The organism is Pseudoxanthomonas sp. JC1303, from assembly GCF_058448525.1.
The window spans coordinates 393,745-450,086 of sequence record NZ_CP185958.1 but is presented as its reverse complement, the minus strand read 5'-3'; the positions used below and the strand labels follow the sequence as shown (position 1 = coordinate 450,086).

Sequence of the window (56,342 nt, the reverse complement as noted above, 5' to 3'; positions counted from 1 at the left end):
ACCCGGGATGACGTCCCGTTCGCGCGTTACCTGGCCGACCACGACATCATCCCCGGCATCAGGGTCGACAAGGGCGCCGTACCTCTGGCCGGCTGCCCGGGGGAGCTGATCACCGAGGGGCTGGATGGTCTGCGCGATCGCCTGAAGGCGTACTACGCGCTGGGCGCCCGGTTCGCCAAATGGCGGGCGGTGATCACGATGGGTGACGATATTCCTTCCGGAACCTGCCTTGAGACCAATGCGCACGCGCTGGCCCGGTTCGCCACGCTCTGCCAGGAGCAGGGGTTGGTGCCGGTCGTCGAGCCAGAAGTGCTGATGGATGGCGATCACGACCTCCAGACCAGCTACGAAGTGACCGAGGCGATGCTGCGCTCGCTGTTCGGCGCGCTCTACGACCAGAACGTCCTGCTCGAAGGCACGATCCTCAGGGCCTCGATGATCTTGCCGGGCAAGTCCTGCGACGAGCAGGCCAGCGTCGAAGAGGTCGCCGAAGCTACCGTGATGTGTCTGAAAAGCACGGTGCCGGCGATCCTGCCGGGTGTGGTGTTCCTGTCGGGCGGTCAGTCCGACCGTGATGCCACGGCGCACCTGGATGCGATGAACCGCATGGGCAAGCTGCCCTGGGCGCTGAGCTTTTCCTATGGGCGTGCGCTGCAGCAGGCCGCGCTGTCGCATTGGTCCAAGGACTTGGCCGGCAACTTCGCCAAGGCCCAGTCCATCGTCGCCAAGTGGGCACAGGCCAACAGCCAGGCCGCGCTGGGGCAGTGGAACGGCTGAGCCCTGCAACGTCGGCCCAATCTGTCAGGTCGAGATAGACGACAACGCCGGCGGAAGCCGGCGTTGTCGTGTGTGGCTGAAAGACCTGGGAGGCTTGTGCCTGCCTGCCTGCCTGCCGCTCTGCGTCGGCGTCTTAGCGTAGGCCTGACAGGCGCATGTAGCCGTCGATGATCTCCTGGCCCCAGAAGAACACGATCCAGCCGGCGATGGCGAGGTAGGGGCCGAACGGGATCTGGGTGGAGCGATCGCGACCCTTCAGGGCCAGCCAGGCGCCGCCGATGACAACGCCAACCACTGAGGAGAATAGGATGGTCGGCAGGATGCCGGTCAGTCCGGTCCAGGCGCCGATGGCGGCCAGCAGCTTGAAGTCGCCATGGCCCATGCCTTCCTTGCCGGTGAGCTGTTTGAACAGCCACCACACCGACCAGAGCGAGACGTAGCCGGCGATCGCGCCGAGCAAGGCAGGCTTGGGCTGGACGTAGAGATGCTCGAGGCTGGCGATCAGGCCCAGCCACATCAGCGGCAGGGTGAGGTTATCGGGCAGCAACCGCGTTCGCAGATCGATGCCGGACAGCGCGACCAGGAAGCAACTCAACAGCGCAGCGCCGAAACCCTGCCAGCCGAAGCCGAATCGCCAGACGCAGACCAGCGCCAGCACGGCGACCAGCAGCTCCACGGCCGGGTATTGAACCGAGATCGGCGCATGGCAGTGGCGACAACGTCCGCGCAGCGCCAGCCAGCTGAACAGCGGGATGTTCTCGAACCAGGACAGCTTGTGCTTGCAGTGCGGGCAATGCGACGGCTCCACCACGATGCCCGGCGGGGGCGGGTCGTAGATCTCAGGCTGCTCCAGGATCTCGTTGGCGTCCTGGCGCCACTGCCACTCTAGGCGGCGCGGCAGGCGCAGGATCACCACGTTGAGGAAGCTGCCGACCATGAGGCCGAGCGCCCCGGCGACCGGATAGCCCAGTCCGGGGTGTTGATCAAGGAACGACATCGATCAGCCGACCACCGCGCCGAGTTTGAAGATGGGCAGGTACATGCCGATCACCATACCGCCGACCAGGACGCCCAGAATCACCATGATCGCAGGCTCGATCAGGCTGCTCAGCGCGTCCACCGCGTTGTTGACTTCCTGCTCGAAGTATTCGGCGACCTTGAACAGCATGGTGTCCAGCGCGCCGGCTTCCTCACCGATGGCCGTCATCTGGATGACCATGTGCGGGAACAGGTTGGTCTGCTTCATCGCCATGTTCACGGGGTAGCCGACCGCGACGTCGTCGCGAATGCGCAAGACGGCCTTTTCATACACGGTGCTGCCGGTGGCGCCTGCGACGGTATCCAGGGCTTCGACCAAGGGCACGCCCGCCTTGAAGGTCACCGCCAGCGTGCGTGCGAAGCGTGCGATCGCGCTGTTGTTGAGGATCTGTCCGATGACGGGGATCTTCAACAGCGCACGGTCCACGGCGTGCTGCATCGGGATTGATCGCTTGAGCGTAAAGATAAATGCGAATGCGCCGCCACCGACGACGATCAAGGCAAGCCACCAGTAGGTCGTAGCGACTCTCGAGGCAGCGACGATCATCTTGGTGAAAGCTGGTAGGTCTGCACCGAAACCAGCGAAGACAGCTTCGAACTGAGGCACCACAAAGATCAAAAGAATCGCGCTCACGATAAGGGCGACCGCAATGGTCATCGCGGGATAAAACAGCGCCTTCTTGATCTTACCCTTCAGGGCCTCGAGGTTTTCCTTGTAGGTTGCAATGGTGTCCAGCACCGTTTCCAGTACACCTGCGCCTTCTCCCGCGCGGACAAGGTTGCGATACAGCTCATCGAACTGGACCGGGTATTTGCTGATCGCCTCGGACAGGGACGAGCCGCCTTCGATGTCGGTGCGGATCGCCTCGATCATTTTCTTCATGCGGGGGTTCTTGTGCCCGCCGCCGATGATCTCCAGCGACGTGATGATCGGGACGCCGGATTTCATCATCGTCGCCATCTGGCGACTGAAGAACGCAATGTCGCCCGGCTTGATCGGCTTGCCGGCAGAACCAAACAACGGCTTCGGCTTTGGTTTCACCACCGTGGGCGTGATGCCTTTCGCACGCAGCTCGGCGCGGAGCAGGTTCGCATTTCTCGCGTCCTGCTCGCCCTTCATCTTGATGCCACGCTTGTCGGCCCCCTGCCAGACAAACGTGGAAAGCTGCTTGGTGTTGCGCGCGACCGGAGTGGACTTCCGAGCGGCTGAACGGGTTACGGCCATGATGGTTCCCCAGATGCCGGCATCCCCATGCCGGGTTGCTCGACTCGCATCTTAGCGGGTTCTCCCCGCAAAACAATGCGTAAGTCCGCGATTCGGCGGGTCTTTAGGATGAGCTCACCGCGGCCGGCGCCGCATCCGAAAGTCGAAGCGGGCGGGGCGTGACAGACGTCTGCCCCGCTGCCACGAGCGATCAATCCTTGGTGACGCGATTGATCTCGGCCAGCCCGGTCAACCCCTGCTTGACCTTCCACAGGGCAGATTGGCGCAGGTCGCGGATCTTGGAGCGCTGGGCGGCCTCGGCGATCTGGATGGCACCGCCGCCGCCCAGTACGATGGTGGCGATCTCATCGGTCATGGGCATGACCTGATAGATGCCCAGCCGCCCCTTGTAACCTTCGGTGCACTCGTCGCAGCCCACCGGCTCGTAAACCGTGAAGCCTTGGTCCAGTTCCTCCTGGGTGAAGCCCTCTGCCAGCAGGGCATGCGGGGGGATGTCATGCGGGCGCTTGCAGTTGGAGCACAGGCGTCGGGCCAAGCGCTGAGCGATCACCAGGGTGACCGAGCTGGTGATGTTGTAGGGCGCGATGCCCATGTTCATCAGGCGGGCGATGGTCTGCGGAGCATCGTTGGTATGCAAGGTGGACAACACCATGTGGCCGGTCTGCGCTGCCTTGACCGCGATTTCCGCGGTTTCCAGGTCGCGGATCTCGCCGACCATGATGATGTCGGGGTCCTGACGCAGAAAGCTGCGCAGTGCGGCGGCGAAGGTCATGCCGCGCTTGTTGTTCTGTTGGACCTGGTTGACGCCGGGCAGGCGGATTTCCACCGGGTCCTCCGCGGTGGAAATATTGCGCGTTTCATCGTTCAGGATGCCGAGCGCGGTGTACAGCGACACGGTCTTGCCGGAGCCGGTCGGGCCGGTGACCAACACCATCCCATAGGGCTTGTGGATGGCATCCATGAACAACTTTTGCTGGTCTGGCTCGTAACCCAGCTTGTCGATGCCCAGCTTGGCGGCACTGCCGTCCAGGATACGCAGCACGATCTTCTCGCCGAACAGGGTCGGCAGGGTGCTGACGCGAAAGTCGATCTGCCGGGTCTTGGACAGGTTGAGCTTGATGCGACCGTCCTGGGGAACGCGCTTTTCGGCGATGTCCAGCTGGGACATGACCTTCAAACGGGCGGCGATGCGCTGATTGAGCTTCTGCGGCGCCTTGGCGACATTCTTCAGGATGCCGTCGATGCGCAGGCGCACCCGGTAATCGGTCTCGTAGGGTTCGAAATGGATGTCCGACGCGCCGCGCCGGATCGCATCGACCAGCACCTTGTTGACGAACTTGACCACGGGCGTGTCCTCGCCCTTGGCATCAATGCCGGTGTCGCCGCTGATGTCGTCATCGCCGCCGCTGGTGTCCAGGTTCTCAAGGCCATCCTCATCCCCGCCCAACCCGCCGAGGGAGTCAGACGCATTACTCCACGCCTCCAGCGTGCGTTTGAGCTGATCGTCGGCGATCAGAATGGGCTCCACCACCAGATTGGTGTGGAACTTGATCTCATCCAGCGCCTGCATCTTGGTCGGATCGGAGACACCGACATAGAGCTTGTTGCCGCGCTTGAACAGCGGCAGCACCTGGTGCTTGTGCAGTAACTCATCGCTGACCAGCTTGAGTGCGTTCTGGGAGGCATCGAAGGCGCTGGCATCAATCAGTGGGATGCCGAATTCGATCGCATTGGCTGCCGCCAGCTGAGAGGGTAGCGCTAGTTTTTTCTGCTCGATCCACTGCGCTAGCGGAACTTTGGCCTGAGTGGCGTCGGACATAGCGGCTCGGGCTGCGCCTTCTTCCATGGCGCCGTCCATCACCAAGCGACGAGCAATGCCGGTGATGCCAACTAGGCTTTGATTCGCAAAGGCTGAGTTCATTACGAAGCTCCAGGTGCTGCCGAATGGGCTGCGTCTAAGACGCGGTCAGCTTGACCAAAGAAGAACCCCGCCTCAGCGGGGTTCTTAAGCAAAGCCGAATTACTAAACCTTAGCGGCAGGTCGCCGGCACATACTTGGTGGGGATCGTGGTTCCAGCGGCAGCATTACAAGTCCAGGTCAGCGGGGCGTCGACTGCAGTAGCTACGGGCTTCAGCGCGAGAACCTTGCCAGCAGCTCCGGAAAGCGAAGTGTCAGCAGAGGCAGTAACCGAGATGACCCCGCTAGCGACGTCGAGCTTTGCAATGTAAGGGGTTGCATTGCTGCTGCAGCCCGAAGCAGCCAAGTCTGCAGGAAGCTTGCCTTGCGACTGGTAATACTCCGAGACAGAAGTCTTGCATGCGTCTGCCGCAACGATGAGCTCGGAAACCTTGGAGCGAATGGTGTAGTCCTGGTAGGCCGGCAACGCGATGGCGGCCAGGATGGCGATGATGGCGACCACGATCATCAGTTCGATGAGGGTGAAACCGCCCTGCATGTTCTTCTTCATGAAGTACTTCCTTTGTTGGCTGGATGGATGGCTTGGGGACACTGTCTCCCCCGTGTCCCCGGACTGTCGCGGACCGTGGGTGCCGTGGCTGACCCACGTGCAGGAAAGGTTCAGCAGAAAGCGTGCCAACCCATGCGAGGGGCGTGTTCGGTCGTTTTCGCTGGACAGGCGGTTGGGTGGTCCAGGCGAGTCGGGATGGCTGGGTCAGTCGTGACAGGTTGCGTCACAAGGTGACGCGATGGGTCAGGAGGGCGTGGATGTCGATGCGTGCATGGGCCAAATGAGCGCGTAATCACGCTTTCTGGGGGTGTTGTCTTTGCGTGCTATCCGGCGCTCGATGCCGGCGGCCGCCCGGTAGCTCGCGTCTTCCGTGGCGTGCAGCTCATGCTGCAGGGTAAGTGGAATCGATCACGCCCGTCGTCGCAAGTGAATCCGGCTGCTTCAAGCCCGGGTTTCCAGTGAATTCAGGGTAGGGATAGCCCAGGATTCGAAGCGGCGCACAGATGACCTGAGGTGGTGCGCCCCTCTGCGGTGGGCGACGCCTGTTCAAGCAGGATGGCCAGGCGAAGACCCTGACGCATGGGGCATCTATTCGATGCCCAGCTTCTTGAGCTTGTAGCGCAGGGCGCGGAACGTGATGCCCAGCTGCGCGGCGGCCTTGGTCTTGTTCCAGCGGTTGTCTTCCAGCGCCTTGTGGATGGCCGCGCGTTCCATCTGTTCGATGTAGGAGGGCAGCGGGCCTTCCGCCTCGCTTGCTGGTTGGGGCTGTGCCGACGAGGCTGGCTGTTGCCCGAAGGCGGGCGGAGCCGAGCGGAAAGGGTCGTAGTCCTGCGGCGCGGGCTGCGTCGAGGACTGGGGCGCGGCGCGGCGCTCGACCTGAGGCAAGCGCAGGTCGGCCGCATCGATGGCGTCCTCGTCGGCCATGGCCATGGCGCGCTCCAGGATGTTCTCCAGTTCGCGCACATTGCCAGGGAACGGGTACTGCGCCAGCAGATCCAGCGCCACCGGTGAAAGCTGCGGGGGCTGGCGCTGCTGGTGTCCGGCCAGGCGGGTCAGGATGGCCTTGGTGAGCTGCGGCAGGTCGCCGGTGCGTTCGCGCAGGGGCGGGACGCGTAGTTCGATCACGTTGATGCGGTAGTACAGGTCGTGGCGGAAGCGGCCATCGTGGGCCAGTTCACCCAGGTCCTTGTGCGTGGCCGACAGGATGCGCACATCGACCTGGACTTCGCTGGAGGCGCCGACGGGGCGTACGGCCTTTTCCTGGATGGCGCGCAGCAGCTTGACCTGCATCGGCAAGGGCAGTTCGGCCACCTCGTCCAGGAACAGCGTGCCGCCACTGGCGGCCTGGAACAGGCCCTGTTTATCGACATGGGCGCCGGTGAAGCTGCCTTTCTTATGGCCGAAGAACTCGCTCTCCATCAGCTCGGCCGGGATCGCGCCGCAGTTGACCGGGACGAAGGGGCCGGACGCGCGCGCGCCTTGCTCGTGGATGGTGCGGGCGACCAGTTCCTTGCCCACGCCGGATTCGCCCAGAATGTAGACCGGGGCCTGGCTGCGGGCCACCTTGGAAATGGTGGCGCGCAGGTCTTCCATCGCCGGCGAATCGCCGAGCAGGCGCATCGCGTGCTGGGGCGGGGCCGGTGCGGGCGCCGGGCGCTCGGTGTTGTTGAGCTCCAGGGCGTGCCTGACCAGCCCGCGCAGGACGGTGAGGTCCACCGGCTTGCTGACGAAGTCGAAGGCGCCGGCCTTGAGCGCCTCCACGGCCAGTTCGACGTTACCGAAGGCGGTGATCATCGCCACCGGGGTCTTGGGGAAGTTGGCCGAGATCTCGCTGACCAGTTCGATGCCGTTGCCATCGGGCAAGCGCATGTCGGTGAAGCACAGGTCGTAGGGGTTGCGGGACAACAATTCGCGGGCTTCGCCAAGGTTGGCTGCGGTATCGATCCGGATGCCCATGCGTCCCAGGGTCAGGGTCAGCAGCTCTCGGATGTCGCGCTCGTCGTCGACGATCAGGGCGCTACGGGGGTCGCTCATCGTGGTCTCGCGTTGCTTCGCCGTCAGTCTACTCACTGAACGGCAGGTTGGGGGAGGCGTCACGCTGACGCGATTTTACTCGCAAGGCAAGGTAAGTCAGGCCGAAAGCAGGGAATTGGGGCCGGGCATGGCGATGCGGAAGCAGCTGCCGCCGCCGGGCACGGGGACGTATTCGAGGTTGGACTGGTTCGCCCGGCACAGCTCGCGGGCGATGTACAGGCCCAGGCCGGTGCCGTGCTCTGAGGTGGTGAAGAAGGGGCGGAACAGCTGCGCTGCCACGGCCGGGGGAATGCCGGGGCCGCGGTCCAGTACATCGACCATCGCCCGGTTGTCCAGCTGGAACACCCGCACGCGGATGCGGGCGGGTTCGCCGGGCAGTCGCCCGTAGTTCAAGGCGTTGTGGACCAGGACGGTCACCACCTGGTGCAGGTGCCGGGGGTCGATGAGGGCCATGACCGGGCGATTGCCGGTGACGGCCTCCAGGCTGTCGGTCTCGATGGACATCGACTGCTGGTAATCGTCCACGAATTGGCGGGCGAAGGCGTTGAGCTCGGTGTGTTCGGCGATGGCGCGTTCGCGCCTGGCCAGACCCAGCACGCTCTCCACGATGCCATTGGTGCGCTGGCACTGCTGGTGGATGATGCCCAGCAGATGCCGGTCGCTTGGATTGAACTCGCGGGATTCCTCCAGCAACTGGACCGCATAGTTGATGGCGGCCAGCGGATTGCGGATCTCGTGGGCGAGGCTGGCCGAAAAGCGGCCCAGGGCGGCCAGGGTGAGCGATTCGGCACGTCGCGAGACCACCGTGGCGTCGTCCAGGAACACCAGCGCCAGCTCGCTGCCCGCCAGCAGGCGCGCAAAACGGGGCTGGATGTCGGGCTGGTCCTGGCCCAGCGGCATGGGCGCCTCCTCCTCCTGCGCCCCGGCCCGCCAGCGCTGCAGTCGCCTGGCCAACTCCGGGGAGAGCTCCTGCAGCCGCGCCTCACCCGATGGATCGCTGACCGCCGTGCCCAGCAGGCCGGTGGCGGCCTCGTTGGCCAGCTTGACCCGGTTGTCCCGGTCCACCACGACCACGCCGGTACGCATGCGGCGGATGATCAGCTCGTTGACCTCGACCAGATTGGCGACCTCGACGCCGCGCTCTTCGGCCAATTGCTGACTGCGCCGTGCGCGCAAGCCGACCTGGATGGCTAGCAGGCCCACGGCGAAATAGCTGACGCAGAACATGACGACCTCGGCGACCGGTCGAGCCGAGATGTTGAGCGTGAAAGTCGCGACGAGGTATTCGATGAAATGGGCCGTGGTCGCCCCGATGGCCACGCCGATGCCCCAGCGCAGCGGCAGCAGCGTACAGGCGGCCGCGACGTTGAACAGCAGCAGCATCGCCACCCCTGGCGCGGCGGCCGGTAAGGCATAGGTGATGAGGCAGGCCACCTCGATATCCACGCAGACACCGACCATGACGATCGGCAGCAGGTGCCTCTCGCTGCGTCCCAGGAAGAACATGGCCAGCGAAAAGGCGAGATAGAACACCGTGACCCCGGTCGCCAGCATGGGGGACTGGGCCTGGTCGTTGTCCAGTACGTCCGAGAGCGGGCTGAACAGGAGTCCGGCCAGGATGCCTGCCTCCAGGACGCGGTACAGCGCCAGGAAATACAGCTCGCGACGGGGCGCTGAGGCCAGGGACAGTGCAGAGTGTTTCACGGCCCAGTGCTCAAGTTGGGGGAATCCTTCCACTGGATGGAACGAACCGAAGTATAGAGGGCGGCAGCCAAACTGACGCTTTTGCGTCGCAACACGCCCTTGGGCGACAATGCGCGGCCCATCGGCGCCCGGTTGCCCCTGTTCGTGGGGCGCGCGGCGGCGCGCGATGCGTACTGACCTTATTAATACGGTGACGCATGAATTTCCACGAATATCAGGCAAAACAGCTGTTTGCCGAGTACGGCATCCCGGTGCCGGCCGGACGCACCGCGTCCACGCCGGACGAAGCGGTCGAAGCGGCCAACGCCCTGGGCAACGGCCCCTGGATGGTCAAGGCCCAGATCCATGCGGGCGGTCGCGGCAAGGCTGGCGGCGTGAAGTTCTGCAAGACCACCGACGACGTCAAGGCCGCCGCGGCCAAGATGCTCGGCACCAAGATGGAAACCTACCAGTCCGCCGGCGTGGCCCTGCCGATCGGCTTGGTCCTGGTGACCGAAGCCGGTGAGATCGCCAAGGAGCTGTACCTGTCGGTGCTGGTGGACCGCGGGACCCAGTCCATCACCTACATCGCCTCGTCCGAAGGCGGCGTGGACATCGAGCAGGTGGCCGCCGAGACGCCCGAGAAGATCCAGACCCTCAATGTCAACTTCGTCGAAGGCCTGCAGCCGTACCAGGGCCGCGAGATCGGCTTCAAGCTGGGCCTGACGGCCAAGCAGTCCAACCAGCTGGCCAAGATCATGATCGGCCTGTACGAGCTGTTCAACGCCAAGGACCTGTCCCTGGTCGAGCTGAATCCGCTGGCGATCCTGGATTCGGGTGACCTGTACGCGCTGGACGGCAAGGTCAACTCCGACGACAACGCCACCTTCCGTCACAAGGATCTGGCCGCCATGCGCGACAAGACCCAGGAAGACGAGGCCGAGGTGCGTGCCAGTGAGTACGACCTGAACTACGTGACCATGGACGGCGACATCGGCTGCATGGTCAACGGTGCCGGCCTGGCCATGGCCACCATGGACGTGATCGCCCTCAACGGCGGCTCGCCGGCCAACTTCCTGGACGTGGGCGGCGGTGCGACCAAGGAGCGCGTGACCGAGGCGTTCAAGCTGATCCTGTCCTCGGACAAGGTCAAGGCGATCTTCGTCAACATCTTCGGCGGCATCGTGCGCTGCGACATGATCGCCGAAGGCATCATCGCCGCGGTCAAGGAAGTGGACGTCAAGGTCCCGGTGATCGTGCGCCTGGAAGGCACCAACGTGGAAGCCGGCAAGAAGCTGCTGGCCGAGTCCGGCCTGGCCATCACTCCGGCCGATGACATCAACGACGGCGCCAAGAAGTCCGTCGCGGCTGTCGCCGCCTGACGTATTCCTGGTTCGGGACCGGGCCCCACCCAGCCCCCTTGAGTCAAGGGGGCGGCAGCGCCGCACAGCGGCGTTGCGGGGGGTGTGGAAGTACGCCTAAGCGGCGTTTCGCACCGCGAAATGCCGCATCGTTCCGAAGCCGACCAAATAGCAGAACTCTCAAGGACTCAAACGCATGTCTGTCTTGATCAACAAGAACACCAAGGTGATCGTGCAGGGCTTCACCGGCCAGCAGGGCACCTTCCACGCCACACAGATGGTGGAATACGGCACCCAGGTCGTCGGCGGCGTCACGCCCGGCAAGGGCGGCACCACCCACATCGAGCTGCCGGTGTTCAACACCGTGGCCGAGGCCGTGAAGGCCACCGGCGCCAACGCGTCGGTCATCTACGTGCCGCCGCCGTTCGCGGCCGACGCGATCCTCGAAGCCGCTGCCGCCGGCATCAAGGTCATCGTCTGCATCACCGAAGGCATCCCGGTGCTGGACATGCTGCGCGTCAAGAACGTGCTCAAGTCGCACCCGGACGTGGTCCTGGTCGGCCCCAACTGCCCCGGCATCATCACCCCGGGCGAGTGCAAGATCGGCATCATGCCGGGCCACATTCACCAGCCGGGCAAGATCGGCATCGTGTCGCGTTCGGGCACGCTGACCTATGAAGCGGTCAAGCAGACCACCGCTGCCGGCCTGGGCCAGTCCACCGTCATCGGCATCGGCGGCGATCCGATCAACGGCCTGAACTTCGTCGACTGCCTCAAGCTGTTCAACGAAGACCCGCAGACCGAAGGCATCATCATGGTTGGCGAGATCGGCGGCGACGCCGAGGAAGCTGGCGCCGAGTACATCAAGGCCCACGTCAAGAAGCCGGTCGTCGGCTTCATCGCCGGCGCCTCGGCCCCCCCGGGCAAGCGCATGGGCCACGCCGGTGCGATCGCTTCGGGCGGTTCGGGCACGGCCGCTGGCAAGTTTGCCGCGATGGAAGCCGCGGGCGTCAAGACCGTCCGCTCGCCGGGCGACCTGGGCGCGGCCATCGCCGAGCTGGTGAAGTAAGACCGCCTGCTCGCCTCCGGGCGCGTGGCGTTGAAGACGGGTCGCCTGCGGGCGGCCCGTTTTCGTTTGCGGCAGCGGCACGTGGACGACCGCAGCCATCACTGTTGGCCGCTGCGTTTCGTGTTTGCGTGAGGCAGGGGGCAAAATGCCCATGCCTGTCCCTCGATTGATGCCTGTCATGTATCTGCTTGCCTTTGAGACCTCCACCGAAGCCTGTTCGGTCGCGCTGCACATCGACGGGCGTGTGCTCGAACGCTTCGAGCTTGCCCCGCGCCGACATGCGGAGCTGGCCCTGCCCTGGGCGCAGGCGCTGCTGGAGGAAGCCGGCATCGCAAAGTCCCAGCTCGATGCCATCGCCGTGGGGCGGGGCCCGGGCGCCTTCACTGGCGTCCGCCTGGCCATCGCCCTGGGGCAGGGGCTGGCGCTGGCGCTGGACCGCCCGCTGATCCCCGTGTCGACCTTGCAGGCGCTGGCACTGCGTGCCCCGCAAGGCGCCGGCAAGGTCGTGACCGCGATCGACGCGCGCATGGGAGAGGTCTATGTCGCCTGCTTCCAGCGCGAGGGTGCGTCGCTACACGGGCTCGATGCCGAGCAGGTGACGGCGCCGGACCGGGTCAGGCTGGCCGATGGAGAGTCGGGATGGTCGGCGGTCGGGACCGGCTTCGCCGCGGCCGAGGGCATGTTGCGCGACCGGCTGGCCGCGCAGCTCGACCTAGTGGATGCGCAGGCGTTGCCGCATGCTGCCGATGTGGCGACGTTGGCCCTCCAGGCCTATGCCCGCGGCGAGCGGCCCGCGCCGGAATCGGTGGAGCCCGCCTATCTGCGCAACAACGTGGCCCTGACCCTGGAAGAACAGCGCGCCGCACGCGCGGCCAAGCAGGCGGGCTGACGGCGCGCACGGCTTCCGACCAGCCCCGTCGAGGGTGTGATGTAGCGGAATGTCTTCTCGCGGATCGCGGCCTGGTCGAGTGCGGACTCGGCCTGGATCGCGTGGCGTCGGCTGGGCGCGATCCAGGCCGCCCCGCACCCCTGACGACGGGACCACCCCCGTGCGATCGGGGATTCAGTGACTACTGGTCGCGCACTTCGCCACCCGGCAGGAACACCCAGGTCCGGGTGACATGCAGGATGTCGATGTTTTCCGAGGTATGGGGAAGGGGCGGGAAGGGGGCGGCCAGGCGCACGATGCGCAGGGCGGTCGAATCCAGCAAGGGGATGCCGCTGGACTGGATGATGCGGCTCTGTTCGACGCTGCCGTCACGCCGCACCGCCACCGAGATCACCACCTGGCCCGACAGGCGCCTGCGGCGTGCCTCGTCGGGATAATTGAGGTTGCCGACACGCTCGGCGCGGTCCACCCAGGTGCGCAGGTAGTCGGCCCAGGCGTATTCGCGTGTGCTGGCCGAGACGAACTTGCGCTTGGGCCGCTTGGCGTAGAGCTCCGAGCGCAGGTGGATCTCGGCGGCCAGGCGTGCCATCTCGGCGTCGTGTTCGATCTTCTGCTCGCCATGCGGCAGGTCAGGCCGGTCCGGCTGTGGCCGGGTTTCCTGTGCAGGCGTGGTGATCTGGCTGTCGCGGGTGGTCACCACCCGCGCCTGCGGTGGCGGCGCGGCATCGGGCGACTGCGCGCGCAGGGGTTGTGGCGACACGCCCGCCTCGGCCTGGGGCACCCAGCCGGCCTGGGCCTCGCGCGGCCGTTGCGCCTTGTCCCGGTCGCCACCGCCTTGCTGGTTGGCCGCGGCCAGGAAGTCGGCTTGCTTCGGGGTGAGTGGCGTGCTGGTCTGGCTGAGGATCACATCCAGTGTCGGGATGACCGGCGCGTTGTCGTCCAAGGTGAAGCCCAGGCCGAGCAGCACAATCCCGTGTACCAGCAATGACAGCGCCAATGTGGCGCCGAGCCTGGCGTTCTCGTCGATCCGGGGCGCGGCCAGTTGCGCGGACACGCTCAGGCCTGGAGCTTGCGCTCGATCGCGTCGAACAGCTGCCCGGCGATGTTCAGGCCGAACTGGGCGTCCAGTTCGCGCACGCAGGTCGGGCTGGTGACATTGACCTCGGTCAGGTAGTCGCCGATGACATCCAGGCCGACGAACAGCATGCCGCGCGCCTTCATCACCGGGCCGACCTGGCTGGCGATCCAGCGGTCGCGCTCGCTGATCGGACGGCCTTCGCCCCGCCCGCCCGCGGCCAGGTTGCCGCGGAACTCGTCGCCCTGCGGAATGCGCGCCAGGCAGTAGTCGACCACCTCGCCATCGACCAGCAGCACGCGCTTGTCGCCGGCGCTGATGTCGGGCAGGAACTTCTGCGCCAGGGCCAGCTTGCGGCCGCCGTCGGTCAGGGTTTCCAGGATGACGTTGAGGTTGGGGTCGCCGGTGCCGGTGCGGAAGATCGAACGTCCGCCCATGCCGTCCAACGGCTTGAGCACGGCCTGTCCATGCTCGATGACGAACGCCTTCAGCTCGGCCGCACTGCGGCTAACCCGGGTCGGCGGGCAGCACTCCGGGAACAGCAGCGCGGCCAGCTTCTCGTTGTAGTCGCGCAGGCCCTGCGGATTGTTGACCACCAAGGCGCCGGCGTTCTGGGCAACCTCCAGTACCTGGGTGTCGTAGATGAACTCCGGATCGACCGGCGGGTCCTTGCGCATCAACACGACCTGGCCGGGGCCGAACGTCGTTTCGACCACCTCGCCCAGGGTGTACCAGCCTGCCTTGTCATCGGCCACGGTCAGCGGCGCGGTCCGGGCCAGGGCCTGTCCGTCCCGCAGCGAGAGGCTTCCGGGCATCACATAGTGCAGGCGGTGACCACGGCGCTGGGCTTCCAGCAGCATGGCGAAGGTGGTGTCCTTGGCGATCTTGATCGACCCGATCGGGTCCATCACCACGATGACGTCGGCTTGCATGTTCGGGTGCCGGGAGGAAGCGGGGGACAAGCCGGCGATGTTAGCAGGCGCCGACTGTGACCTGTTCTGCAAGCCACGTCACATAGTGTGCTGAACGGGCTGCGCCGTCTTGACAGGGCAAGCCGCGCGGTGGGATATAGACGGCTTCGCAGCGGTGCCATCCAGAAAGTGCCGCGCGCAAGGGGAATGATCTGCGATGACAGACAACGACAGCCAGGCCGGCAGTTTCGGCGGCCTGCGGGTGATGGTGATCGATGATTCGAAGACCATCCGGCGAACCGCCGAAACCTTGCTCAAGCGGGAAGGCTGCGAGGTCGTGACCGCGACCGATGGATTCGAGGCGCTGGCCAAGATCGCCGACCAGCAGCCCCAGATCATCTTCGTGGACATCATGATGCCGCGTCTGGACGGGTACCAGACCTGCGCACTGATCAAGAACAACCAGGTCTTCAGGTCCACGCCGGTGATCATGCTGTCCTCCAAGGACGGGCTGTTCGACAAGGCGCGCGGCCGCATCGTCGGTTCCGAGCAGTACCTCACCAAACCGTTCACGCGGGAGGAACTGCTCGACGCCATCCGTACCCACGTGGCCGCCTGAGCAAGGGACAACGCCATGGACGCCGCCTCCCGACATCGCCACGCCGCCTCCGCCGTCCGCCCCGCGGGCCGGCCCGGAGCGCAGCCGTGATCCGGACCCCGTTCGACATCCTGGCCGACTACGAGCGCCGCAGCCTGGCCCATGCCGTGGCACTGCCCGAAGTCCACGCCGGCAACGACCAGTGGCGTGGCGTGGCCTACCGCATCGGCTCGCGGCGGCTGGTTTCCAGCTTCGACGAGGTCGTGGAGATCGTCCGCATCCCGCCGATCACGCCGGTGCCCGGTGCACAGTCCTGGCTGCTGGGCGTGGGCAACCTGCGCGGCAACCTGTTTCCGGTGATCGACCTGAAGCAGTTTCTGCAGGGAGAGCGCACGGTGATGCATGAGGGGCAGCGGGTGCTGGTGATGCGCCAGTCCGGGGGCGACGTGGCGCTGACCATCGACGAGCTCTACGGGCAGCGCAGCTTCGAGGCGGTGCAATCCACCGACCCCGGCGCGCTGTCCGAGGGACGCTTCGGGCATTTCGTTTCCCAGGCCTTCTCCAGCGAGGGGCAGGCATGGGGCGTGTTTTCGCTGTCCTTGCTGGCGCGCACACCCGAGTTCAGACACGCGGCGCAGTAGCGCCGGTGGTCACGGCCGCGGCGGGGAGCCGCGGATCGCATCCAATGTATGAAGAATCATCAGGGGTAATGGAATGAGTACTGCGGCGGAATCTCCCAAGGCCAGGCTGGGCGGCATGGGTACGACGTTCTGGGCGATCCTGCTGGTGCTTTCCTTCCTGGTGGTGGCGGCCAATACGGCCGTGTCCACCTATCAGGGCAGTCGCCTGGCCGGTGCGGGAACCGGCGCGGCCGATCTGCAGGTCTTGTCCCAGCAGCTGGCCACCCAGGGCAACGAGGCGGTCAACGGCGACGCCGAGGCGTATACGGCCTTCAAGGCCACGCACGAGCGGATCAACCAGACCATCGCGTCGTTGCAGGAGCGCTTCGGCCAGGAGCCTGGCGTGAACGGGCCGCTGGAACAGCTGGTGGGCACCTGGAAGGCCCTGGATGCCAACGCCGGGCAGATCATCAAGGCCGAGCCGGCGGTGCTGGCCCTGTCGGGCAACGCCAATCGTTTCGGTGCCCAGGTGCCGCAGCTGCAGGCCCAGCTCAACGAGGTGGTTCGCGCCATGTCGGCCAGTGGCACGCCGGCCTCGCAGGTCTATAGCGCCCTGCAGCAGGTCGTGGTGGCCGGACGCATGGCCCGCAACGTGACCGAGATGCGGGCCGGTGGCAGCACCGCGACGATGGCCGGCGACGCGCTCGCGCGCGACGCGCTGGTCTTCGACCAGGTGCTCGAGGGCCTGCGCAACGGCAATGAAGAGCTGGGCATCGCGCCGCTGCGCAATGCCGCGGCGCTGGAGGCCCTGGAGCAGTCGCAAACGCTGTGGGCGCAGATGAAGCGCGACCTCGACGCGATCCTGGGCGGCTCGCGTAGCCTGTTTGCCGCCCAGAGCGCCTCGTCGGCCATCATCGGTGGCTCGGGCAAGATGCTGAGCGACAGCAAGGCGCTGTTCGACGCGTTCTCCGCGTTCGGTTCGGTGCGCGACACGCGTGTGTTTCCGAACCTCTGGTACACCATCATCGGCGGCATCGTGCTGGTGGTGTCGCTCATCGCCTTGCTCTACAGCCTCTACAGCAACAGCCGCCGTGAGCAGGAAGTCCGCTACCAGACCCAGGTCGAGTACAACAGCCGCAACCAGCAGGCGATCATGCGGCTGCTGGATGAAATCTCCTCGCTCGGCGAAGGCGATCTGACGGTCAAGGCTTCGGTGACCGAGGACATGACGGGCGCCATCGCCGACGCCATCAATTACGCGGTCGACGAGCTGCGCAACCTGGTGACCACGATCAACGACACCTCGGTGCAGGTGGCGGCCTCGACCCAGGAAACCCAGGCCACCGCGCTGCAGCTGGCCGAAGCGGCCAACCACCAGGCCGAGCAGATCACCACCGCTTCGGAACGCATCAACGAGATCGCGGTCAGCATCGAAGAGGTCTCGCGCAACTCCACCGACTCGGCCGAGGTGGCCCAGCGCTCGGTGCTGATCGCGACCGAGGGCGCCGGGGTGGTGCGCGAAACGATCCGCGGCATGGACCAGATCCGCGACCAGATCCAGGAAACCTCCAAGCGCATCAAGCGCCTGGGCGAGTCCTCGCAGGAGATCGGCTCGGTGGTGGAGCTGATCAACGACATTTCCGAGCAGACCAACATCCTGGCGCTCAACGCGGCGGTGCAGGCGGCATCGGCCGGTGAGGCCGGTCGCGGTTTCGCCGTGGTGGCCGACGAGGTGCAGCGCCTGGCCGAACGCACCTCCGGTGCGACCCGCCGCATCGAATCGCTGGTCCAGGCCATCCAGGCCGACACCAACGAGGCGGTCAGCTCGATGGAGCAGACCACCTCCGAAGTGGTGTCCGGTGCGCGCCTGGCCGAGGACGCGGGCACCGCGCTGGGTGAGATCGAGCGCGTGTCCAGCGACCTCAACGAACTGATCAAGAACATTTCCACCGCGGCCCAGCAGCAGTCGACCGCCGCGCTGGACATCACCCAGACCATGGGCGTGATCCGCCGCATCACCTCGCAGACCTCGCAAGGCGCGGGGCAGACTGCCGAATCGATCGGACACCTGACACAGCTGGCCTCGGACCTGCGTCGTTCGGTGGCTGACTTCAAGCTGCCCGGCTGAGGACTTTGACCGAATGAAGTGCATCAGCGACAACACGGTCACCCGCGCGCAGGTGCAGCCATGAGCGCCCTTCGCGAAGCGATGAGCCACGCCGTGCTCGGCTGGGTCAAGCCGGAGCTGGACCAGACCCTGCGCCTGGTGCGCGGTGAGATCGAGGCCTTTGCCGAGAACCTGGCCGACACCGCGCGCATGCAGGCGTGCGTGGGTTACCTGCACCAGGTGCAGGGCACCCTGCACATGGTGGAGCTGTACGCGCCGGCGATGGTGGCCGAGGAGCTGGAAAAGCTCGCCCAGGCTCTGCAGGAGAGCCGGGTGGCCGATGCGAACGAGGCGTGCGCGACGCTGATGCGTGGCACGGTGCTGTTGCCCGATTACCTGGAGCGCCTGCAAAGCGGGCACCGCGACATTCCGATCGTGTTGTTGCCCCTGCTCAACGACATCCGCGCCGCGCGTGGCGAGACAGGCCTGAGCGAGAGCGTGCTGTTCGCGCCCGACCTGGATCGCCCCTTGCCCCAGGACGTTCCCGCCACCGAGCCGCTCCCCGGGAATACCCGCGAGATCCGCTTCGCCCAGGCCTGCGATCATTTCGAGCGCATCCTGTCCGGTTGGAGCGAGGATGCGGCGCCTGCCGATGTCGGCGCGCTTGCCTCGGCGCTGCAGCCGCTGCAGCGCCTGGCCGAGCACACCGTCGCCCGGCGCATGCTGTGGGTGGCCACCTCGGTCGCCGAGGCGATGCGCGATGGGGCCATCGCCCCCAGCCCCGCGCTGCACCAGGCCTTCGTCGGTGTGGACCGCGTCGTGCGCCAGATCCGCCAGGGCTTGGTGCCCGGCGCGGCAGCGCCAGGGCAGGAGCCGACCCGCCAACTGCTGTACCAGGTCGCCAAGACCGACGCGGCGCATCCGGCGCTGGAAGACCTCCGGCAAGCCTTCGATCTGGCCGGCGCTTCGCCGAGCCAGGCCGAAATCGAGCACGCCCGCAGCAGTATCAGCGGACGCAATCGCGCGCTGCTGGACACCGTCGGCGGTGCGGTGAAGGAAGAACTGATGCGCGTGAAAGACGCGCTCGACCTGCAGTTGCGCACCGGCGCGCAGATCGCAGAGCTCGCCCCGTTGGTGGCCGAGCTTGGCAGCATCGCCGACACCCTGGGCATGATGGGACAGGGGCTGGCCCGCAACGTGGTCCTGCAGCAGCGCGAGTCCCTGGCCGAGCTGGTCGATGGGCGTCGTACGCCCGATGAGAGCGCCTTGCTCGATATCGCCGGCGCGCTGCTCTATGTCGATGCCTCCCTGGACGACCAGGCCGCAAACCTGGCCGAGGAGGGGACTACCCAGCCCCAAGCCAGCGAATCCCAGAACACGGTCGAGGTTCTGGCGGGCGAGGCGATCCGCAATTTCGCCGAGGTCCGCCACCAGTTCGTAGCCTTCATCGAGATGGACTGGGACCACGGTCAACTGGCCGACACCCCACGCTTGCTGGAAGAGGTGTGCGGCGCCCTGCGCATGCTCGAACTGGCCGAGCCGGCCGACTACGTCGAAGGCGTGCGTCGCTACATCGCCACCGAGTTGATCGAACGCAAGCGCGTGCCCAGCGGCACCCAGCTGGACACCCTGGCCGATGCCATGGCCAGCCTGGAGTACTACCTGGAAGCGTTGCGCGAACGCCGCCCCAATCGCGACGAGCTGATGGACATCGCGCGCTCCAGCCTGGAGGCCTTGCGCTACTGGCCGCTGCCCGCGCCTGCCGCAGCGGCCGCAGAAGACATCGAGACGGCGGCGGTCGAGCCCGTCGACGACACGCCACCGTCATTCGCACCTGCGACCGCGGAACCCACGGCCGTCTCCCTGGATGACGCGCCATCCCAGCCGACGCTGGATCAGGACGCGCCGAGCAGCGCGCCGGCCGAGCCGCTGGTCGAGCTCGAGCGCGGTCCGGAGCTTCCGGCCTATGTTCCGGACGAGGCGGCTTTCGCGCAGTTCGATCCGGTAGCCAGTGAATACGCCGAATACGCGGACCAGTTGCCGACCGGCGGACTCCATGCGGCGTTGCCCGAGGTGGGGGACGTTGCACCGCAGGCCGTCGCCGACACGCCTGCCGTGGCGGTGGCCGATGACGCACCGGTCCCGGCCGCGGCCATCGAGACGGGCGCGCCTGCCCTGGAGTCGGGGTTCGACGCCAGCGGCCAGGACATCGACGACGAGATCCGCGACGTCTTCCTGGAGGAGTTCGACGAGGAAATCGCCAGCCTGCACGAGATGCTGCCCGGCTGGCGCGCCGATCCGGACAACCTGGAGCGCCTGCGTTCGATCCGGCGCGTCTTCCACACCCTCAAGGGCAGCGGCCGCCTGGTCGGCGCGCGCCAGTTGGGTGAGTTCGCCTGGAAAATCGAGAACACGCTCAATCGCGTGCTTGATGGCACCCGCGCGCCCACGCCTGCCGTGGTGGCACTGCTCGACCAGGCCACCGCCACGCTGCCGCAACTCAACCAAGCCCTGCGCGGCCAGCCGGGAGTCACCGCCGATCTGGCCGGGATCGAGGACATCGCCGAGCGTATCGCCCAGGGCGAGGAGGCCTTCTACAGCGCGCCGTCCGCCGCCCCCGCGTCAGTCGAGGCCGCAGGGCGCGACCTTGCGGACGCCGAACAGACCGCAGTGGCCGCGCCGGAGTCCGATCTGGAAGGCACGCCGGCTTCGGTCGACAGCGTCCTGCGCGAGATTCTCGAGGCCGAGGTCGCCAACCACCTGCAGACCGTCGATGGCTGGCTGGCCCAGTGGATGCCCGGGCGCGAAGGCCTGGCCGCCAGCGAGTCCCTGCTGCGCGCCTTCCACACCCTCAATGGCGCTTTTGCCATGGCCGACGTGCCGGAAATCACCGAGGTGACCGGCCGCGCCGAGCAGTACATCAAGCGTGCGCTGGGCAACGGTGCCAGCATTGATCCGGCCGGCGTCGCGGGCCTGGCGGCAGCGACCGTGGCCGTCCGCGACACGATGACCGCGCTGCAGGCCGAGCAGGCGCGCATCCCGCACTTCACCGCGCTGTGCGCGACGCTCTCCGAACTGCGCGACGGATTGCCGCAGGCGCCGCGGCCGTTGTCCACGGTGATCGACGACCGCCGGCAGAACACCTATGCCGGGCAGGGCGCCACGGACTTCACGCCGGATATCCCTGCCGGGACCGAGCTCACCGGCGCGATGGACCTGTCGCGTTTCATCGATACACCAGAATCGACCGGGCCCGGGATGCCGGCGCCCGAGCAGCCTGGCAGCGATGCAGCGAGTCGGGACGACGGGTTCGATCTCGATCATGGCGACCACGGCCAGCTGTCGGCCGAGCCGACCGCGCAGGATGGCGAGGCGCTGGAGATGTCCGAAAGCGACCTGTCGGCAGGTCCCTCCTTCGACCCGGTGGCCGCCGAGTTCGACGCGCCGGCCGAGCAGCCCGACACACCGCTCGAGGTGGAGAACGGCGAGCCGCAGGCACTGGTGGAACCGCACGACATCGAGCGCATGTCCGTCCAGGATCCCGAGGTCGATGTCGAGACCCTGGATGCCGCCGCCCTGCCGGCGACCAGCCCCGAGACCGAAGAGGCCTTGGTTCTGGAAGACGCGGCCGCCTGGTCCGTGGCGCCGGTCGATGCTGACGCGGTTGAGGACGTCGATCTGACCCCGCCAGAAGCGGCCGCCGAAGCCGCGGCCTGGGCCGAGACCCTCTCCCCGCAGGTCGTCGAGGAGGCCATCGCGCCTGCGACCCCTGAGGCCGAGGCTATCTTCGATGCGCCCGAAAATTCCATCGCGGAAGACGCTCAGTCGCTGGCGGCGGGTGCTACCGAAGACCCTAGCCCCGACCTGCCTGTCGTGGGCGAGGCATCGTCCGACGATACGCCTGCTGATGGGCCTGCTGAAACGACCGCGTCCCAGGAGGACCCAGGCGTTGCCGTGGTCGATGCGCCGCAGCCGCCGGTCAGCGACCCGCCCTCGCAGGCGGCCGCCCGGACCCTGGACTTCGAGATGTTCGACCGCGATCTGGTCGACATCTTCGTCGAGGAAGGCAACGATCTGCTCGATCACTCCGATGGCCTGCTGGCGCGTCTGCGTGAAACCCCGGACGACCGCAGCCTGGTGATCGGCCTGCAGCGCGATCTGCACACCATCAAGGGTGGCGCCCGCATGGCCGGGATCGCGGCGATCGGCGACCTGGGGCATGCGATCGAATCGCTCCTGGAGCAGGTCGCCGAACATCGTGCGGAGGTGGATCGTGGCGTGGTCGGGCTGCTCGAGCGCGGCTTCGACGTGCTGCACGGCATGCTGGCGCGCACGGCCGATTATCTGGTGGTCGAGTCGCAGCCGCAGCTGGTCGCGGAATTCGATGCACGCGCACAAGGTGCGACGTTGCCAGACGAGGCGTCGCCTGTCGCGGTCGAGCCGGCAGAGACCGAGGAAGCGGGCACGCCGACGACCGGCGTGGACGTGCCCGAGTCGTTGGCTTCGGACGCTGCCGAGGCGCCTGCGGAGTTCACCGCCGCCATGGACGATGTCGGCGCGACTTCCGAAGCCGCGGTGATCGACGACGCAGAACAGCGCGAAGCCGCCGAGTTCGTCGAGCACCCTGCGTCGTCCTTCGAGACGGATGCACCCACGGACGTCGTCGAGGTCGAGGAGGTCGCCGCTGGCAACCTGGAGGCCGCCGCGTTCGATCCGACGGTGTCCGAGCCCGCGGAGACCGAAGATGTAATGGCGTCGGCGGACCCGGACGCGGAGCAGGCAAACGAGGAAGACCCCCTGCCTGCGCTGGATGTGGACGGCATCGCCTTCGACGCCGGCGTGGATGCGCCAGTGTCGACGCCCGACAACCAGGAGTTGGCCGAGACCGTCGACACAGCGGCATTCGAGGTGCACGCACCGAGCGAGGCGGAGGCCAGCCACGCTGCCGACGCCGTGCCGGAAGCCCCAGAACACCTGGAGGCACCGGAAACGGAGCGCGAGGTGCAGGTGGCCGCCACGGCCGCTTTCGACACGCCTGCCGCGCCGCGCCCGCTCGAAGCCCTTGCCGCGGTGGCAGCGGTGGCCACCACCGGTCCGCAGCCGATCCCGCACCTGGCTCCGCTGTCGGCGCCGATCGATCTGGAGGCGGCCGGCGAGGAAGACACCACCAGCCTCAGCACCGGTCAAGAACAGGTGCGTGTGCGCGCCGATCTGCTCGATCAGCTGGTGAACAACGCCGGCGAAGTGGCGATCTACCGAGCGCGCCTGGAGCAGCAGATGGGCGCCTTCCGCGCGGCCATGGCCGAGCTGGATCGCACCAACACCCGCTTGCACGATCAGTTGCGGCGCCTGGACCTGGAGACCGAAGCCCAGATCGTGGCCCGCTACCAACGCGAGCACGACACCCGTGACGCCGAATTCGATCCGCTGGAACTGGATCGCTTCTCCACCCTGCAGCAGCTCAGCCGTGCACTGGCCGAGTCCGCGGCCGACATCAGCGGCCTGCAGGGCGTGCTGGACGATCTGGCGCGCCAGAACGACAGCCTGCTGGGTCAGCAGTCGCGCGTGAGTTCGGAACTGCAGGACGGCCTGATGCGCGCGCGCATGGTGCCGTTCGAAGGCAGCGTCCCGCGTCTGCGCCGGGTGTTGCGCCAGGCGGCGCAGGACACCGGCAAGCAAGCCCAGCTGCAGCTGGAAGGCGCCCATGGCGAACTGGACCGCAACGTCCTGGAGCGCATGACCGCGCCGCTTGAGCATTTGCTGCGCAATGCGGTGGCCCATGGCCTGGAGTCGCCGCAGGCACGCCGCGATGCGGGCAAGCCCGAAGAAGGCAGCGTGCGCGTCGTGCTGCGCCGCGAGGGGTCGGAAGTGGTGCTGCAGGTGGCCGACGACGGCGCCGGCATCGACCACGCCGCCATTCGGCGTCGCGCCGAACAGCGCGGCATCCTCAAGCCTGGCGCCGAGCTGTCTGAGATGGATCTGGAACGCCTGATCCTGGAGCCGGGCTTCTCGACCGCAGAGGAAGTCAGCCAGCTCGCGGGGCGTGGCGTGGGCATGGACGTGGTCCACAACGAGGTTCGTCAGCTTGGCGGTACCCTGGAAATCGCGTCGGTCGCAGGTCGCGGCACCACCTTCACCCTGCGCCTGCCGCAGACCTTGGCGGTCACCCAGGCCGTGTTCGTGCAGGTTGGCGAAACCCAGTTCGCGGTGTCGGTGGCCGCGGTCGGCGGTGTGGGGCGCCTGAGCCGGGAGCGTTTCGACTCCGGGGCCAGTTACGTCTATGGGGGCGAGGAATACGCGCTGCACGACATGGGCACCCTGGTGGGCCTGGACCCGGCCAAGGCCGAAGGCCAGCCGGTGGTTCCGCTGCTTATGGTCCGCGCCGGCGAGCTGCGCGCGGCCGTGGCGGTGGACCAGGTGCTGGGCAACCGCGAGATCGTGGTCAAGCCGGTGGGTCCGCAGATCGGTTCCATCCCCGGCATCTACGGCGCCACGATTACCGGCGACGGTAGTGTGGTGGTGATCCTGGATGCCGCGCCGCTGGTGCGTCGCTACATGACCCAGCCGACCTCGATCACGCCGGTCGTCGCGGTCGTCGAACAGCGCCAGGTGCCGCTGGTGATGGTGGTCGACGATTCGCTGACCATGCGCAAGGTCACCAGCCGTGTGCTGGAACGCCATAACTTCGAGGTCAGCACCGCGCGCGATGGCGTCGAAGCGCTGGAACGCCTGGAGGAACGTGTTCCGGACCTGATGCTGCTGGATATCGAGATGCCGCGCATGGACGGCTATGAGCTGGCCACGGCGATGAAGGCCGACCCGCGTTTTGCCGGCGTGCCTATCGTGATGATCACCTCGCGGACCGGCGACAAGCATCGCCAACGCGCCCTGGAGATCGGCGTGCAGCGCTACATGGGCAAGCCGTACCAGGAGCTGGACCTGATGCGTAATGTCTACGACCTGCTGGGGATTGCCCGTGTCCGCGATTGAGTCCGACACCGTGCCGCCCGCCGCGCCGCGGGTGGCCCTGCTGGCCCGGCCCGGGCGCGCCCGCGACCAGCTGCGCGATGCGCTGTTGGGAGCCGGCGCGCAGATCGCGCTGGAGGACGATCCCAACGCACTGGCGCCGGAAGCACTGTCCGCGGCCAGCCCGCAAGCGGTGCTGGTCGCGCTGGAGCCGGCCATCGAGGACGCGCTGGTCCAGTTGGACGCGGTGTTGTGCGATCCGGCGCTGACCGTCATCTATGACGACGCCGAGCTGGCTACCTCGCGCGATGGCTGGGACGCCCAGCGCTGGGCGCGCCACCTGGCGGCCAAGCTGTACGGGCATCGCGACGTGCTGCCTCCGGGCCTGGAGATCGAGGCGCCCCAGCCTGAGCCAGGCCGCCCGCAAGCGCCAGCCGAGGTCAGCGACGATACGGTCGACAGGCATCTGCAGGAAGCCGCCGGACAGGCCGCCGCGCTGCCCGAGGACACCGGATTCCAGTTCGATCCGACCTCGATCGAACAGGATCAGGAGGCCGACCAGGCGTCGGCGGCGTTCAGCATCGATGCCGAGCGCTGGACCCCGCCCGAGCAGCCCGAGCGGCTCGCGCTGGTGGACGATTTCTCCGCACCGGTCGATGCCGCCAGCGTGCAGCCGGACGCGATCGAGGCGCCGCCTGCCCAGCCAATGGCTGAGCCCACGCAAGCGGCAGCTCCGCCCGCACTCCCTTCATTCGCGCACCTGTCGCTGGTGGAGGATTTCGAGATCGTGGCGCCGGCCAGGCGCGAGCCGATGGCCGCCCCGGTTCTCCCGCCCGGGCTGGACCACCTGAATTTCGAGCTGGAAGCGATCGAGGCCGAAACGGTCGGGGACGCCACGCAGGAGGCCGCGGGCGCCAAGGTCGCCGGTGCGGTCCTGCTGTACGCCGGCATCGGCGGACCCGATGCCGTGCGTCGGGTCCTGGCTGGCCTGCCGGCGGATTTCACGCTGCCGGTGCTGGTGCAATTGCGCCTGGATGGCGGCCGCTATGACAACCTAGCACGCCAGATGGAGCGCGCATCGCCGCTGCCGGTGCTGCTCGCCAAACCCGGCATGGCCGCGCGGGCGGGTTACGTCTATGTCGTACCCGATCAGGTGGCGGCGGCGGCGCAGGATGGCGTCGTGGTCTTCGGCGAGGGGGCATCGGATGTGACCGGTCTGCTCGATGCGCTTCCCCCCGCACGCACCGCGGTCCTGCTGCTCAGCGGCGCCGGGGTGGAATGCGCGGAGCCTGCCTTGATGCTCGCCGCGCGCGGGGCCCTGGTGGGCGGACAGTCGTTGCAGGGCTGCTATGACTGGACGGCGGCCAAGGCCCTTGAACAGGGGGGCGGGGAGACCGCGACCCCCGAAGCGCTGGCCCAGCGCATCGTCGACGCCTTGGGAGGCTGATCGCATGACCCGTTCCAACGACGAAATCCGAGGCTTCCTGATCCAGGCCGGCGCCGAGCGCGTCCTGCTGCCGAACGCCACCGTGGCCGAAGTCCTCTCGCGCGTGCCTGTCCAGGCCGTGGAGGGAACCCCGCACTGGATGCCGGGCAGGATCGACTGGCAGGGTTGGCAGGTGCCGGTGTTCTCGATGGTCGACCTGGGCGGCCTCGGCCACGAGCCGGTGACCAGCAGCAGCAAGATCGTGGTCCTCAAGACCCTGACCGGCAGTGAGACCACGCCCTACATCGGGCTGATGACCCAGTCGTTCCCGCGACTGATCTCGGTGCCCCGCGACGGGCTGCTGGCCGACGCCAGCGAGGAGCCGCTTCCGCAAGGCGTGCAAATGCGCGTGCTGCTGGGCGACGAGTCGGCGTTGTTGCCGGACCTGGAAGCCATCGAAACCCTGGTGTGCGAGGCCGCGGCCCAGGCGACCAGCGCCGTCTGAGCCGGTTCACGCCTCATTCGCGGCGTTGGTGCGAGGTTTTGCACCTGTTTTTGATCTCGCGAGGCCCCGCACATGAAGTCCACGTTCCAACGCAGCCTGTGGTCGTGCCTGCTGCTGGCCGCCGCGGGTGCTGCCCAAGCCCAGTCGGCTACCGCTCCGCCGTCGACCGCTGCCCAGACCGTGGCGCCACCGCCGCGCTCTGCAGACAACACCCTGACCACCGAGTTGCCGCCTCCGGGCTTCAAGACCATGACGATGGAGACGCCGCAGGGGCCGGTCACCGTGAACTGGGGACAGCCGAACAAGTTGCCCAATGCCGCCGATTACCACGTCACCGTCGCCGAACTGGACAAGAACGGGGATGGCGTGCTGACCAAGGACGAGATCCCGCAGGACCAGGCGCTGTACAGCGAGTTCCGTCTGGTCGACAAGAATCACGACGGCAAGATCACGCCGGAAGAGCTCTCCCAATGGCATTGAGCCGCGTCTGATCTTTTCTTTCTTCCGCCAGAGATGAAAAGACGCCGGGCATTGCCCGGCGTCTTTGCTTCAACGGTCCCGGCACAGGCTTGCTCAGAGGTCGCCAAGCAACGCCTGGACCGCGGCAATGGCGGCCAGGCCCGCGGTTTCCGTCCGTAGCACGCGTGGCCCCAGGCGCAGACCCTGGAAGCCCATGCCCTCCAGGGCTTGCCGGTCGCGGGGCGACCAGCCGCCTTCCGGCCCGATGGCGATCACCACCTGGCCAGACGCCGGTCGGACCAGGGTGGTCAGGCGCTGGGTGCCGATCGGATCGAGCAACAGGCGCAGGTCGTCGGCCGGCAAGTAGCCGGCGGCGGTCGCGATCGCGACCGGCTCGCGCACATCCGGGACGCGGGCGCGACCGGACTGCTCGCAAGCGGCGCGGACGACGCCACGCCAGTGCGACACGCGCTTCTGCAGGCGCTCTCCGGAAAGCCTGACTTCCGAGCGCTCCGAATCGACAGGCACAATCGCGTTGACGCCCAGCTCGGTGGCCTTCTGCAGGATCAGGTCCATCTTCTCCCCGCGGGCGATCCCTTGCAGCAGCGTCACCTGCAACGGGGACTCGGTCTGGACGGCGCGTGCGCCGGTGATCTCCACCTGGCTGGTGCGCTTGCCCACCACGCCCAGGCGCGCGTCGTAGTCATGCCCATCACCGTTGAACAGCACGCAGGCATCGCCCTGGCGCAGGCGCAGCACCCGCGACAGATGCGCGGCGGCTTCCTCCGGGAGGTCGAGCTGCATGCCAACGGCCAGGGGCTGCTCGACGTGGACGCGGGTCAGGCGCATGGCGTGCCCGCTGTCGGCATGGTGGGACGGAGCGGTTGGCGATCAGGCGGGGAAACGCTGGCCCGCTCTGCTAGGATTCGCGGCTGATGATCTTCCTGCATTCTTCCATGATATCCGCCGCTGCCCCGTGCGGCAGCAGGCGATCCGCGTGAGCCGCAAGCTGCCCACCATCCACGGCGTGACCCGGCACGATGTCGGGCCGCTGCAGATGGAGCGCCTGGACCTGGAGTTCTCCAACGGCGAGCGTCGCCAGTTCGAGCGCCAGGTCGGGCGAGGTCATGGTGCCGTCGTGGTGGTCCCCATGCTCGACAAGGACACCGTGCTGCTGGTGCGCGAGTACGCCGCCGGCATGCATCGCTATGAGCTGGGCCTGGTGAAAGGGCGGATGGATGCCGGTGAGACACCGGCGCAGTCGGCCGACCGCGAGTTGAAGGAAGAGGCAGGCTATGGCGCGCGTCGTCTGGATGTCCTGCGTGCGATGACCCTGGCGCCCACCTACATGAGCCACCAGTCGTGGCTGGTGGTGGCGCGCGACCTGTATCCGGAGCGTTTGCCCGGCGATGAACCCGAGGAGCTTGAAGTCGTGCCGTGGAAGCTTGATGCGCTCGATCAGCTGATGCTGCGCGAGGATTTTTCCGAGGGGCGCTCGCTCGCCGCGTTGTTCATCGCCCGCGAGTGGCTGGCGGGCCAGGCATGAGCCGCATCACCGCAGACCTGCACGAGGCGGTCATCGCCATCGCCCGTGATGCGTCGGCCGCCATCATGCAGGTCTACGCGGAAGATTTCGACGTCGAGCACAAGGCCGACAACAGCCCGCTCACGCGCGCCGACCTGGCCGCCCATCACATCATCGCCGACGGCCTGCGCCGGTTGACGCCGGAGCTGCCGCTGCTGAGCGAGGAGGGGGCCGACATTCCCTGGGCCACCCGCCAGGACTGGCATGCCTATTGGCTGGTCGATCCCCTCGACGGCACCCGCGAGTTCGTCAAGCGCAATGGCGAGTTCACGGTCAACATCGCCCTGATCGAGGCGCACCAGCCGGTGTTCGGAGTGATCATGGCGCCGGTGACCGGCACCATCTGGCACGCGCAGGCGGGGCACCGTGCGCTGCGCCGGGATGGCCAAACCGACCAGGAACTGCGCACCCGGCGTCCGGCGAACGCGCCGCTACGCGTAGCCGCGAGCCGTTCGCACCGCGATCCACGCACGCAGGCCGTCCTCGACCAGTTGCCCGATGCCGAGCCCATCCCGCTGGGCTCCTCGCTGAAGTTCTGCCGCATCGCCGAAGGCGCGCTGGACATCTATCCGCGTTTCGGCCCGACCTGCGAGTGGGACACCGGTGCCGGGCAATGCATCCTGGAGGCTGCCGGCGGCGTGCTGCTGGCGCCCGATGGCCGGGCCTTCCGCTACAACCGGCGCGAAACCCTGCTCAACGGGGACTTCATGGCGCTGGGCGACCCACAGCTGCCCTGGCAGGACTGGCGCTAGCGCACGCATGAGCGCCGGCTGGTTCGCGCTGGTGCTGCTGGCGGCAGTGACTCACGCCGGCTGGAACGCGCTGCTCAAGCTGGGGCTGGACCGCTTCGTCTCGGCTTCGCTCATCCAGGCCTGCGCCGGACTGGCAGCGCTGTGCCTGGTGCCGTTCGTCGCCTGGCCGACGCCGCAGATGTGGCTGTGGATCGGTCTGTCGGCCGTCCTCCATGTCGCCTACAACCTGTGCTTGGCCCAGGCCTACCGGCACGGTGACCTGAGCCAGGCCTATCCGCTGGCGCGGGGCGGGGCGCCGCTGCTCGTGGCCCTGGCCGCCTGGGCGCTGCTCGATGAAACATTGGGGCCGTGGGGCAGCCTGGGCCTGGGATTGCTGGTGGCGGGGATCGCCTGGATGGCCCTGCGCGGCGGAGGCCGGACCAGTGCGCCGCGCGGGCCACTGCTGCGCAGCGCGCTGGCCACCAGCGCCTGCATCGCGGCCTACACCCTGTGCGATGCGAGCGGCGCGCGCGCCAACGATGCGCCGTGGTCCTATGCGGCGTGGTTGTTCGTTACCAACGGCGTGGTCGCGGTGACCTTGCTGGGGGCGGTGCGCGGGCCGCGCGTGTTCGCCACGCTGGGACCGCACTGGCGCGCGGGCTTGGCCGGCGGTGCGATGTCGATGCTCGCCTACACGCTGGTGATCGCGGCGACCACGCATGCCGCAGTAGGCCTGGTGTCGGCGCTTCGCGAAACCAGCGTGCTGTTCGCGTTGCTCATTGGTGCGCTGCGACTGCGCGAGCGCTTGCCGCCGGCGCGCATCGTGGCCGCGGCGCTGATCGTGGCCGGTGTGGTGGTCATCCGTCTGGCCTGAGCTGCCTACACTGTGCGGTGACTTCCCCCACATGGAGACACCATGCCTGCGCCAGATCCTGTCCAGACACCTTCCATCGATCGCCTGCTGTCGATCATGGCGCGCCTGCGCGACCCGCAACGCGGCTGCCCCTGGGATCTGGCGCAGGATTTCTCCACGATTGCCCCCTACACGATCGAGGAAGCCTACGAGGTCGTCGATGCGATCGACCGTGGCGACCTGGACGATCTGAAGGACGAGTTGGGCGATCTGCTGCTGCAGGTGGTCTTCCATGCGCAGATGGCCGCCGAGCAGGGGGCTTTCGAGTTCGACGAGGTGGCCGATGCGATCAGCGACAAGCTGGTGCGTCGCCACCCGCACATCTTCGCCTCCGTGCAAGCAGACGATGCGGCGGACGTGGCGCGGAACTGGGAGGAGATCAAGCGTCTCGAGCGTGCAGGCAAGGGCGAGCAGGACGCCTCGGCCCTGGCCGCCATCTCGCGCGGCATGCCCGAGTGGCAGCGTGCGCTCAAGCTGCAGTCGCGCGCGGCCAAGACCGGCTTCGACTGGCCCGGCCCGGCGCCGGTCATGGCCAAGCTCGAGGAGGAAATGGCTGAGGTGCGGGCTGAGTTGGCGCGCGACGTCGATGACCCTGATCGCGCGGCGCGCCTACAGGACGAGATCGGAGACCTGCTGTTCGTCTGCCTCAATCTGGCCCGCAAGTCCCAGGTCGATGCGGGCAGCGCTTTGCGCCATGCCAATGCCAAGTTCGAGCGCCGCTTCCGCGCCATGGAAGCGGAAGCCGAACGCGATGGCCTCACGTTCGCCGAGCTTGAGCTGGAGGCCCAGGAGGCCCTGTGGCAACGGGTCAAGCGCAACGAGCGCCAAGCTGGCGGCTGAAGCCTCCCAGGATCGGTGTCCTCAGGCGCCGGGGTCGTAGAACATCAGGAGGGCGGCGCCCACGATCATGGCGAACGCCACGCCGTGGTTTTACTTCAGCGGTTGGCGCAGCGACCAAATCGAAATCCCGCGAACACGGCCTGGCTGATGATCTCCGGGATCGTCTTGAGCTGGACCACCGGGTAGACCGCGCTGCCCATGCGGTTTGCAGGCATCTGCAGGCTTTACGCGAAGAAGGCGGTGCCCCAATGGTCACGATCACCAGCAGCGGCACGGCCGTGCAGTCGAGATGTCCGTACCAGGTGAAAGTCATGGAAATGTCGGAGCCCGGCAGCACGATGATGGTCAGGACACGGTCGAGCATGGGAGATCGCCCGCGAAGCGGGAGCGCGACTCCAGCCACTCATGACGCCAAAGCGCCGTCCCTGGCTGAATCCGGGTGAACCGAGCCTCGCTTGAGCCCTTATGCGTTGTGGTCTTCACGCGCTGTCGACCGGTGGCTCTTTAGTTTCACAAACCTGAAGTTTGCGTTTCTCCGGAGATCTGACTATGCGGCATGCGCAGGAGACCTCGGGGCTGGTGCTGGTTGTCGAAGACAACCGCAACATCTCCGAGATGATTGGTGAGTACCTCGAAGGCAAGGGATTCGAGGTGGATTACGCGTCCGACGGGCTGGATGGCTATCGTCTGGCGACTGAAAACAGCTATGACGTGTTGGTGCTGGACCTGATGCTGCCGCGCATGGACGGCCTGGAAGTGTGCCGCCGCCTGCGCAGCGAGGCCCGCAAGTCCACCCCGGTGCTGATGCTGACCGCCCGAGACACCCTGGACGACAAGCTCAGCGGCCTGGGCACCGGTGCTGATGATTACCTCACCAAGCCCTTCGCCATCCAGGAATTGGAAGCCCGCCTGCGCGCGCTGATTCGCCGCGAGCGTCGTCAGGTGGGATCGGAGGTGCTCAAGGTCGCCGACCTGGTCCTGGATCCGGTGAGCATGCGCGTGACCCGCGGTGGAACCGAGCTGATGCTCTCGCCGATCGGCCTGCGCCTGTTGACCATCCTGATGCGTGAATCGCCGCGCGTGGTGACGCGTCAAGAGATCGAACGCGAAATCTGGGGCAATGGTCTGCCCGACTCGGACACCCTGCGCAGCCATCTTTACAACCTGCGCAAGGTGATCGACAAGCCGTTCGACAAGCCGCTTCTGCATACCGTGCAGAGTGCCGGCTATCGCGTCGCCGACATTACCTGAGCCCGGGCGGGCGCCGCGGCGCCCACCTGGCCCAGGTTCTTTCGATTCGATCGTCGTGCCCCACGGACTTCCACGCAGCATCAGGATCGCCTTCATCCTGAGGGTGGCATTGGCCAGCCTTGCGGTGATCGCGACCGTGCTCATCGCGTCTTCGGTCATCAAGCACAGCCTCGTGCAGACCATGCTGCGCGAGGAGGCCTCGCATTTCTGGGGGCTGTACGCCGCCTCGCCGGCGCAACCGCCCCCAAACACCCATGACCTGCGCGGTTACCTGGTCCTGCGCGGGCAGTCCGAGCTGACCCTGCCGGATGAACTGCGCGGCCTGGCGCCAGGCACGCACAACGTAGGGCGCGAGTTGGTGCTGGTCGAGGACAAGGGGCCCGGGCGGCTTTATCTGGTGTGGCTCGGGACGCAGGCCGAGCGACTGTTCTTCTGGTCCGGGACCTTGCCGTTGCTGCTGTGCCTCGCGGCACTCTACGGCGCGTCCTATCTGACCTATCGCTTCTTCAAACGGCTGGTGTCGCCGGTGTCGTGGCTGGCCCGGCAGGTGGCCCAGTGGGATCCGCGCGAGCCGGACACCACGGCGCTGGCGCCCGAACACCTGCCCAAGGAAGTCCAGGGCGAGGCCCGGCAACTGGCCGTGGCCCTACGCGGACTGTCCGAGCGCGTGGCCGCCCAGGTCGCGCGCGAGCGGGATTTCACCCGCGACGCCAGCCACGAACTGCGCACGCCGCTGACCGTCATCCGGGTCGCCAGTGACCTGGCGCTGGCCGGAGAGTTGCCGCCGCGCGCGGTGCGCTCGCTGCAGCGTATCCAGCGCTCGAGCCGCGAGATGGAAGCGGTGATCGATGCCTTCCTGATCCTGGCGCGTGAGGCCGATGTCGAGCCGCAGAGCGAGGATTTCGGAGTGGCCGAGATCGTCCTGGACGAGGCCGAGAGCGCGCGCGACCTGCTGATCGGCAAGCCGGTGGATCTCACCGTCGTGTGCAATGCCAAGCCGCGCTTGCACGCCCCGCCGCGGGTCATGCACGTGGTGGTCAGCAACCTGTTGCGCAATGCCTGCAGTTATACCGACGAGGGCCGGATCGAGGTCATCGTGGAGACCGACCAGTTCGTGGTGCGCGATTCGGGCATCGGCATGACCTCCGACGCGATGTTGCGCGCCTTCGAACCGTTCTACCGGGTAGACGAGTCACGCCAGCACAGCACCGGCCTGGGCCTGTCGATCGTGCACCGCTTGTGCCAGCGCTTCGGCTGGAAGGTCGAGCTGGCCAGCGTACTGGGCCAGGGCACGACCGCGACGGTGCGCTTCGCGCCATAGCGTCCCGGCGCAACCGGAAAACGGGGGGTATCCTGCGCTGGACGCGCAAACCCGGAGTCGTTGATGCCTGTCTGCGATGCGCCTTTCGTGCTTGCAATCCATGGTGGGGCTGGGGTGATCGAGCCGGACGCGCTGTCCGCCGACGAAGCGCGGGTCATCCATGCGGCCCTGGGCGCGGCGCTTGAGGCGGGGCACGTGCTGTTGCGCGATGGCGGAACCGCGCTGGATGCGGTGGAAGCCGCAGTGATCCGGCTGGAGGAGTCGCCCTGCTTCAATGCCGGGTTCGGCGCCGTGTTCACGGCCGAGGGCGCCCACGAACTGGACGCCGCGTTGATGGAAGGAAACACGCGCCGTGCAGGCGCGGTGGCCGGCGTGCGCACGGTGCGCAATCCGGTGCGACTGGCGCGCGCGGTCATGGAGCGCTCTACGCACGTGCTGCTGGCCGGCGAAGGCGCCGAGCGCTTCGCCGACGGGCTGCCGGACCTGGAGCGGGTCCCGAATGCCTGGTTTGGAACGCCCGCGCGCCACGCGCAACTGCTGCAGGCGCAGGCCCGCGAGACTGCGCCTGGCGATGGGCTCAAGGGACGCTACTTCGGAACGGTCGGCGCGGTGGCACTGGACTGCCACGGGCGTCTTGCTGCGGCGACGTCCACCGGTGGCATGACCAACAAGCGCTTTGGCCGGATCGGTGACTCGCCCCTGATCGGCTCGGGGACCTGGGCCGACGCGCATTGCGCGGTGTCCGCAACGGGCTGGGGCGAGATCTATATCCGCTGTGCCGCGGCACACGACATCGCCGCGCGCATGGCCTACGGCGGGGCCTCGCTGGCCGAGGCGAGCGAGGCGGTGATCCTGGGCGAAGTGCCCGCGCTGGGCGGGGACGGCGGCGCGATCGCGGTGGATGCGGGCGGGAACCTGGCGATGCCGTTCAGTACCTCCGGCATGTACCGGGGGTGGATCGACCGCCATGGCCAGCGCTGCACGCGCATCTTCCGCGACTGACCATGGTGCGCACGCCTCAGCGCGCGGCGTCGACGTAAGGCTTCAACAGTCGGGTCCACAGCGCGTAGCCGTCGGCGTTCATGTGCAGCATGTCCGGGCCGAACAATTCCGGTCGCAGGCTGCCGTCGGCCTTGAGCATCGGAGTGAACACGTCGACGAAGGTCAGCCCGGGATCCTTGGCGGCCATCGCTTCGATCAGCGCATTGGCCTGACGGATCTGCGGCAGCAGGTTCGCACGCGAGGGGCTGGGCTTGATCGCGACATAGACCACCGGTTCGCCCGGCAGGTCGTGCCGGATGCGCTGGACGAACGCCGCCACGTCCGCGGCGACCTGTTGCGGGCTGCGCCCGGCCGCCAGATCGTTGTCGCCGGCATAGAAGACGATCTTGCGCGGGTGGTAGGGCACCACGATGCGGTCGGCGTAATAGGTGCTGTCGCGGACCTCCGAGCCACCGAAGCCGCGGTTGATCACGGTGGCCCCCGGGAAATCCTGGGCCAGCGAGGTCCATTTGCGGATCGACGAGCTACCGATGAAAAGAACCGCGTCGCGGGGCGGCGGGTTGGCCGCGTCCTGCGCGGCGAAGTGATCCATGTCCGCGGCCCAGGCCGCATTGGAGACCTGCCCACTGGCCACTTCAAGTGGCTGCGCCGGCGCTGGCGCGGGCGGTGGCACGGTTGCCACCGGTGCCTGGGCGCAACCGCCCAGCAGGACGGCCGCCAACGCGGCGCAGACAAGACCTGACTTCATACCCATGCAACGTCCTCCCGGAATACAAACCGGGCGCCAGTGGAGCAGGCTGGCCTTGGCGTTGCAAATCCGGCCCGGTGTGGCGATATGGCAAAATCACCGGCCTTGCGCGACACGAGCGGCCTGATGTCCATCGATTCTGTTCCGTTCCCGGTCTTCGGGCCGGCGCCGCCGCACGGCCGGGGCGCCTGAGCGTGGCCGATCTCTACGGGCATACCCCGCGTGGTCCGGCCCGGATTCTGAAGGCCGCGCGCTGGTCCTGGCTGGGGCTGCGGGCGGCCTGGCTATACGAGTCCTCCTTCCGTCTGGAAGTGCTCTTGTGCGTGATTCTTGCGCCGCTGGGCCTCTGGTGGGGCAGTACCGGCGTGGAGCGGGCGCTGCTGGTGGGATGCCTGCTGCTGGTGCTGGGCGTGGAGCTGCTGAATTCGGCCATCGAGGCGGTCATCGAGCGCTACGGGGCGGAGTTTCACGAGCTTGCCGGCCGCGCCAAGGACATGGGATCGGCCGCGGTGTTGATGGCCATGCTCAACGTGCTGCTCTGCTGGGGCCTGATCCTCGGGCCGCGTCTGTACCTGTTGTTGTTCTCCCCCTCGCTTTAGGACCTACCCCCTGCATGAACCTCGAATTCCTCGCCGACCCCCAGTCGTGGCTGACGCTGCTGACGCTCAGCACGCTGGAGATCGTGCTGGGCATCGACAATCTGGTGTTCATCTCCATCGCCGTCAGCCGCCTGCCCGAAGCGCGCCGCGCCGGTGCACGCAAGCTCGGCATCGCGGTGGCCTGCCTGACGCGCATCGCGCTGCTTATCTCGCTGGCCTATCTGGCCCGGATGAGCTCGGATCTGTTCACGGTCGCTGGCATGGGCTTCTCGATACGCGATCTGATCCTGATCGTCGGTGGCGTGTTCCTGGTGGTGAAGGGGATCATGGAAATCCGCGAGCTGGTCAGCGGCGGCGAGGACGAGGACCCGTCCACGACCAAGGTGTCCTCGGTCTTCGGGCTGGTGATCCTGCAGATCGCGATCATCGACATCGTGTTCTCGCTGGACTCGGTGATCACCGCGGTTGGCTTTGCCAAGGACATCCCGATCATGGTCGCGGCCATCGTGCTGGCGGTGCTGATGATGCTGCTGGCGGCCAATCCGCTGGGGCGCTTCATCGACGCCAATCCCACGGTCAAGATGCTGGCGCTGGCGTTCATCGTGCTGGTGGGCGTGGTGCTGGTGCTCGATGGCCTGGAGCTGCATGTCCCCAAGGCTTATGTGTACTTCGCCATGGGCTTCTCGGCGCTGGTCGAGGGGCTCAACCTGTGGATGCGGCGCCGTGCGGCGCAGCACGGGATCAAGGGTGCGGGGGAGTTCTAGGGCTGCAACGAGGTCTTCATGTCGCCCTGTTCATAGTGTGACCCTTGCGGCCGGTCGTGCCGCCCGTGCCCGAACACAGGAGCCCACGCACCATGCGCAGCCTCATCCGTTCGATCTTGCTGCTCGCGACCCTTGGCCTGTTGGCCGGGTGCGGCTACAACACCATCCAGCAGAAGGATCAGGCCGTGAAGGCCAGCTGGTCGGAGGTCCTCAACCAGTATCAGCGCCGCGCCGATCTGATTCCCAACCTGGTGCGCACCGTGCAGGGCTACGCGCAGCAGGAGCGCCAGGTGCTGACCGAGGTCACCAATGCCCGGGCCCGCGTGGGCCAGATCCAGGTCAATGCCGACGATGCGTCCTCGCTGCAGCAGTTTTCCCAGGCACAGGGTGAGCTGGGGAGCGCGCTGAGCCGCCTGCTAGTGGTCAGCGAGAACTACCCCACGCTCAAGTCCGATCAGAACTTCCGTGACCTGCAGGCGCAGTTGGAAGGCACCGAGAACCGCATCACTGTCGCGCGCGGCCGTTACATCCAGGCCGTGCAGGACTACAACACCTATATCCGCCAGTTCCCGCAGGTGCTGACGGCCAAGGTCACCGGTGCCAAGGAGAAGCCCAATTTCTCGGTGGCCAACGAGGCCCAGCTTTCGCAGGCGCCGACCGTTGACTTCAGTCAGCCAGCGCCGGTGCAGCCCCAGGCGCCCGCCACGACCGAGCCCGCCACCCGCCAGGCGCCGGCGCCGTCTCCCGCCCCGGCGCAATAAGGACATCCCGGATGCCGCTGCGCGGCCGGATGCTGCGATGGGTCCTGGGCCTGCTCTGCGCGCTGGCTTGGCCGGCCCTGGCGCAGGACGCCACGATTCCATCGCTGGACGCGCCGGTGATCGACACCACCGGCACGCTGTCCGCCAGCCAGGCCGATGCGTTGCGCCAGCAGGCCCTGGCCCTGCAGCAGCGCAAGGGCGCGCAGTTGCAGGTGCTGATGGTGCCCACGACCGCGCCGGAAACCATCGAGCAGTACACCCAACGCGTCTTCGATCAGTGGAAGCTCGGCCGCAAGGGCGTGGATGACGCGGTGCTGCTGGTCGTCGCCAAGGACGACCGCCGCGTCCGCATCCAGCCGGGCTACGGGCTGGAGGGGGCGATTCCCGATGCGATCGCCAACCGGATCATCCAGGAATACCTCGTGCCGCGGTTCCGCCAGGGGGACTATGCGGGAGGGCTGGACGAGGCCACCGGCGTGCTGGTCAAGCTGATCGATGGCGAGCCGTTGCCCGAGCCGCAGAGCACGCACCGTGAGCGGTCGCGCGCCAGCGGCGGCAACTGGATGTTCGGACTGATCGTCGGGCTGATCGTGGCCAACGTGGTGCGGGTGTTCCTGCGGGGAATGCCGCGCCCGATCAGGGCCATCGCCGGTGGCGCGGTCGGCGGCGGCGTGGCGTGGCTGCTGTCCTCGTTGTTCCTGGTGGGCGGTCTGGCGGGTTTCATCGGCCTGATCATGGGGCTGATGGGAGGCGGCTCGGGGGGGCGCTTCGCCGGACCCGGTGGCTTTGGTGGCTGGGGCGGCGGCGGATTCGGAGGTGGCGGCTTCGGGGGAGGCGGCTTCGGGGGAGGCGGCTTCGGGGGAGGCGGTTTTGGCGGCGGTGGTGGTGGCTGGAGCGGTGGCGGTGGCATGTCCGGAGGCGGTGGCGCCTCGGGGAGCTGGTGATGCGCTGGTTTCGCCATCTGTTTCCACCGTCGGCGCATCGACTGTTCCCGGCCGAAAGCCTCCAGCGCATCGCCGCGGCGATCGCCGAGGGCGAGCGGACCCATACCGGTGAGGTGATGTTCGCGGTTGAACCCGGGCTGGCGCTCGGCGCCATCCGCCGCGGGCTGCAGGCGCGCGATGCGGCGTACGCGGCGTTCGGACGGCTGCGGACGTGGGACACCGAGGCCAACAACGGCGTGCTGATCTACCTGCTGCTGGCCGATCACAGGATCGAGATCGTCGCCGACCGGGGCCTGGAAGGACGGGTGACCGAGGCGCAATGGCATGAAGTCTGTGGCCGGATCGAGGCGGGCATGCGGGCCGGCACGCCGGAGGCCGCCATCATCGAGGGCGTGCGCGCGACGTCGCTGCATCTGGCGCGTCACTTTCCTGCGGATCAGGGCACCCCGGGTGACAACGAATTGCCGGATCTGCCCACCATCCTGAACTAAGGGCGCGCGCCGGCAGGGTGTGAACTCCACCACAGTTGCCGTGCTGGTTAGCTGATTTTCATCACGTTGCCTTCACTGCAATGATGGGCTGGGGCAGAATCCAGGGGTCTGGCCGAGTCGCGGCACGCTTCATGCATCGTCCGGACAGGGCGCGATCGTCGCCCTCACCCGCGCTCGGTGCGCCGTCTTCGTGGGTGTGCCTTCGTCCCGCCAGGACCCGCCATGCATCCCGCCATTGCCGACACCTTGTCCCGTCTGCCCGCGCTGTACAGCGCCGCGCTGCGCCCCCGTCATCGCGAACTGGCCGTCGCTGTCGCGGCGTCGAGCGCCCTGGTCGCGGCGGGCTGCAACGTCCTGGCGGCGCTGGCGCTGGTGCTGACCTGGTTCGAATACCTCTGCCACCGGCGATGGGTGTTCCCGGGCGAGAACGAGCGTGCCACCTTCATGCGCGCCATCGCCTGCGTGGCCTTCGCCTGGCTCAGCACGGCTGCGGGCATCGGCGAGGCGGCCTGGGGGCTGGGCGCCTTCATCCTGGTGCAGACGGTGCTGGCGCTGCTGGGTTCACTCAAGCTGCGTCATGCATTTCTGCGTGATGTGGCCCACGCCAGCGGCGCGGTGCCGGCACACGAGCTGCTGCTGGCCTGCCGCAGCGATCGCGGTCTGGTCGAATCCTGGCTGGCGGGCGACGAATCGCTGGCAGAGCAGGCCCAGGCGGCCTTGCAGGTCGCCGGGTTGCGCCTGTTCCGCCTGCGTTCGCCAGCGCCCGTGGTGGACCAGGGGTCGGCCCAGTAATTCTCCGATTTTCCCGCCGTGCGGCCCATTGGGCCGCGGCGTTGCATCGCCGTCCATGCGGGGGGGAGCTGCGTGCGGCAAAATGGCGTCTGTTCCGCCGCCGCCCGTGACGCATGATCTATCTGCACCAGTTCGACCCCATCGCCTTCTCGATCGGCCCGGTCGACGTCCACTGGTACGGCATCGCCTATGCGCTGTCCTTCGCCGCGGCGTGGTTCCTCGGGCGCAGCAGGATCCTCGCCGGACGCCTGCCCGGCGTGAACCTGGAGCATTTCTCGGATCTGGCCTTCTACGCGATGCTGGGCGTGGTCCTGGGCGGCCGCATCGGCTACATCCTGTTCTATGACCTGCCGGTCTACCTGGACAGTCCGCTGAAGATCTTCAAGGTCTGGGAAGGCGGCATGAGCTTCCATGGCGGCCTGCTGGGCGTGCTGCTGGCCGCGTGGCTGTGGACGCGCAAGCATCGCCTGCATTTCTTCGACACGATGGATTTCGTGGCGCCGCTGGTGCCCGCCGGCCTCGGGCTGGGCCGGTTGGCCAACTTCATCAACGGCGAGCTGTGGGGCAAGTACACCGGCGGCAGCTGGGGGGTGATCTTCCCGAGCACCGACCCGGCCATCTACGACCAGCACTTGACCCAAACCCAGCTCCAGGCCCAGTACGCCGCCGGTGCGCTCGATCAGTACGCGCGCCACCCCTCGCAGCTGTATGAAGCGGCGCTGGAAGGTGTGCTGATGTTCCTGGTGCTGTGGGTGTTCTCGATGAAGCCGCGCCCGCGTTACGCGGTCTCGGGTCTGTTCGCGCTGCTGTACGGGTTGTCGCGCTTCGTGGTCGAGCTGGTGCGCGTGCCCGATGCGCAGCTGGGCTACCTAGCCTTCGGCTGGGTCACGATGGGGCAAGTGCTGAGCCTGCCGTTGATCGCGCTGGGCCTGTTCCTGCTGTGGCTTTCGCGCCGCGCGCCCACCTTGCAGCCGGCGTCGCCGGCCGCCGCCACGCCGGCCGGAGCGCACTGATGCGCCAGTACCTGGAGTTGCTGCAGCACGTGCTCGAGCAGGGTGCCGAGAAGTCCGACCGCACCGGCACCGGCACGCGCAGCGTGTTCGGCTGGCAGATGCGCTTCGACCTGAATGAAGGCTTCCCGCTGGTGACCACCAAGAAGCTGCACCTGCGCTCGATCATCCATGAGCTACTGTGGTTCCTGCAGGGCGGCACCAACATCGCCTACCTGAAGGACAACAAGGTCAGCATCTGGGACGAGTGGGCCGATGCGGACGGCAACCTCGGTCCGGTCTACGGCAAACAGTGGCGCAGCTGGGAGGGGGCCAACGGCCAGACCATCGACCAGATGCAGTGGCTGGTGGAGGAGATCAAGCGCAATCCCGATTCGCGCCGGCTGGTGATCAGCGCCTGGAACGTGGCCGAATTGCCGCAGATGGCACTGATGCCGTGCCACAGCCTGTTCCAGTTCTACGTGGTCGAAGGCAGGCTCAGCTGCCAGCTGTACCAGCGCAGCGGCGACATCTTCCTGGGCGTGCCGTTCAACATCGCCAGCTACGCGCTACTGACCCACATGGTGGCGCAGGCCACCGGCCTGGGCGTGGGCGATTTCGTGCACACGCTGGGCGATGCGCACCTGTATTCGAATCATTTCGAACAGGCGCGCGAACAGCTGAGCCGCACGCCGCGCGCGCTGCCCCGGCTGCATCTGAATCCGGAGGTGACCGACCTGTTCGGCTTCACCTTCGACGATATCGAGATCCTCGGCTACGACCCGCATCCGGCGATCAAGGCGCCGGTGGCGGTCTAGGGTAGTTTCTATCAAGGATGAGTTGAATGAAAACACGTTTCACCAGTGTGCTTGCGTTTGTCGCGTTGACACTGTCAAGCGGGCTGGCGACCGCCGGCACCTTGAGCGGACCTGCCGGGCGGTTGGTGCTCCCCGATGACATCATCGCGGAGGTCAGGCCGACAAACGGGCACCCCGAACTCAGTGTGGTGATCTCACTCGCGAAGGCTTCGTCCGGCACCTTTGGGGCGGTTGAGCTTACGATGAGTTGCGCGCCTGCTTACGGCCGGCTTGCCGAGAAAAACGGCATGGAGCGCCTGTCCGCGGCGACGCTGCAGGTGGATAAAGCGCTGGCGCTGGACAAGCCGGGGGAGTGGGCCGAGATCGATGGCTTTCCAGCGTTTCGTACCGATGCCACGCGTTCGGATGGCACGCGGTTGACGCAGTGGATGATCTCTCGGGGCAGCACGTTTGCTTGGGTGAAGTTCGACCGCCCACGCGACGTGCCGATGGAACAGGATGTGTTGCAGGCCGTGTCTGCAATGAAGGTCTCATGTGGCGCATCGCCTGCCGCGGCAGCGCCCGCCGAGGCCATACCAAGACCGGCCGCCAAGCTGGCGTTGCCTGAGGATGTCGTGGTAACGGAAGCGCCTGGTCCGCCGGAGCTTCCGGGCATCGCGCCAAGCACGGTGCTCACTTTGACAAGCGGCGCGCCCAATACCGTGCCGGTCACCGTCACGATAACCTGTGAACCTGCTGTCGGCCGCCTGGAATTCTTGGGAACGGCCTCCGGAATCGAGCGGATGGCGTCAGCGACTTATTCCAGCAACAAGATGCTGAAGCGTAGAGGTAGCCGCGATTGGATCAAGAACGGCGAGTCGCATTTGCCGGTTTATCGCACGCAAGGCGTATATAACGACGGTCGCCGCCTAACGCAGTGGATGATGCCCTTGGTCACGGCATTCCTCTGGATCAAATTTGAGCGGCCGGAAGGCGCACCGCTGGAGCACACCGTGTTTGATGCCATCGAAGGCATGACCGTGATGTGCGGCCCGCTCTCACGCCCATAGTCAACATGATGCTGAAACTCTCCTTGATCGCAGCGGTCGACCGCGACTTGGCCATCGGGCGCGACAACGACCTGCCGTGGCGGTTGCCCGATGACCTCAAGCGCTTCAAGGCGCTGACCCTGGGCAAGCCGGTGCTGATGGGGCGCAAGACGGCGCAGTCGCTGGGGCGCGCGTTGCCGGGACGCTTGAATCTGGTGCTGACGCGCAGTGGACAGGTGCCATTCGAGGGCATGATCGCGGTCGACTCTTTCGCATCGGCGCTGCGACAAGCCGAGGCGGAAGGCGCCGAGGAACTGTGCGTGATCGGCGGTGGCGAGGTCTACGCGCTCGTCCTGCCGCAGGCCGACGTCCTGCACCTGACCCACGTGGAGACCGAGGTGGCCGGTGCCGACGCCTTCTTTCCGCGTTTCGATGCCGCGCAGTGGCAGGTGTCCTCGCGCGACGCGCATGCGGCCGATGCCAGGCATGCGTTCGCGTTTGAATTCGTGGATTACGCCAGAACGCGCTAAGCGCGGCGGGGAAGGGCGGCCGGCGCTTCGACATCGCGGCCGGGCACCTGCACCAGGCGCAGTTCGTCACTGTCCAGCTGCAATGCGGTGAGCTTGCCGCCCCAGACCGCGCCGGTGTCGATGGCATGCACGCCAAAGCCGAGCATCAGGCCCAGCGTGGACCAATGGCCGCAGACGATCTTGAGTTCACGCAGCTCCCGCCCAGGGACATCGAACCAGGGATACAGCCCCTGGGCCTGGGTCCCGGGCATGCCTTTTTCCTCCACGGCGATGCGGCCTCGTGGCGTGCAGTAGCGCATCCGGGTCAGCACGTTGATGATGGCGCGCCACCGGTCGGGCCCGGCCAAGCCGGTGGACCAGTTGGGCTTGTCGCCGTACATGCTGCGCATCAGCTTGCGGAAGCCAGGTCCGCGCAGCTGTTTTTCCACTTCGCGCGCATAGCCTTCGGCCGCGGTGCAGGTCCAGCGCGGCGCCATGCCGGCATGCAGCATCATCCAGCCCAGCTCGCGGTCGACGTGCACCAGTTCGCGGTGGCGTAGCCATTCGAGCAGGGTGTCGCGGTCGTGCGCCTGCACGACGCGGCCCAGGTCCGGATTGACCTTGCGCTGCTCTTCCTCGGTGCGCGTGCCGATCGCCAGCAGCGACAGGTCATGGTTGCCCAGCACCACCTCGGACGAGTCACGCAGCGAATACACCAGGCGCAGGGTCTCCAGCGACTGGCCGCCGCGGTTGACCAGGTCGCCGCAGAACCACGCGCGGTCGCGTGCGGGATCGAAGTTCAGTTTTTCCAGCAGCCGTGCGGTGGCGTCGTAACAGCCCTGCAGGTCACCGATGGCCCAGACCGCCATGTCGTGCGTTCCGTCAGTGCAGGGTGCGGGGCACCGACAGCGCGAATGGCGCGATGGGTGCGTCGAAGTGCGTGCCGTCGTCGGCCACCATGTCGTAGCTGCCGCGCATGGTGCCGTGGTCGGTTTCCAGCACCGCGCCGGAGGTGTACTTGAACTGCTCGCCCGGCCGCAGCCGTGGCTGTTCGCCGACCACGCCCTCGCCATCGACCTGATCGACCTTGCCGTTGGCGTCGGTGATCACCCAGTGGCGGGCCACCAGGCGCGCGGGCTTGCTGCCGCGGTTGCGGATCACGATGGTGTAGGCGAAGACGTACTGGCCGTTGTCCGGCTCGGACCGCTCCTCCAGGAAGCGGGTCGCCACGTCGACATCGATGGCGTATTCGGTGGTGCTCATGCCGACAGTGTATTTCAAACGATCAAGGCTGTTCGACTTGCGCGGCGTGGAGCTGGTTGGCCAGGGTGATGAAATCGGCCACGTCGACCTGTTCGGCGCGCATGTCCGGGCGGATGCCTGCCGCTTCGATGGCGGCGGCATCGCATACGGTGGACAGGGCATTGCGCAAGGTCTTGCGGCGCTGGCCGAAGGCGGCGCGAACCACGGTTGCCAGCCGCTCCGGCGCGCGTACCGTGATCCGGGCCGGATCCTTGGGGACCATGCGGACCACGGCCGAGTCGACCTTGGGCGGCGGACTGAAGGCCCCCGGCGGCACGACGAACAGCGGGACGATGTCGCAGTAGGCCTGCAGCATCACGCTCAGGCGTCCGTAGACCTTGCTGCCCGGGCCTGCGGCCATGCGATCCACGACTTCCTTCTGCAGCATGAAGTGCATGTCGGCGATCGCCGCGGCGTGGTCAAGTGCATGGAACAGGATCGGCGAGGACAGGTTGTAGGGCAGGTTGCCGACTAGGCGCAGCTTGCGCCCTGCGGCCAGCTCGGTGAAGTCCACCGACAGCACGTCGCGATGGACGATGGTCAATGTGCCGACCTCCTGCGCCGCAGCGGTGAGCGGCGCAATCAGGTCGCGGTCGAACTCGATGGCGGTCAGCGCGCCATGTCGGCGCAGGAGCGGAAAGGTGATCGCGCCCTGTCCCGGGCCGATCTCCACCAGCGTGTCGCCTGGCTTGGGATCCACGGCGTGCACGATGCGGTCGATGTAATGGCGCTCGTGCAGGAAATGCTGGCCCAGCGCCTTTTTTGCCGGCAGCACGAAGCCGGGCCGGTCGGCGGAATGCGAAGAGGTCATGATTCAGAGTGTACGGCGCGCGGCCATGGCCGCGCAGGTGCGTACGGCGGCAAAGAGGCTGGAGGGGTCTGCAACACCTTTCCCGGCCAGCGGCAGGGCGGTGCCGTGATCGACCGCGACGCGTGGGTAGGGCAGGCCCAGGGTCAGGTTCACGGCCTGCTCGAAGCCGCTGTACTTGAGGACGGGCAGCCCCTGGTCGTGGTACATCGCCAGCACCGCGTCGCATCCGCGCAGCTTGTCGGGCAGGAACGCGGTATCGGCTGGCAGCGGACCGATCAGGTCATGCCCCTGCGCGCGCAGCCGCTCCATGACCGGGATGATCAGGTCCAGTTCCTCGCGCCCGAGATGTCCGTCTTCGCCAGCATGGGGATTGAGGCCCAGCACGGCCAGGCGCGGGGCGGCGATACCGAAGTCACGGCGCAGGGCCATCACCGTGGTATCCACGGCGTGACGTAGCGCGGTCTCGGTGATCGCGTCGGGGACGGCGCGCAGCGGGAGATGGGTGGTGACCAGGGCCACGCGGACGATGTCGTTGGCGAGCATCATCACCACCTCGCATCCGGCGTGCCGGGCCAGCAGTTCGGTGGTGCCGGTATAGGCGATGCCGCCGTCGTTGATGATCGCCTTGTGCACCGGGCCGGTGATCACGCCAGCGAACCGGCCGCTCACGCAGCCATCCGCGGCGGCCGTGAGCGCGCCGATCACGGAGGCGGCATTGCGAGGTTCGGGAACGCCGAAGCGGGATTGAACGGCATTGGCGACCGGGACGAACGGTAGATCGCCTGGCGTCCGCGCGACGTCGTCGGGTCCGAGCAGCTGAAGCGGCAGGTCAAGCGCCTGGGCGGCGGCACGCAGCGTGTCGCTATCGCCGAAGCTCACCAGCCGGCAGTCTTGCCGCAGGGTCTGGGCCAGGCGGATGCAAAGCTCTGGCCCGATCCCGGCCGGCTCGCCCGGCACCAGCGCGAGCGTGGGGATCATGCGTGCTTACGGCATCTGCGAGGATGCAGCCGAACCCGGCACCTCGCTGTCGCTGCTGCCGCCCCGCTTCTTGCCGGCCTTGGCGGCTTCTTCGGCCGCGCCCGGAGCGCTCATCACGGTATCGGGCGTTGCGCTGTCGATCGCGGCATTGCCGGTGCGGAAGCTGACATAGGCCTCGCCACGCAGCTCGAGCAGGTAGCGGTTGTATTCCTCTTCCAGCTTGCGGCGGCCGATGGTGTCACGCACCTGCGCACGACGGTTCTTTTCGGTCACGTCGGACTGGCGCGTGCCTTCGCGCTGGACGATGTGCCAGCCGGCCTCGGTGCGGAAGGGCTGGCTGACCTGCCCATCCTGCAGCGAGGTCAGCTGCTGGCCGAAGTCCGGGCCGAACTGGTCGGCGGTGAACCAGCCCAACTCGCCGCCATCGTTCTTGGTGTTGGCGTCCTCGGAGGACTCCTTGGCCACCTCGGCGAAATCCGCGCCGCCGGTGATGCGGGCGCGCAGGGTGTCGATCTTGGCCTTGGCCGCGTTCGCGTCCTGCAGCTCGGTGATGCGGACCAGGATGTGCCGGGCGTGGTACTCGGTGACCATCTGCGGCTGCGCCTGGGAGGCGTCGCGGGTTTCCACCAGCTTGAGCAACTGGAAGCCGGACGGACCGCGGATCGGGCCGACGACTTGGCCCGGCTGCATGCCCTTGAGCGTGTTGACGAAGGCGACCGGGATTTCATCCTGGCTGCGCCAGCCCAGGTCGCCGCCTTCCAGTGCGTTGGGGCTGTCGGAATAGCGCACGGCGGCGGCGGCGAAATCCATTTCGTTGCGATCGAGCAGGCCCTTGACGCCGTCCACCTTCTTCTGGGCGGTGGCGATCTGCTCGGCCGTGGCACCCTCGGGCAGGCCGATCAGGATGTGGGCCAGGTGATACTGCACGCCATTGGCCTGGGCCTTGAGCGCGGCGTCGACCTCGGCTTCGCTGACCCGGATGCGACTCTGGCCATAGCTCTGGCGCAGGCGCTGGACGGTGATCTCATCCTTCAGCGAGGCGCGGAATTCATCGAAGGACAGGCCGTCGGCGGCCAGGCGCTGGCGCAGGCCATCGACGGTGGTGCCGTTCTGCTGGGCGACCGCGCCGACGGCATTGTTGACTTCCTCGTCGCTGACGCGGATGCCGTTTTCCTGCGCGCGCTGGACCTGCAGCTTGACCAGGACCAGGCGCTCAAGCACCTGCCGGCGCAACACGTCCGGGGGCGGCAGCTGGCCGGGGTTGCTGGCGTACTGGGCGTTGACGTTGGCCACCGCACGATCCAGCTCGCTCTGCAGGACGACATCGTCGTTGACCACGGCAGCGATGCCATCCAACGGCTGGGCCTGCTGGGCGTGCAGGGGGGCGGCAATGACGGATGCGGCCAGCAGGCCGGCGGCGAAGAGGGTTCGAATGGTCATGGAAGTCTTCAGAACGGATCGGTGCCGGCGTCGTCGCTGTCGTCGAGGTCCGGTGCGGCGACGCTGGGGGGAACCAGGTAGAGGTCGTCGCGGTAGTAGCCGAGAATACCACGGCGCAGGGTCTTGTCCGTGTTCTGGCCCAGCGAGGCCAGGCCCTTGAGGATGAAGTCCAGCTGGATCTGGTTGTCTTGTTCACCCTCGCGATTGCGCACGTAGTGACGGCCGACCAGGCGTACCGCCAGGCAGCAGCTGTCCCACTGCACGCCGGCGATGGCTTCCAGGGTCTTGCGATCCTGAAACGAGTAGTAATACCGGCCGACCACGCTCCAGACCGGGTTGATCGGATACAGGAACGAGAAGTCCGCCTGCTTGAGCACGTCGCGACGATACCGGTAGGACAGGTTGATCACGCCATCGCCGCCGATCAGGTAGCGCGAGCGGAAGCTGATCAGGTCGGCGCGGCTGTTCTTGGCGTCGTACTGGTAGGAGGCACCCAGGGTCCAGCGATCGGTCGGCATGTAGTTCGAGTCGGCGACCCAGGCCGACTTGCCCTTCTCGATCGGATCCTGGCTACTGTTCAGAACGACATTGGAGTCTTCGAAGTAGAGGATCTGGCCCAGGCTGACGTTGAACTTTTCCAGGCCGTCTGTCTGGCGGATAGAGCGGCTGGTCAAAGCCAGGGTCAGCTGGTTGGCGTCGGTCTGGCGATCGGGCCCGGAAAAACGATTATCACGGAACAGCTGACCCCAGCTGAAGGTCATTGCGCGGGTATCGAAGAGCGGCAGGTCGCTCTGGTTGCGGTACGGGACGTTCAGGTAATACAGGCGTGGCTCGAGCGTCTGCAAGTAGGGCGTATCACCCCATTGCGTATCCCGATCGAAGTAAAGGCCGGCGTCCAGCGTGGTGATCGGGGTCGAACGGGTCGGGCGGCGGTCGCCGCCCAGTGAGTCGGCCAGATCTTTGTCCAGGTCGTAGGCGGTATAACGATACGCAAGGCCGGGTTCGATAAACCAAGCGGCGCCGCGCAACGGAAGCGAAATGTAAGGCTTGGCGTCGAACCGGCTGCCGCCATCCTTCGTGCTGTGCTCGAACCGGGTCAGGTCCGTGCTCAGGCCGACATCGAGCCAGTCGAGCAGGGGGCGATCGTACTTGAAGAACAGTCTCGGAGCGCTGTCATAGGGCACCGAATTCTTGCTGATCGTATAGTCGGCCAGCTGATACGTTTCAGCCTCAATGCCGGCGTTCCAGTAAAGCGAGCGGCCGTAGAGCCCGACGATGTTCGTCAGAATTGAAGTCGCCAGCCCGGTGCCGTTGGAGACACCGCCGTTGTCTTCCAGATAGCGCTCATCGCTGATCCAGGCGTAACTGGCGCGTGCCTGCCAGGTGCTGTTGAGATCGTGATGGCCCCGGAAGCGCAGGAAGCCGCGGTTCTTGTCCCGCAGGGGATCGCCATAGATGTCTTCGTCGCCGCTGCCCGGCAGTGCGTTGGCGTAGTCGTCCGCACGACGATCCACCAGATCGTCCTTGGGCATCCAGGCGCCTTCCAGCTTGCCTTCGCCGCCGTGATAGAGGTAGCGGAACTCGCCGCCCAGCACGATTCCGCGATCGCTCATGTAGCGCGGATACAACGTGGCATCGTAGTTGGGCGCCAGGTTGAGGTAGATCGGCTGCTCGTAGTCGAACCCGTTCTTGCCCGACAGGCCGATCTTGGGGTACAGCAGGCCGGTCTGGCGGCGGTCATCGATCGGGAACTTGAACCACGGGGCGTACAGGATCGGGATCTTGCCCAGGCGCACGACGGCGTGGTGCGCCGTAGCGAAGCCTTCGTCGGTATTGACGTCGATTTCCTTGGCACGCAGGTACCAGCGCTGCCACGCCGGTTCCTGCGGATCGCAGGTGGTGTAGGTCGAGCCCAGCAGCTCGCCTTCCGGGCCGGCCATGTGGATGCGCGAGGCCTCGCCGTTGCCGCGGCGAGCCATCAGCTGGTACTGGACGTCCTCGACGGTATGGGTGTCCTGTTCCTGGTTGCCGCTGGCGCGCTTGGCGACCATGCGAATGCCAGAATCCTGGTAGCGGACATTGCCGTCGGCGGTGTAGGTGCCGGCATCCTGATTGAGGAACAGGTTATCGGCGTTGAGGTACTGGTCGCCGCGGCGCAGCACCACGTTGCCCTGGTAGTTGGCCGCGCTCGGGTCGCCAGCCAGGGTGTCGCCGGTGATGTCGGTGGGCAGGAGCTGGCTCTGCGCGCGCTGCGAGGCCTGATCCTTGGGCGCCACGGCGGCCGGCGCCCCTTCGAAGGCCGGGATCGGGTCCGTGACCGGGCACAGCGCATAGCTGACAGGCTTTTCGTCGGCGGCCATGGCCGGCAAGGCCAGGGCAATGCTGAACGGGATGGGCAGCAGGCGGAAAGCTCGACGCACGCGTGGTGGAATCCGGACGAAAAACGGCCGTTAGCTTGCCGTATCGGTGTGCAGGGGGCAATGAAGACGCCGTCACGACGTCGGGCTCGGGTTCATCCGCGCCCGGTCGCGGCTCAGCGCAGGGCGGCCACATGGGCGCTGCTGCACTCGCGCAGCGCTTCCAGGTCGTAGCCGCCCTCGAGCATCGAAACGATCCGCCCGCTGGCGTGGCGCTCGGCGATCGCGCGCAGGCGCCCGGTGATCCAGGCGAAATCCTCGGTCTCCAGCATCAGGTCGGCCAGCGGGTCGCGCATATGGGCGTCGAAGCCGGCCGAGATCATCAGCAGCTGGGGGCGGAAGGCCTCGATCGCGGGCAGCATCTGGTCCTCCCACAGGTTGCGGAACACGAAGCTGCCACTGCCTGGTGGCAGCAGGGCGTTGATCACATTGCCAACGCCACGTTCGGAAGGGGCGCCGCTGTACGGGTACAAGCCCGATTCGTGGCTGCTGAAGTAGGCCACGCGCGGATCCTCGAAGAAGATCGCCTGGGTGCCGTTGCCGTGATGGACATCGAAGTCGACCACCGCCACCCGCTCGAGCCGATGCTGGGCGCAGGCATAGGCCGCGCCGATGGCGATATTGTTGAGCAGGCAGAAACCCATCGCCGAGCTCGCCGTGGCGTGGTGTCCCGGTGGGCGGACCGCGCAGAAGGCGATCGGATCGGTCCCGTCCATGACTGCATCCACCGCGGCCACCGCCGCGCCGGCGGCGCGCAGGGCGGCCGCGCGCGATTGCGGGCAGATCACCGTGTCCGGGTCGAGCATGCGAAAGCCGGAGAAGTCCTGTTGCATGACCGCATCGACATGCTCCTGGCTGTGCACCCGGCGCAGGTCGCCGAGTTTGGCGGCAGGCGCTTCGCGCCAGTCCAGGTCACCATGCTCCCGCCGCAGGGTCTCCAGGACCACTTCCAGGCGCGCCGGACGCTCGGGGTGTTCCGGACCGGGATCGTGGGCCAGGCAGGCGGGGTGGGTGAGGATGATCACGGCGCAGGCGTGCGGCGCTGGTGGTTCCAGAGGACTTCACCGGCGCCGTCGGCCCGGGCCAGGACGCGGGCCAGGACGAACAGCAGGTCCGAGAGCCGGTTGAGATAATGCACCGCCTCGGCGCGGACCGGCTCCTGACGCCCCAGGGCGACGGTTTCGCGCTCGGCACGGCGCACGATGGTGCGGGCCAGGTGGCAGCGCGCGGACGCTTCGCCACCGGCCGGCAGGATGAAGTCCTTCAGCGGCGGCAGCGTCTCGTTGTACTGGTCCAGGCTGCGCTCCAGCGCGTCCACGTCCTGCGCGGTGATCGCCGCATGCCCGGGGATACACAGCTCCCCGCCCAGGTCGAACAGCTGGTGCTGCACCATGGTCAGTAGGTCGCGGATGTCCGCCGCGATGCCTGGGACGGCCAGCAGCACGCCCAGCGCGGAGTTGGCCTCGTCCACCGTCCCGTAGGCATTGACCCGCAACGAGTCCTTGCCGGTGCGGCTGCCGTCCCCGAGCCCGGTGCTGCCATCGTCACCGGTCCGGGTATAGATGCGCGAGAGTCGATGGCCCATGCCGGTCGGGCCGGCCTCAGCCGGCGTTGCGGCTGCGCGGCGTGGCCAGACGCACGACCTGCTGCACACCGACGTGCACGATCACGCCCAGGCCCACGTAGATCGCAGTGCTGCGCAGGAACGGCAGGAACCAGTCGCTGTAGTTCTTCCACCAGCCCGCGACCGTTGGCTGCACGACGCTGTCGCTGATCCAGTAGAAGCTGCCCTGGCTGATCAGGTGGCATACGGCCACCGAGACGAACAGGCTCACGCAGGCGGTCGCCAGGGTGCGGTTGTCGGACTGGGTCAGCGACAGTCGCGCGGTCAGTCCGCCGCCCAGCCACAGGGCCAGATAGGCCGGCACCAGGCACCAGTAGGCGGCCGAGACGCAGTAGTGCGCCCAGAAGTCCATTCCCTGCCCGGTGATCACCGCATAGTCCACGCCCACGGCCAGGGCCATGAACAGCGGGAAGGCCCAGCGCGACCAACTGCGCAGGTAGAAGCCACCCATGAAGAACACCGCCCAGGAGGCATCCGGGATGGGCCCGAGGTGGGTCAGCAGTGCCGGCAGGTGCGAGCGGGTGGCGACCATCAGGGCGGCCAACAGGATCAGGATCGCGGCGCGCGGGCCGGCATGGGCGGGAACGTGGCGGGTCATGGGGGCGAAAGCGCTCTGCGGAATTCAGCGACGATTCTAACTTGCGGGCAGGCCGATGGGCGCGCAGGCCGTTCATCGCCGGTATCCAGCCACCCGGTGGACCACGTCATGCGGTGCGCTGCGCCAGCGAGCGGGGCCGGCAGGTCGATCCGGGTGGCGTGATGATCCAAAGGTCCAGGCGGCCGTGAACCAGCACGCCGGCAGCAGAAGGGCTGCCGACCACGGCCAGGCGCGCGCAGCGCCGGTGAGTCGGCGCCGTATCATGTCGTCCATGAGTGCACGACATGATGTGGTGATCATCGGCGGTGGCCTGGTCGGGGCGAGTCTGGCCATCGCCTTGGACCGCCTGGGGCGCGAGGTGGCCCTGGTCGAGGCGACACCGGCCGGCGAGATGCCGGCGGTGTTCGACGAGCGCAACCTGAGCTTCGCTGCGGCCACCGTCAACGCGCTGAGCGCCCTGGGCGTGATGCAACGGCTGCAGACCCCGCCGGGGCCGATCCGCCGGATCCATGTCAGCCGCGCCGGGGATTTCGGCCGGGTGGTGCTGGACGCGGCCGACTACGGGCGCGAGGTCTTCGGCCAGGTCGTGGTGGCGCGCGATTTCGGCACCGCGCTGGAGTCGGCCCTGGGCGACTGCCGGCATCTCACACGCTACCGGCCGGCGCGATTCCTGGGCCTGGCTAGCGCGCTCAATGGCGTACGCCGCCTGCACGTGGCCACCGATGCGGGCGAGATCGAGCTGGAAACCCCGCTGCTGGTCGGCGCCGATGGCAGCCACAGCAGCGTGCGTGGGGCGCTGGGAATCCAGGCCGACGTGCACGACTACCGGCAGCGCCTGTTCGTGGCCCGGGTGCGCACCACGCGCGCGCCGGACGGCACGGCCTGGGAGCGGTTCGGCAATGACGGGCCCACCGCGCTGCTGCCGCGTGGTGATCGCCATCACGGCTTCATCCATGGTGTGCCGGAAGACCAGGCCGACGCGGTGGCCGCGCTTGAAGAGGCCGGCTGGCTGGCGCGTGCGCAGGCGGCCTTCGGCTGGCGGGCCGGGCGTTTCGTCGCCAGCGGACCGCGCAGCGCCTATCCCATCGTCAAGGTGCTGGCCCAGCGCATCACCGCGCCACGCGCCGTGCTGCTGGGCAATGCCGCCCAGTCAATCCATCCGCTGGGCGCGCAGGGCTTCAACCTGGGCCTGCGCGACGCGCTGACCCTGGCTGAACTGGTGGAAGCGGCTGAAGATCCCGGCACTGACACGCTGCTGGACCACTATGCGCGCCGCCGCCAGCCCGACCGCGAGCGCACGCTGCGTTTCTCCGATGGCCTGGCGCGGCTGACCAGCAACGACGCGCCGCTGCTGCGCCCACTGCGCAGCGCCGGCCTGCTGGCGGCGGGGAATCTGGCCGCCGTGCAGTCGATGCTGGTGGGCGGGGCGATGGGCTTTGCCGGTGACGTCCCGGCGCTGTGCCGCGAGGACGCCGCATGAGCCGGTGCGGGCGCAGTGACGTGGTGGTGGTCGGTGGTGGGGTGGTCGGCGCGGCCTGCGCGCTGGCGCTTGCCGCGCAGGATCTGGACGTGACGCTGGTGGAAGGCCAGGTGCCGACGCCGTGGTCGGCCGCCGTGCCCGACCTGCGCGTCTACGCCTTCGCACCGGACAACGCCGCGCTGCTGGAGCGGCTCGGCGTCTGGGCCCAGGTCCGCGACACCCGGGCGCAGCCTTACCGGCGCATGCGGGTGTGGGATGCCGCCGGCGGTGGCGAGCTGACCTTCGACGCCGACCGCCTGGGCCGGCGCCAGCTGGGCTGGCTGGTCGAACATGCCCTGCTGGCCGATCAGCTGTGGGCCGCGCTGCCGGCCGCCGGGGTGCAGGTGCGCTGTCCGGCGCGGGTCGAGGCGATGGACCAGGATGCCGACAGCGTGCGCCTGCGCCTGGACGATGGCATGCGGCTGGAAGCACGCCTGGCGGTCGCCGCCGACGGCGCCGCCTCGACCCTGCGCGCGCTGGCCGGGCTGCCCACGCAGGGGCACGACTATCGCCAGCGCGGCGTGGTCGGCTACCTGCGCTCGGAGCGTCCACACGAGGCCACCGCCTGGCAGCGCTTTCTGCCGACCGGGCCGCTGGCGGTGCTGCCGTTCACGGACGGACGCAGCTCCATTGTCTGGACCCTGCCGCAGGCCGAGGCGGCCCGCATGCAGGCGCTGGACGACGCGACGTTCTCACGCGAGCTGACCCGCGCGTTCGGCGGCCGGCTGGGGGAATTGACCATCGATTCGCCACGGGCGGCTTTCCCGCTGCGCCTGCAACTGGCCCGGCAGTACGTGGAAGGCCGCGTGCTGGTGGTTGGCGATGCCGCGCATGCCGTGCATCCCCTGGCCGGGCAGGGCGTGAACCTGGGCCTGCGCGACGTGGCCGGCCTGATGGAGCTGGTCGCCTCGGCGCGCGCGCGCCGGGCGCCGTGGGACACACCGCACCGGCTGGCGCGCTGGGCGCGGACCCGGCGCAGCGAGAACACCGTCGCCGCCTACACCTTCGATGGCATCAACCGACTGTTCTCCAACGACGAACTGCACACCACCCTGGCCCGAGGCCCACTGCTTGGTCTGGCCGGCCGGATGCCGCCGCTGACGGACCTGCTGTGGCGGCGCGCGGCCGGGCTGTAGCGGACGTCCATTCCGGCTGACGTGACGGCGCGGATGCGGCGGCACATCGGGCCACATTGGTGCCGACGGATCCTCCTGCTGAGCCAGGGCCTCGGTGCGCGCGCCGACGGCGAGCGCGTGAAACGTCAGCAAGTGCGGCATCGGGGCTGACCCTTTCCGGAGGGGCGGGGCTGCCGCTGGATGTCCCGCTCCATCGTGACCGGCGGTCTTGCTTGCGTTTCGCACGGTATTGACCGACGCCACGCGAGCATCGGCCATCACAGTGCTGCAGGAGATCAGCCATGGTCAGTCCGACTCAGCAGCCGCCTTGGCGCCAAGCCGCCCCGGGCATGGCAAGGCTGCGCGTCCGGCTTGGCACCGCGCACAAGGTCCCGGTGCGCAATCGGGCCGGAGTTGTCGGCCACCATGCTTCCCAGCTGGCCGACAGGTTGGCGATCGCACGCCAGACCAGACTGAAGGACAGGCCCGCATGAGCTGGCTCGGGTTGGTGATGGTGCTGGTCTTCGGCTACCTGGCCTTCAAGGTCGCCGCCGTCCTGCTCAAGGGGCTGTTCTGGGTGCTGGTGATCGTCGGCCTCTACTGGTTCGCTTCGGCGTTGCTGGGCCTGCCCTGGATTTTCTGAACGGTGTCATCGGCATGCAGCGCCTGCGTCACCGGGCTTGAACGAAAGGCTGCGCATGATGCGCGCACGTCCACTCCCGCCGGGTCTGGAGCCATTCTCCCGACTGGCCCGTGTGGACGACCAATCCGGCGCTTGATTCGTCTATTTCAGGCGCCTAGCAGCCAGGCCGTCGCGCCCTTCGCGGCGCGGCGGCCCGATGCGAAACACGCCGTCAGCAGATAGCCTCCGGTCGGCGCCTCCCAGTCCAGCATCTCGCCCGCGCAGAACACGCCCGGCACAGTGTTGAGCATGCCCTGCGCATCGATGCCCTCCAGGCACACACCACCGGCGCTGCTGATCGCCTCGGCCACGGGGCGTGGACGCTGTAGGGTCAGCGGCAGGCGATGAATGGCCTGAGCGAGGGCATCCTCGTCGTTGCGCGCCGCACCGCTGACGGTCTCGAATACCAGTGCCGCCTTGGCGCCGTCGATGCCGGCGGCCCGTCGCAGGTGTTCGCCGACGGAGCGGCCCTTGCGCGGTCGCGCCAGGTCGGCCCGCAGGCGCGCCAGTTCGCGACCGGGGGCCAGGTCCAGATGCACCGTGGCCTGGCCGTCGCGGG

At 67.4% G+C, this 56,342-nt stretch carries 52 protein-coding genes (2 of these 52 only partly in view); 31 read left to right on the top strand and 21 right to left on the bottom strand.

Annotated elements, in window-relative coordinates:
- Positions 1-777, top strand: the 3' portion of a protein-coding gene (locus ACORQU_RS02110; protein ID WP_491643080.1) for a class I fructose-bisphosphate aldolase. The gene continues 228 nt to the left of window position 1, outside the view; only the last 777 of its 1,005 coding nucleotides appear in the window; its start codon lies off the left edge, out of view; the stop codon is at positions 775-777.
- 133 nt (positions 778-910) lie between these two features.
- On the opposite strand, the gene ACORQU_RS02105 is transcribed toward ACORQU_RS02110, so the two are convergent.
- The 6 genes from ACORQU_RS02105 to ACORQU_RS02080 form a co-directional block, all read right to left on the bottom strand.
- Entirely contained in the window at positions 911-1,774 is an 864-nt protein-coding gene (locus tag ACORQU_RS02105) for a prepilin peptidase (protein ID WP_491643078.1), read from the bottom strand.
- A gap of 3 nt (positions 1,775-1,777) precedes the next feature.
- Positions 1,778-3,040, bottom strand: a complete 1,263-nt coding sequence (locus ACORQU_RS02100) for a type II secretion system F family protein (RefSeq protein ID WP_491643076.1) — start codon at positions 3,038-3,040, stop codon at positions 1,778-1,780.
- Positions 3,041-3,230: 190 nt separating this feature from the next.
- Positions 3,231-4,961 (bottom strand): type IV-A pilus assembly ATPase PilB, encoded by a 1,731-nt coding sequence (gene pilB / locus ACORQU_RS02095; protein ID WP_491643075.1) that lies wholly within the window; start codon positions 4,959-4,961, stop codon positions 3,231-3,233.
- Positions 4,962-5,070: 109 nt separating this feature from the next.
- Positions 5,071-5,508, bottom strand: coding sequence for a pilin (locus ACORQU_RS02090; RefSeq protein WP_491643074.1), 438 nt, complete (start codon positions 5,506-5,508; stop codon positions 5,071-5,073).
- Between the two features lie 588 nt (positions 5,509-6,096).
- Complete coding sequence (locus ACORQU_RS02085) at positions 6,097-7,542, bottom strand: sigma-54-dependent transcriptional regulator (protein ID WP_491643072.1); 1,446 nt, start codon at positions 7,540-7,542, stop codon at positions 6,097-6,099.
- A gap of 96 nt (positions 7,543-7,638) precedes the next feature.
- Positions 7,639-9,246: a sensor histidine kinase gene (locus ACORQU_RS02080; protein ID WP_491643070.1), complete on the bottom strand. Its 1,608-nt coding sequence runs from the start codon at positions 9,244-9,246 to the stop codon at positions 7,639-7,641.
- Between the two features lie 197 nt (positions 9,247-9,443).
- Between ACORQU_RS02080 and sucC the strand changes: the two genes are divergently transcribed.
- The 3 genes from sucC (at position 9,444) to tsaB (ending at position 12,544) form a co-directional block, all read left to right on the top strand.
- Positions 9,444-10,607, top strand: coding sequence for an ADP-forming succinate--CoA ligase subunit beta (sucC, locus tag ACORQU_RS02075; RefSeq protein ID WP_271645019.1), 1,164 nt, complete (start codon positions 9,444-9,446; stop codon positions 10,605-10,607).
- A 175-nt stretch (positions 10,608-10,782) separates the two neighbouring features.
- Positions 10,783-11,655 (top strand): succinate--CoA ligase subunit alpha, encoded by an 873-nt coding sequence (gene sucD, locus ACORQU_RS02070; protein WP_271645020.1) that lies wholly within the window; start codon positions 10,783-10,785, stop codon positions 11,653-11,655.
- A 178-nt stretch (positions 11,656-11,833) separates the two neighbouring features.
- A complete protein-coding gene (tsaB, locus tag ACORQU_RS02065; protein WP_491643069.1) occupies positions 11,834-12,544 on the top strand; it encodes a tRNA (adenosine(37)-N6)-threonylcarbamoyltransferase complex dimerization subunit type 1 TsaB in 711 nt (236 codons plus the stop codon).
- A 181-nt stretch (positions 12,545-12,725) separates the two neighbouring features.
- On the opposite strand, the gene ACORQU_RS02060 is transcribed toward tsaB, so the two are convergent.
- Positions 12,726-13,604: an energy transducer TonB family protein gene (locus ACORQU_RS02060; protein WP_491644919.1), complete on the bottom strand. Its 879-nt coding sequence runs from the start codon at positions 13,602-13,604 to the stop codon at positions 12,726-12,728.
- Entirely contained in the window at positions 13,601-14,551 is a 951-nt protein-coding gene (gene gshB / locus ACORQU_RS02055) for a glutathione synthase (RefSeq protein ID WP_491643068.1), read from the bottom strand. The genes ACORQU_RS02060 and gshB overlap by 4 nt, the downstream gene beginning before the upstream one ends.
- A gap of 196 nt (positions 14,552-14,747) precedes the next feature.
- Here gshB and pilG point away from each other — a divergent pair, with 196 nt between their 5' ends.
- From pilG to ACORQU_RS02020, 7 genes are all read left to right on the top strand, one after another.
- Positions 14,748-15,149 (top strand): twitching motility response regulator PilG, encoded by a 402-nt coding sequence (gene pilG / locus ACORQU_RS02050; RefSeq protein WP_271645023.1) that lies wholly within the window; start codon positions 14,748-14,750, stop codon positions 15,147-15,149.
- Between the two features lie 89 nt (positions 15,150-15,238).
- Positions 15,239-15,769: a chemotaxis protein CheW gene (locus ACORQU_RS02045; protein WP_271648637.1), complete on the top strand. Its 531-nt coding sequence runs from the start codon at positions 15,239-15,241 to the stop codon at positions 15,767-15,769.
- Positions 15,770-15,842: 73 nt separating this feature from the next.
- Positions 15,843-17,876 (top strand): methyl-accepting chemotaxis protein, encoded by a 2,034-nt coding sequence (locus ACORQU_RS02040; RefSeq protein ID WP_271645025.1) that lies wholly within the window; start codon positions 15,843-15,845, stop codon positions 17,874-17,876.
- A 60-nt stretch (positions 17,877-17,936) separates the two neighbouring features.
- Positions 17,937-24,845 (top strand): hybrid sensor histidine kinase/response regulator, encoded by a 6,909-nt coding sequence (locus tag ACORQU_RS02035; protein WP_491643067.1) that lies wholly within the window; start codon positions 17,937-17,939, stop codon positions 24,843-24,845.
- Complete coding sequence (locus ACORQU_RS02030) at positions 24,832-26,268, top strand: chemotaxis protein CheB (RefSeq protein WP_491643065.1); 1,437 nt, start codon at positions 24,832-24,834, stop codon at positions 26,266-26,268. Before ACORQU_RS02035 ends, ACORQU_RS02030 begins: the two co-directional genes overlap by 14 nt.
- Positions 26,269-26,272: 4 nt before the next feature.
- Complete coding sequence (locus ACORQU_RS02025; protein WP_271645029.1) at positions 26,273-26,752, top strand: chemotaxis protein CheW; 480 nt, start codon at positions 26,273-26,275, stop codon at positions 26,750-26,752.
- Positions 26,753-26,824: 72 nt separating this feature from the next.
- The gene (locus ACORQU_RS02020; protein ID WP_271645031.1) at positions 26,825-27,232 is read left to right on the top strand and encodes an EF-hand domain-containing protein; all 408 of its coding nucleotides are present in this window, start codon (positions 26,825-26,827) and stop codon (positions 27,230-27,232) included.
- A gap of 93 nt (positions 27,233-27,325) precedes the next feature.
- Here ACORQU_RS02020 and ACORQU_RS02015 read toward each other — a convergent pair whose 3' ends face one another.
- Positions 27,326-28,060, bottom strand: a complete 735-nt coding sequence (locus ACORQU_RS02015) for a 16S rRNA (uracil(1498)-N(3))-methyltransferase (protein ID WP_491643063.1) — start codon at positions 28,058-28,060, stop codon at positions 27,326-27,328.
- A gap of 148 nt (positions 28,061-28,208) precedes the next feature.
- On the opposite strand from ACORQU_RS02015, the gene nudE reads away from it, so the two are divergent.
- The 4 genes from nudE to mazG are packed head-to-tail and all read left to right on the top strand — an operon-like array spanning position 28,209 to position 31,280.
- Complete coding sequence (nudE, locus tag ACORQU_RS02010) at positions 28,209-28,757, top strand: ADP compounds hydrolase NudE (protein WP_271645034.1); 549 nt, start codon at positions 28,209-28,211, stop codon at positions 28,755-28,757.
- The gene (gene cysQ, locus ACORQU_RS02005) at positions 28,754-29,548 is read left to right on the top strand and encodes a 3'(2'),5'-bisphosphate nucleotidase CysQ (RefSeq protein ID WP_491643061.1); all 795 of its coding nucleotides are present in this window, start codon (positions 28,754-28,756) and stop codon (positions 29,546-29,548) included. The genes nudE and cysQ overlap by 4 nt, the downstream gene beginning before the upstream one ends.
- A gap of 7 nt (positions 29,549-29,555) precedes the next feature.
- Positions 29,556-30,401: an EamA family transporter gene (locus ACORQU_RS02000; protein WP_491643059.1), complete on the top strand. Its 846-nt coding sequence runs from the start codon at positions 29,556-29,558 to the stop codon at positions 30,399-30,401.
- Between the two features lie 42 nt (positions 30,402-30,443).
- Positions 30,444-31,280: a nucleoside triphosphate pyrophosphohydrolase gene (gene mazG, locus ACORQU_RS01995; RefSeq protein WP_491643057.1), complete on the top strand. Its 837-nt coding sequence runs from the start codon at positions 30,444-30,446 to the stop codon at positions 31,278-31,280.
- 95 nt (positions 31,281-31,375) lie between these two features.
- Here mazG and ACORQU_RS01990 read toward each other — a convergent pair whose 3' ends face one another.
- On the bottom strand, positions 31,376-31,495 hold the full coding sequence (locus ACORQU_RS01990; protein WP_491643055.1) for a DMT family protein: 120 nt from the start codon (positions 31,493-31,495) through the stop codon (positions 31,376-31,378).
- A 334-nt stretch (positions 31,496-31,829) separates the two neighbouring features.
- Here ACORQU_RS01990 and ACORQU_RS01985 point away from each other — a divergent pair, with 334 nt between their 5' ends.
- From ACORQU_RS01985 to ACORQU_RS01975, 3 genes are all read left to right on the top strand, one after another.
- Positions 31,830-32,531 (top strand): response regulator transcription factor, encoded by a 702-nt coding sequence (locus ACORQU_RS01985; RefSeq protein WP_271645040.1) that lies wholly within the window; start codon positions 31,830-31,832, stop codon positions 32,529-32,531.
- A gap of 55 nt (positions 32,532-32,586) precedes the next feature.
- Positions 32,587-33,852 (top strand): sensor histidine kinase, encoded by a 1,266-nt coding sequence (locus tag ACORQU_RS01980; RefSeq protein ID WP_491643053.1) that lies wholly within the window; start codon positions 32,587-32,589, stop codon positions 33,850-33,852.
- 63 nt (positions 33,853-33,915) lie between these two features.
- Positions 33,916-34,854, top strand: a complete 939-nt coding sequence (locus tag ACORQU_RS01975) for an isoaspartyl peptidase/L-asparaginase family protein (RefSeq protein WP_491643051.1) — start codon at positions 33,916-33,918, stop codon at positions 34,852-34,854.
- Between the two features lie 16 nt (positions 34,855-34,870).
- Here ACORQU_RS01975 and ACORQU_RS01970 read toward each other — a convergent pair whose 3' ends face one another.
- Positions 34,871-35,608 (bottom strand): SGNH/GDSL hydrolase family protein, encoded by a 738-nt coding sequence (locus ACORQU_RS01970; RefSeq protein ID WP_491643050.1) that lies wholly within the window; start codon positions 35,606-35,608, stop codon positions 34,871-34,873.
- 188 nt (positions 35,609-35,796) lie between these two features.
- Here ACORQU_RS01970 and ACORQU_RS01965 point away from each other — a divergent pair, with 188 nt between their 5' ends.
- The 10 genes from ACORQU_RS01965 (at position 35,797) to ACORQU_RS01920 (ending at position 43,318) form a co-directional block, all read left to right on the top strand.
- Complete coding sequence (locus tag ACORQU_RS01965) at positions 35,797-36,201, top strand: diacylglycerol kinase (RefSeq protein WP_271645046.1); 405 nt, start codon at positions 35,797-35,799, stop codon at positions 36,199-36,201.
- Positions 36,202-36,215: 14 nt separating this feature from the next.
- Entirely contained in the window at positions 36,216-36,965 is a 750-nt protein-coding gene (locus tag ACORQU_RS01960; RefSeq protein WP_491643049.1) for a TerC family protein, read from the top strand.
- A 92-nt stretch (positions 36,966-37,057) separates the two neighbouring features.
- The gene (locus ACORQU_RS01955) at positions 37,058-37,726 is read left to right on the top strand and encodes a LemA family protein (RefSeq protein WP_491643047.1); all 669 of its coding nucleotides are present in this window, start codon (positions 37,058-37,060) and stop codon (positions 37,724-37,726) included.
- Between the two features lie 11 nt (positions 37,727-37,737).
- A complete protein-coding gene (locus ACORQU_RS01950) occupies positions 37,738-38,670 on the top strand; it encodes a TPM domain-containing protein (protein WP_491643046.1) in 933 nt (310 codons plus the stop codon).
- Positions 38,670-39,161, top strand: coding sequence for a TPM domain-containing protein (locus tag ACORQU_RS01945; RefSeq protein ID WP_491643044.1), 492 nt, complete (start codon positions 38,670-38,672; stop codon positions 39,159-39,161). Before ACORQU_RS01950 ends, ACORQU_RS01945 begins: the two co-directional genes overlap by 1 nt.
- A gap of 222 nt (positions 39,162-39,383) precedes the next feature.
- The gene (locus ACORQU_RS01940) at positions 39,384-39,953 is read left to right on the top strand and encodes a hypothetical protein (RefSeq protein ID WP_491643042.1); all 570 of its coding nucleotides are present in this window, start codon (positions 39,384-39,386) and stop codon (positions 39,951-39,953) included.
- A gap of 113 nt (positions 39,954-40,066) precedes the next feature.
- Positions 40,067-40,966: a prolipoprotein diacylglyceryl transferase gene (gene lgt, locus ACORQU_RS01935; protein WP_491643040.1), complete on the top strand. Its 900-nt coding sequence runs from the start codon at positions 40,067-40,069 to the stop codon at positions 40,964-40,966.
- Positions 40,966-41,760 carry a thymidylate synthase gene (locus ACORQU_RS01930; protein ID WP_491643039.1) on the top strand — a complete coding sequence of 265 codons (795 nt, stop codon included), beginning with the start codon at positions 40,966-40,968 and terminating at the stop codon, positions 41,758-41,760. The genes lgt and ACORQU_RS01930 overlap by 1 nt, the downstream gene beginning before the upstream one ends.
- A 26-nt stretch (positions 41,761-41,786) precedes the next feature.
- The gene (locus ACORQU_RS01925) at positions 41,787-42,809 is read left to right on the top strand and encodes a hypothetical protein (RefSeq protein ID WP_491643038.1); all 1,023 of its coding nucleotides are present in this window, start codon (positions 41,787-41,789) and stop codon (positions 42,807-42,809) included.
- Positions 42,810-42,820: 11 nt separating this feature from the next.
- Positions 42,821-43,318 (top strand): dihydrofolate reductase, encoded by a 498-nt coding sequence (locus tag ACORQU_RS01920; RefSeq protein WP_491644917.1) that lies wholly within the window; start codon positions 42,821-42,823, stop codon positions 43,316-43,318.
- Here ACORQU_RS01920 and ACORQU_RS01915 read toward each other — a convergent pair.
- The 9 genes from ACORQU_RS01915 to ACORQU_RS01875 form a co-directional block, all read right to left on the bottom strand.
- Complete coding sequence (locus ACORQU_RS01915) at positions 43,315-44,166, bottom strand: symmetrical bis(5'-nucleosyl)-tetraphosphatase (protein ID WP_271645058.1); 852 nt, start codon at positions 44,164-44,166, stop codon at positions 43,315-43,317. The genes ACORQU_RS01920 and ACORQU_RS01915 overlap by 4 nt on opposite strands.
- 13 nt (positions 44,167-44,179) lie before the next feature.
- A complete protein-coding gene (gene apaG, locus ACORQU_RS01910) occupies positions 44,180-44,560 on the bottom strand; it encodes a Co2+/Mg2+ efflux protein ApaG (RefSeq protein WP_271645060.1) in 381 nt (126 codons plus the stop codon).
- A 22-nt stretch (positions 44,561-44,582) separates the two neighbouring features.
- Positions 44,583-45,410: a 16S rRNA (adenine(1518)-N(6)/adenine(1519)-N(6))-dimethyltransferase RsmA gene (gene rsmA / locus ACORQU_RS01905; RefSeq protein WP_491643037.1), complete on the bottom strand. Its 828-nt coding sequence runs from the start codon at positions 45,408-45,410 to the stop codon at positions 44,583-44,585.
- A gap of 3 nt (positions 45,411-45,413) precedes the next feature.
- Entirely contained in the window at positions 45,414-46,388 is a 975-nt protein-coding gene (gene pdxA, locus ACORQU_RS01900; RefSeq protein ID WP_491643035.1) for a 4-hydroxythreonine-4-phosphate dehydrogenase PdxA, read from the bottom strand.
- 6 nt (positions 46,389-46,394) lie between these two features.
- Entirely contained in the window at positions 46,395-47,828 is a 1,434-nt protein-coding gene (locus ACORQU_RS01895) for a peptidylprolyl isomerase (RefSeq protein WP_491643033.1), read from the bottom strand.
- A gap of 8 nt (positions 47,829-47,836) precedes the next feature.
- Entirely contained in the window at positions 47,837-50,248 is a 2,412-nt protein-coding gene (gene lptD / locus ACORQU_RS01890; RefSeq protein ID WP_491643032.1) for an LPS assembly protein LptD, read from the bottom strand.
- 113 nt (positions 50,249-50,361) lie between these two features.
- The gene (locus tag ACORQU_RS01885) at positions 50,362-51,270 is read right to left on the bottom strand and encodes a histone deacetylase family protein (RefSeq protein ID WP_271645064.1); all 909 of its coding nucleotides are present in this window, start codon (positions 51,268-51,270) and stop codon (positions 50,362-50,364) included.
- Positions 51,267-51,830: a cob(I)yrinic acid a,c-diamide adenosyltransferase gene (locus tag ACORQU_RS01880; RefSeq protein ID WP_271645065.1), complete on the bottom strand. Its 564-nt coding sequence runs from the start codon at positions 51,828-51,830 to the stop codon at positions 51,267-51,269. The genes ACORQU_RS01885 and ACORQU_RS01880 overlap by 4 nt, the downstream gene beginning before the upstream one ends.
- Positions 51,831-51,846: 16 nt before the next feature.
- A complete protein-coding gene (locus tag ACORQU_RS01875) occupies positions 51,847-52,467 on the bottom strand; it encodes a hypothetical protein (RefSeq protein ID WP_491643030.1) in 621 nt (206 codons plus the stop codon).
- Positions 52,468-52,738: 271 nt separating this feature from the next.
- Here ACORQU_RS01875 and ubiH point away from each other — a divergent pair, with 271 nt between their 5' ends.
- The 3 genes from ubiH (at position 52,739) to ACORQU_RS01860 (ending at position 55,744) form a co-directional block, all read left to right on the top strand.
- On the top strand, positions 52,739-53,947 hold the full coding sequence (ubiH, locus tag ACORQU_RS01870) for a 2-octaprenyl-6-methoxyphenyl hydroxylase (protein ID WP_491643028.1): 1,209 nt from the start codon (positions 52,739-52,741) through the stop codon (positions 53,945-53,947).
- On the top strand, positions 53,944-55,122 hold the full coding sequence (locus tag ACORQU_RS01865; protein WP_491643027.1) for a UbiH/UbiF family hydroxylase: 1,179 nt from the start codon (positions 53,944-53,946) through the stop codon (positions 55,120-55,122). The genes ubiH and ACORQU_RS01865 overlap by 4 nt, the downstream gene beginning before the upstream one ends.
- Positions 55,123-55,591: 469 nt before the next feature.
- Positions 55,592-55,744 (top strand): hypothetical protein, encoded by a 153-nt coding sequence (locus ACORQU_RS01860; protein WP_271645069.1) that lies wholly within the window; start codon positions 55,592-55,594, stop codon positions 55,742-55,744.
- 146 nt (positions 55,745-55,890) lie between these two features.
- Here the strand turns inward: ACORQU_RS01860 and ACORQU_RS01855 are convergent, their stop codons facing one another.
- Positions 55,891-56,342, bottom strand: partial view of a TIGR03862 family flavoprotein gene (locus ACORQU_RS01855; RefSeq protein ID WP_491643025.1) — the end only. 790 nt of this gene lie beyond the right edge of the window; 452 of the gene's 1,242 nt are visible here — the last part of the coding sequence; its start codon lies beyond the right edge, outside the window — the gene reads right to left on this strand; it ends in the stop codon at positions 55,891-55,893.

Excerpts from the sequence above, each read along its gene's own strand:
- ACORQU_RS02025 (WP_271645029.1), top strand. The coding sequence starts at position 26,273 with ATGACCCGTTCCAACGACGAAATCCGAGGCTTCCTGATCCAGGCCGGC.
- ACORQU_RS01880 (WP_271645065.1), bottom strand. The coding sequence starts at position 51,830 with ATGGGCCATCGACTCTCGCGCATCTATACCCGGACCGGTGACGATGGC.
- pilG (WP_271645023.1), top strand. The coding sequence starts at position 14,748 with ATGACAGACAACGACAGCCAGGCCGGCAGTTTCGGCGGCCTGCGGGTG.
- ACORQU_RS02100 (WP_491643076.1), bottom strand. The coding sequence starts at position 3,040 with ATGGCCGTAACCCGTTCAGCCGCTCGGAAGTCCACTCCGGTCGCGCGC.
- ACORQU_RS02015 (WP_491643063.1), bottom strand. The coding sequence starts at position 28,060 with ATGCGCCTGACCCGCGTCCACGTCGAGCAGCCCCTGGCCGTTGGCATG.
- ACORQU_RS01940 (WP_491643042.1), top strand. The coding sequence starts at position 39,384 with ATGCATCCCGCCATTGCCGACACCTTGTCCCGTCTGCCCGCGCTGTAC.
- ACORQU_RS02020 (WP_271645031.1), top strand. The coding sequence starts at position 26,825 with ATGAAGTCCACGTTCCAACGCAGCCTGTGGTCGTGCCTGCTGCTGGCC.
- ACORQU_RS01990 (WP_491643055.1), bottom strand. The coding sequence starts at position 31,495 with ATGCCTGCAAACCGCATGGGCAGCGCGGTCTACCCGGTGGTCCAGCTC.
- ubiH (WP_491643028.1), top strand. The coding sequence starts at position 52,739 with ATGAGTGCACGACATGATGTGGTGATCATCGGCGGTGGCCTGGTCGGG.
- pilB (WP_491643075.1), bottom strand. The coding sequence starts at position 4,961 with ATGAACTCAGCCTTTGCGAATCAAAGCCTAGTTGGCATCACCGGCATT.
- ACORQU_RS01960 (WP_491643049.1), top strand. The coding sequence starts at position 36,216 with ATGAACCTCGAATTCCTCGCCGACCCCCAGTCGTGGCTGACGCTGCTG.
- ACORQU_RS01970 (WP_491643050.1), bottom strand. The coding sequence starts at position 35,608 with ATGGGTATGAAGTCAGGTCTTGTCTGCGCCGCGTTGGCGGCCGTCCTG.
- ACORQU_RS02090 (WP_491643074.1), bottom strand. The coding sequence starts at position 5,508 with ATGAAGAAGAACATGCAGGGCGGTTTCACCCTCATCGAACTGATGATC.
- ACORQU_RS01875 (WP_491643030.1), bottom strand. The coding sequence starts at position 52,467 with ATGACCCGCCACGTTCCCGCCCATGCCGGCCCGCGCGCCGCGATCCTG.
- gshB (WP_491643068.1), bottom strand. The coding sequence starts at position 14,551 with ATGCAAGCCGACGTCATCGTGGTGATGGACCCGATCGGGTCGATCAAG.
- ACORQU_RS02000 (WP_491643059.1), top strand. The coding sequence starts at position 29,556 with ATGAGCGCCGGCTGGTTCGCGCTGGTGCTGCTGGCGGCAGTGACTCAC.
- sucD (WP_271645020.1), top strand. The coding sequence starts at position 10,783 with ATGTCTGTCTTGATCAACAAGAACACCAAGGTGATCGTGCAGGGCTTC.
- mazG (WP_491643057.1), top strand. The coding sequence starts at position 30,444 with ATGCCTGCGCCAGATCCTGTCCAGACACCTTCCATCGATCGCCTGCTG.
- ACORQU_RS02085 (WP_491643072.1), bottom strand. The coding sequence starts at position 7,542 with ATGAGCGACCCCCGTAGCGCCCTGATCGTCGACGACGAGCGCGACATC.
- ACORQU_RS01915 (WP_271645058.1), bottom strand. The coding sequence starts at position 44,166 with ATGGCGGTCTGGGCCATCGGTGACCTGCAGGGCTGTTACGACGCCACC.
- cysQ (WP_491643061.1), top strand. The coding sequence starts at position 28,754 with ATGAGCCGCATCACCGCAGACCTGCACGAGGCGGTCATCGCCATCGCC.
- ACORQU_RS02035 (WP_491643067.1), top strand. The coding sequence starts at position 17,937 with ATGAGCGCCCTTCGCGAAGCGATGAGCCACGCCGTGCTCGGCTGGGTC.
- ACORQU_RS01985 (WP_271645040.1), top strand. The coding sequence starts at position 31,830 with ATGCGGCATGCGCAGGAGACCTCGGGGCTGGTGCTGGTTGTCGAAGAC.
- lgt (WP_491643040.1), top strand. The coding sequence starts at position 40,067 with ATGATCTATCTGCACCAGTTCGACCCCATCGCCTTCTCGATCGGCCCG.
- ACORQU_RS01925 (WP_491643038.1), top strand. The coding sequence starts at position 41,787 with ATGAAAACACGTTTCACCAGTGTGCTTGCGTTTGTCGCGTTGACACTG.
- ACORQU_RS01930 (WP_491643039.1), top strand. The coding sequence starts at position 40,966 with ATGCGCCAGTACCTGGAGTTGCTGCAGCACGTGCTCGAGCAGGGTGCC.
- apaG (WP_271645060.1), bottom strand. The coding sequence starts at position 44,560 with ATGAGCACCACCGAATACGCCATCGATGTCGACGTGGCGACCCGCTTC.
- ACORQU_RS01975 (WP_491643051.1), top strand. The coding sequence starts at position 33,916 with ATGCCTGTCTGCGATGCGCCTTTCGTGCTTGCAATCCATGGTGGGGCT.
- ACORQU_RS01895 (WP_491643033.1), bottom strand. The coding sequence starts at position 47,828 with ATGACCATTCGAACCCTCTTCGCCGCCGGCCTGCTGGCCGCATCCGTC.
- ACORQU_RS01865 (WP_491643027.1), top strand. The coding sequence starts at position 53,944 with ATGAGCCGGTGCGGGCGCAGTGACGTGGTGGTGGTCGGTGGTGGGGTG.
- ACORQU_RS02040 (WP_271645025.1), top strand. The coding sequence starts at position 15,843 with ATGAGTACTGCGGCGGAATCTCCCAAGGCCAGGCTGGGCGGCATGGGT.
- ACORQU_RS01945 (WP_491643044.1), top strand. The coding sequence starts at position 38,670 with ATGCGCTGGTTTCGCCATCTGTTTCCACCGTCGGCGCATCGACTGTTC.
- pdxA (WP_491643035.1), bottom strand. The coding sequence starts at position 46,388 with ATGATCCCCACGCTCGCGCTGGTGCCGGGCGAGCCGGCCGGGATCGGG.
- rsmA (WP_491643037.1), bottom strand. The coding sequence starts at position 45,410 with ATGACCTCTTCGCATTCCGCCGACCGGCCCGGCTTCGTGCTGCCGGCA.
- ACORQU_RS01950 (WP_491643046.1), top strand. The coding sequence starts at position 37,738 with ATGCCGCTGCGCGGCCGGATGCTGCGATGGGTCCTGGGCCTGCTCTGC.
- tsaB (WP_491643069.1), top strand. The coding sequence starts at position 11,834 with ATGTATCTGCTTGCCTTTGAGACCTCCACCGAAGCCTGTTCGGTCGCG.
- ACORQU_RS01860 (WP_271645069.1), top strand. The coding sequence starts at position 55,592 with ATGAGCTGGCTCGGGTTGGTGATGGTGCTGGTCTTCGGCTACCTGGCC.
- ACORQU_RS01955 (WP_491643047.1), top strand. The coding sequence starts at position 37,058 with ATGCGCAGCCTCATCCGTTCGATCTTGCTGCTCGCGACCCTTGGCCTG.
- ACORQU_RS02105 (WP_491643078.1), bottom strand. The coding sequence starts at position 1,774 with ATGTCGTTCCTTGATCAACACCCCGGACTGGGCTATCCGGTCGCCGGG.
- sucC (WP_271645019.1), top strand. The coding sequence starts at position 9,444 with ATGAATTTCCACGAATATCAGGCAAAACAGCTGTTTGCCGAGTACGGC.